52 protein-coding genes, 1 other RNA gene and 1 pseudogene (2 of these 54 cut by a window edge) are annotated in these 57,671 nt (G+C 39.7%); 32 read left to right on the top strand and 22 right to left on the bottom strand.

Annotated features, from left to right (window positions below; translation table 11 throughout):
• From ABXZ32_RS12145 to ABXZ32_RS12155, 3 genes are all read left to right on the top strand, one after another.
• Positions 1-762, top strand: partial view of a glycoside hydrolase family 31 protein gene (locus ABXZ32_RS12145; protein WP_354618947.1) — the end only. Its footprint begins 1,638 nt before the window's first position; the window shows 762 of its 2,400 coding nt (coding positions 1,639-2,400); the start codon falls outside the window, past its left edge; its stop codon occupies positions 760-762.
• 39 nt (positions 763-801) lie between these two features.
• Positions 802-1,611 (top strand): M48 family metallopeptidase, encoded by an 810-nt coding sequence (locus ABXZ32_RS12150; protein WP_354618948.1) that lies wholly within the window; start codon positions 802-804, stop codon positions 1,609-1,611.
• 78 nt (positions 1,612-1,689) lie between these two features.
• A complete protein-coding gene (locus ABXZ32_RS12155) occupies positions 1,690-3,009 on the top strand; it encodes an MFS transporter (protein WP_354618949.1) in 1,320 nt (439 codons plus the stop codon).
• Positions 3,010-3,056: 47 nt separating this feature from the next.
• Here the strand turns inward: ABXZ32_RS12155 and ABXZ32_RS12160 are convergent, their stop codons facing one another.
• From ABXZ32_RS12160 to ABXZ32_RS12175, 4 genes are read right to left on the bottom strand one after another with little or no spacing between them, the layout of a single operon-like run.
• The gene (locus ABXZ32_RS12160) at positions 3,057-3,782 is read right to left on the bottom strand and encodes a head GIN domain-containing protein (protein WP_354618950.1); all 726 of its coding nucleotides are present in this window, start codon (positions 3,780-3,782) and stop codon (positions 3,057-3,059) included.
• A gap of 18 nt (positions 3,783-3,800) precedes the next feature.
• Positions 3,801-4,892, bottom strand: a complete 1,092-nt coding sequence (locus tag ABXZ32_RS12165; RefSeq protein WP_354618951.1) for a hypothetical protein — start codon at positions 4,890-4,892, stop codon at positions 3,801-3,803.
• An 11-nt stretch (positions 4,893-4,903) separates the two neighbouring features.
• Complete coding sequence (locus ABXZ32_RS12170) at positions 4,904-5,455, bottom strand: hypothetical protein (protein ID WP_354618952.1); 552 nt, start codon at positions 5,453-5,455, stop codon at positions 4,904-4,906.
• A gap of 2 nt (positions 5,456-5,457) precedes the next feature.
• Positions 5,458-6,015, bottom strand: coding sequence for an RNA polymerase sigma factor (locus ABXZ32_RS12175; protein WP_354618953.1), 558 nt, complete (start codon positions 6,013-6,015; stop codon positions 5,458-5,460).
• 216 nt (positions 6,016-6,231) lie between these two features.
• On the opposite strand from ABXZ32_RS12175, the gene lon reads away from it, so the two are divergent.
• On the top strand, positions 6,232-8,685 hold the full coding sequence (gene lon / locus ABXZ32_RS12180) for an endopeptidase La (RefSeq protein ID WP_354618954.1): 2,454 nt from the start codon (positions 6,232-6,234) through the stop codon (positions 8,683-8,685).
• A gap of 114 nt (positions 8,686-8,799) precedes the next feature.
• Positions 8,800-9,492 (top strand): (d)CMP kinase, encoded by a 693-nt coding sequence (gene cmk, locus ABXZ32_RS12185; RefSeq protein ID WP_354618955.1) that lies wholly within the window; start codon positions 8,800-8,802, stop codon positions 9,490-9,492.
• 37 nt (positions 9,493-9,529) lie between these two features.
• Here the strand turns inward: cmk and ABXZ32_RS12190 are convergent, their stop codons facing one another.
• Positions 9,530-9,910, bottom strand: a complete 381-nt coding sequence (locus tag ABXZ32_RS12190) for a LysM peptidoglycan-binding domain-containing protein (protein WP_354618956.1) — start codon at positions 9,908-9,910, stop codon at positions 9,530-9,532.
• Between the two features lie 260 nt (positions 9,911-10,170).
• On the opposite strand from ABXZ32_RS12190, the gene rpsA reads away from it, so the two are divergent.
• From rpsA to ABXZ32_RS12235, 9 genes are all read left to right on the top strand, one after another.
• Positions 10,171-12,009, top strand: coding sequence for a 30S ribosomal protein S1 (rpsA, locus tag ABXZ32_RS12195; RefSeq protein ID WP_354618957.1), 1,839 nt, complete (start codon positions 10,171-10,173; stop codon positions 12,007-12,009).
• Positions 12,010-12,164: 155 nt separating this feature from the next.
• Positions 12,165-12,704 carry a bifunctional pyr operon transcriptional regulator/uracil phosphoribosyltransferase PyrR gene (gene pyrR / locus ABXZ32_RS12200; RefSeq protein WP_062053340.1) on the top strand — a complete coding sequence of 180 codons (540 nt, stop codon included), beginning with the start codon at positions 12,165-12,167 and terminating at the stop codon, positions 12,702-12,704.
• Positions 12,705-12,774: 70 nt separating this feature from the next.
• Positions 12,775-13,701 carry an aspartate carbamoyltransferase catalytic subunit gene (locus tag ABXZ32_RS12205; protein ID WP_354618958.1) on the top strand — a complete coding sequence of 309 codons (927 nt, stop codon included), beginning with the start codon at positions 12,775-12,777 and terminating at the stop codon, positions 13,699-13,701.
• 6 nt (positions 13,702-13,707) lie between these two features.
• Complete coding sequence (locus ABXZ32_RS12210) at positions 13,708-14,049, top strand: ribonuclease Z (RefSeq protein WP_354618959.1); 342 nt, start codon at positions 13,708-13,710, stop codon at positions 14,047-14,049.
• A 77-nt stretch (positions 14,050-14,126) separates the two neighbouring features.
• Positions 14,127-15,035 carry a ribonuclease Z gene (locus ABXZ32_RS12215; RefSeq protein WP_354618960.1) on the top strand — a complete coding sequence of 303 codons (909 nt, stop codon included), beginning with the start codon at positions 14,127-14,129 and terminating at the stop codon, positions 15,033-15,035.
• Between the two features lie 171 nt (positions 15,036-15,206).
• On the top strand, positions 15,207-15,854 hold the full coding sequence (pdxH, locus tag ABXZ32_RS12220) for a pyridoxamine 5'-phosphate oxidase (protein ID WP_354618961.1): 648 nt from the start codon (positions 15,207-15,209) through the stop codon (positions 15,852-15,854).
• Between the two features lie 11 nt (positions 15,855-15,865).
• A complete protein-coding gene (locus ABXZ32_RS12225; protein WP_354618962.1) occupies positions 15,866-16,354 on the top strand; it encodes a SixA phosphatase family protein in 489 nt (162 codons plus the stop codon).
• Complete coding sequence (gene ppk1, locus ABXZ32_RS12230) at positions 16,351-18,435, top strand: polyphosphate kinase 1 (RefSeq protein WP_354618963.1); 2,085 nt, start codon at positions 16,351-16,353, stop codon at positions 18,433-18,435. Before ABXZ32_RS12225 ends, ppk1 begins: the two co-directional genes overlap by 4 nt.
• Before the next feature lie 11 nt (positions 18,436-18,446).
• Complete coding sequence (locus ABXZ32_RS12235; RefSeq protein WP_354618964.1) at positions 18,447-19,334, top strand: Ppx/GppA phosphatase family protein; 888 nt, start codon at positions 18,447-18,449, stop codon at positions 19,332-19,334.
• A gap of 39 nt (positions 19,335-19,373) precedes the next feature.
• Here ABXZ32_RS12235 and miaE read toward each other — a convergent pair whose 3' ends face one another.
• Positions 19,374-19,955, bottom strand: a complete 582-nt coding sequence (gene miaE, locus ABXZ32_RS12240) for a tRNA-(ms[2]io[6]A)-hydroxylase (RefSeq protein ID WP_354618965.1) — start codon at positions 19,953-19,955, stop codon at positions 19,374-19,376.
• Positions 19,956-20,157: 202 nt separating this feature from the next.
• Between miaE and ABXZ32_RS12245 the strand changes: the two genes are divergently transcribed.
• Genes ABXZ32_RS12245 through ABXZ32_RS12275 form a run of 7 tightly spaced genes read left to right on the top strand, consistent with a single transcriptional unit; the run spans position 20,158 to position 26,918 of the window.
• Entirely contained in the window at positions 20,158-21,012 is an 855-nt protein-coding gene (locus ABXZ32_RS12245) for an EboA domain-containing protein (protein WP_354618966.1), read from the top strand.
• Between the two features lies 1 nt (position 21,013).
• Positions 21,014-21,922: a TatD family hydrolase gene (locus tag ABXZ32_RS12250; RefSeq protein WP_354618967.1), complete on the top strand. Its 909-nt coding sequence runs from the start codon at positions 21,014-21,016 to the stop codon at positions 21,920-21,922.
• Positions 21,923-21,956: 34 nt separating this feature from the next.
• On the top strand, positions 21,957-22,814 hold the full coding sequence (gene eboC, locus ABXZ32_RS12255) for a UbiA-like protein EboC (protein ID WP_354618968.1): 858 nt from the start codon (positions 21,957-21,959) through the stop codon (positions 22,812-22,814).
• Between the two features lie 11 nt (positions 22,815-22,825).
• A complete protein-coding gene (locus ABXZ32_RS12260; protein WP_354618969.1) occupies positions 22,826-23,968 on the top strand; it encodes a 3-dehydroquinate synthase in 1,143 nt (380 codons plus the stop codon).
• Positions 23,969-23,986: 18 nt separating this feature from the next.
• Positions 23,987-25,183 (top strand): metabolite traffic protein EboE, encoded by a 1,197-nt coding sequence (gene eboE / locus ABXZ32_RS12265; RefSeq protein WP_354618970.1) that lies wholly within the window; start codon positions 23,987-23,989, stop codon positions 25,181-25,183.
• Positions 25,180-26,556 carry an alkaline phosphatase family protein gene (locus tag ABXZ32_RS12270; protein WP_354618971.1) on the top strand — a complete coding sequence of 459 codons (1,377 nt, stop codon included), beginning with the start codon at positions 25,180-25,182 and terminating at the stop codon, positions 26,554-26,556. Before eboE ends, ABXZ32_RS12270 begins: the two co-directional genes overlap by 4 nt.
• 5 nt (positions 26,557-26,561) lie before the next feature.
• Positions 26,562-26,918 carry a transmembrane 220 family protein gene (locus ABXZ32_RS12275; protein WP_354618972.1) on the top strand — a complete coding sequence of 119 codons (357 nt, stop codon included), beginning with the start codon at positions 26,562-26,564 and terminating at the stop codon, positions 26,916-26,918.
• Here ABXZ32_RS12275 and ABXZ32_RS12280 read toward each other — a convergent pair.
• A complete protein-coding gene (locus ABXZ32_RS12280) occupies positions 26,915-28,729 on the bottom strand; it encodes a DNA polymerase III subunit gamma/tau (RefSeq protein ID WP_354618973.1) in 1,815 nt (604 codons plus the stop codon). The genes ABXZ32_RS12275 and ABXZ32_RS12280 overlap by 4 nt on opposite strands.
• A gap of 132 nt (positions 28,730-28,861) precedes the next feature.
• Here ABXZ32_RS12280 and rnpB point away from each other — a divergent pair.
• Positions 28,862-29,175, top strand: an RNA gene (rnpB, locus tag ABXZ32_RS12285) — RNase P RNA component class A.
• A 12-nt stretch (positions 29,176-29,187) separates the two neighbouring features.
• Here the strand turns inward: rnpB and ABXZ32_RS12290 are convergent.
• The 4 genes and pseudogenes from ABXZ32_RS12290 to ABXZ32_RS12305 all read right to left on the bottom strand — a co-directional run.
• Positions 29,188-30,129 (bottom strand): annotated as a pseudogene (locus ABXZ32_RS12290) (threonine ammonia-lyase); the annotation flags it as partial.
• Positions 30,130-30,132: 3 nt separating this feature from the next.
• Positions 30,133-30,675: an RsmD family RNA methyltransferase gene (locus tag ABXZ32_RS12295; RefSeq protein WP_354618974.1), complete on the bottom strand. Its 543-nt coding sequence runs from the start codon at positions 30,673-30,675 to the stop codon at positions 30,133-30,135.
• Positions 30,675-31,508, bottom strand: coding sequence for a DUF3822 family protein (locus tag ABXZ32_RS12300; protein ID WP_354618975.1), 834 nt, complete (start codon positions 31,506-31,508; stop codon positions 30,675-30,677). Before ABXZ32_RS12300 ends, ABXZ32_RS12295 begins: the two co-directional genes overlap by 1 nt.
• A complete protein-coding gene (locus tag ABXZ32_RS12305) occupies positions 31,483-32,136 on the bottom strand; it encodes a hypothetical protein (protein WP_354618976.1) in 654 nt (217 codons plus the stop codon). The genes ABXZ32_RS12300 and ABXZ32_RS12305 overlap by 26 nt, the downstream gene beginning before the upstream one ends.
• 103 nt (positions 32,137-32,239) lie before the next feature.
• On the opposite strand from ABXZ32_RS12305, the gene ABXZ32_RS12310 reads away from it, so the two are divergent.
• The 6 genes from ABXZ32_RS12310 to ABXZ32_RS12335 all read left to right on the top strand — a co-directional run bounded on the left by ABXZ32_RS12310 (position 32,240) and on the right by ABXZ32_RS12335 (position 37,444).
• A complete protein-coding gene (locus tag ABXZ32_RS12310; protein WP_354618977.1) occupies positions 32,240-33,673 on the top strand; it encodes an ATP-dependent DNA helicase in 1,434 nt (477 codons plus the stop codon).
• Positions 33,674-33,706: 33 nt separating this feature from the next.
• Positions 33,707-34,270 (top strand): DUF4126 domain-containing protein, encoded by a 564-nt coding sequence (locus ABXZ32_RS12315; protein WP_354618978.1) that lies wholly within the window; start codon positions 33,707-33,709, stop codon positions 34,268-34,270.
• A gap of 18 nt (positions 34,271-34,288) precedes the next feature.
• Positions 34,289-35,017, top strand: a complete 729-nt coding sequence (gene kdsB, locus ABXZ32_RS12320; protein ID WP_354618979.1) for a 3-deoxy-manno-octulosonate cytidylyltransferase — start codon at positions 34,289-34,291, stop codon at positions 35,015-35,017.
• The gene (locus ABXZ32_RS12325; protein WP_354618980.1) at positions 35,008-35,736 is read left to right on the top strand and encodes an HAD family hydrolase; all 729 of its coding nucleotides are present in this window, start codon (positions 35,008-35,010) and stop codon (positions 35,734-35,736) included. Before kdsB ends, ABXZ32_RS12325 begins: the two co-directional genes overlap by 10 nt.
• A 16-nt stretch (positions 35,737-35,752) precedes the next feature.
• Positions 35,753-36,832 carry an iron-containing alcohol dehydrogenase family protein gene (locus tag ABXZ32_RS12330; protein ID WP_354618981.1) on the top strand — a complete coding sequence of 360 codons (1,080 nt, stop codon included), beginning with the start codon at positions 35,753-35,755 and terminating at the stop codon, positions 36,830-36,832.
• Positions 36,833-36,904: 72 nt separating this feature from the next.
• Complete coding sequence (locus tag ABXZ32_RS12335; RefSeq protein WP_354618982.1) at positions 36,905-37,444, top strand: 1-acyl-sn-glycerol-3-phosphate acyltransferase; 540 nt, start codon at positions 36,905-36,907, stop codon at positions 37,442-37,444.
• Here ABXZ32_RS12335 and ABXZ32_RS12340 read toward each other — a convergent pair.
• The 6 genes from ABXZ32_RS12340 to gcvT form a co-directional block, all read right to left on the bottom strand.
• Positions 37,441-37,932: a hypothetical protein gene (locus ABXZ32_RS12340; protein ID WP_354618983.1), complete on the bottom strand. Its 492-nt coding sequence runs from the start codon at positions 37,930-37,932 to the stop codon at positions 37,441-37,443. The two genes, ABXZ32_RS12335 and ABXZ32_RS12340, sit on opposite strands and share 4 nt — an antisense overlap.
• Before the next feature lie 370 nt (positions 37,933-38,302).
• Positions 38,303-39,013, bottom strand: a complete 711-nt coding sequence (locus ABXZ32_RS12345; protein ID WP_354618984.1) for a YebC/PmpR family DNA-binding transcriptional regulator — start codon at positions 39,011-39,013, stop codon at positions 38,303-38,305.
• 66 nt (positions 39,014-39,079) lie between these two features.
• A complete protein-coding gene (locus tag ABXZ32_RS12350; protein ID WP_062053392.1) occupies positions 39,080-39,367 on the bottom strand; it encodes a 4a-hydroxytetrahydrobiopterin dehydratase in 288 nt (95 codons plus the stop codon).
• Between the two features lie 83 nt (positions 39,368-39,450).
• Positions 39,451-40,272 (bottom strand): sugar nucleotide-binding protein, encoded by an 822-nt coding sequence (locus tag ABXZ32_RS12355; protein WP_354618985.1) that lies wholly within the window; start codon positions 40,270-40,272, stop codon positions 39,451-39,453.
• Positions 40,273-40,275: 3 nt separating this feature from the next.
• Positions 40,276-41,190, bottom strand: a complete 915-nt coding sequence (locus ABXZ32_RS12360) for a glutaminase (RefSeq protein ID WP_354618986.1) — start codon at positions 41,188-41,190, stop codon at positions 40,276-40,278.
• Positions 41,190-42,275: a glycine cleavage system aminomethyltransferase GcvT gene (gene gcvT / locus ABXZ32_RS12365; RefSeq protein WP_354618987.1), complete on the bottom strand. Its 1,086-nt coding sequence runs from the start codon at positions 42,273-42,275 to the stop codon at positions 41,190-41,192. The genes ABXZ32_RS12360 and gcvT overlap by 1 nt, the downstream gene beginning before the upstream one ends.
• Positions 42,276-42,454: 179 nt before the next feature.
• Here gcvT and ABXZ32_RS12370 point away from each other — a divergent pair, with 179 nt between their 5' ends.
• On the top strand, positions 42,455-44,065 hold the full coding sequence (locus ABXZ32_RS12370) for an aminopeptidase P N-terminal domain-containing protein (protein WP_354618988.1): 1,611 nt from the start codon (positions 42,455-42,457) through the stop codon (positions 44,063-44,065).
• A gap of 23 nt (positions 44,066-44,088) precedes the next feature.
• On the opposite strand, the gene thrC is transcribed toward ABXZ32_RS12370, so the two are convergent.
• The 3 genes from thrC to thrA are packed head-to-tail and all read right to left on the bottom strand — an operon-like array spanning position 44,089 to position 48,788.
• Positions 44,089-45,384 carry a threonine synthase gene (gene thrC / locus ABXZ32_RS12375; RefSeq protein WP_354618989.1) on the bottom strand — a complete coding sequence of 432 codons (1,296 nt, stop codon included), beginning with the start codon at positions 45,382-45,384 and terminating at the stop codon, positions 44,089-44,091.
• A 33-nt stretch (positions 45,385-45,417) separates the two neighbouring features.
• The gene (locus ABXZ32_RS12380) at positions 45,418-46,341 is read right to left on the bottom strand and encodes a homoserine kinase (protein ID WP_354618990.1); all 924 of its coding nucleotides are present in this window, start codon (positions 46,339-46,341) and stop codon (positions 45,418-45,420) included.
• 2 nt (positions 46,342-46,343) lie between these two features.
• Positions 46,344-48,788: a bifunctional aspartate kinase/homoserine dehydrogenase I gene (gene thrA, locus ABXZ32_RS12385; protein ID WP_354618991.1), complete on the bottom strand. Its 2,445-nt coding sequence runs from the start codon at positions 48,786-48,788 to the stop codon at positions 46,344-46,346.
• Positions 48,789-49,058: 270 nt separating this feature from the next.
• On the opposite strand from thrA, the gene ABXZ32_RS12390 reads away from it, so the two are divergent.
• Positions 49,059-50,600, top strand: coding sequence for an NAD(P)H-hydrate dehydratase (locus ABXZ32_RS12390; protein ID WP_354618992.1), 1,542 nt, complete (start codon positions 49,059-49,061; stop codon positions 50,598-50,600).
• Between the two features lie 8 nt (positions 50,601-50,608).
• On the opposite strand, the gene ABXZ32_RS12395 is transcribed toward ABXZ32_RS12390, so the two are convergent.
• Entirely contained in the window at positions 50,609-51,010 is a 402-nt protein-coding gene (locus ABXZ32_RS12395; RefSeq protein WP_354618993.1) for an STAS/SEC14 domain-containing protein, read from the bottom strand.
• A gap of 203 nt (positions 51,011-51,213) precedes the next feature.
• Positions 51,214-53,766, bottom strand: coding sequence for an ATP-dependent Clp protease ATP-binding subunit (locus ABXZ32_RS12400; protein ID WP_354618994.1), 2,553 nt, complete (start codon positions 53,764-53,766; stop codon positions 51,214-51,216).
• Between the two features lie 261 nt (positions 53,767-54,027).
• Here ABXZ32_RS12400 and gyrA point away from each other — a divergent pair, with 261 nt between their 5' ends.
• Together gyrA and ABXZ32_RS12410 are read left to right on the top strand one after the other, a co-directional pair.
• Positions 54,028-56,559: a DNA gyrase subunit A gene (gene gyrA, locus ABXZ32_RS12405; RefSeq protein WP_354618995.1), complete on the top strand. Its 2,532-nt coding sequence runs from the start codon at positions 54,028-54,030 to the stop codon at positions 56,557-56,559.
• Positions 56,560-56,594: 35 nt separating this feature from the next.
• Positions 56,595-57,671 carry the 5' portion of a tetratricopeptide repeat protein gene (locus ABXZ32_RS12410; RefSeq protein WP_354618996.1) on the top strand. It continues 186 nt past the right edge of the window, so the window shows 1,077 of its 1,263 coding nt (coding positions 1-1,077); the start codon lies at positions 56,595-56,597; the stop codon falls past the right edge of the window.

The raw sequence follows: 57,671 nt of genomic DNA on the forward strand, positions 1-57,671 counted from the left end.
GGAGACCAAGAGCCTTGGTCTTTTGATAATGAGGTTACGGACATCGTAAGGAAATTCATCGAATTGAGATACCAACTATTACCGTATTTATATACCATGTACTGGAAGTATTGTAAAGAAGGTACTCCCATGATACAGTCACTGGTCTATTTTGATCAAGAGGACCACCAGACCCATTTTAGAACGGATGAGTTTATTTTTGGGGAGCAGATCTTGGTATGTCCCGTTCAAGAACCAAATGCCCAAGGGAGAAGAATGTACATTCCTAAGGGAAAATGGTATAATTTTTGGACTGATGAAATGGTATTGGGTGGTAAGGAAAAATGGGTGGTGGCCGATATTGATAAGGTCCCGCTGTTTATTAAAGAAGGTGCTCTAATACCCAAGTACCCCGTGCAACAATATGTTGGTGAACTGGTAGTTAAAGAATTGATCTTGGATGTTTATTTTAAGAAGGGAATAGAAGATTCTACAGTTTATGAAGATGGTCAGGATGGTTTTGATTATAAAAAGGGAAGGTACAGTGTTAGGAACTTTAAATTAAGGGGGAAAGATGATCAGTTGATTATTCAACAATTTAAGGATGGGACATTTATTACCTCTTATGATACCATAAAATTGAAGTTTCACGGTTTACCATTTCAAATAAAAAGCATTCAAGTGGACAATGAAACTGTATCATTTGAAGATGTAAAATTAAATGGAAGCAACTCGATCGTTTTGAGCAAAGAATTTACTGTATTAGAGTTAACGGGGATATAATATTTTTGTACTTTCATTTTTTTAAAAAGAACAAATATCATGAAGAAGATACTATGGGTAGCAGCCCTTTTATTAATTGCCTCGGCGTGTAAAACGAATCCCTTTACGGGTCAACGAACATTGAATTTTTATCCAAATAGTCAAGTTTTTCCAACTGCTTTCGCGCAGTATGACCAATTTTTGGAGGAGAATAAAGTTGTGACCGGAACAGCAGATGCCAAAATGATCACTAAAGTGGGGCAACGTATTGCAGCCGCTTCAGAACGTTGGTTGACTGCCAATGGATATCCTGGATATTTAAAAGATTATAAATGGGAGTACAACCTTGTCAAAGATGAGACGGTAAATGCTTGGTGCATGCCAGGAGGTAAGATTGTATTTTACACAGGGATATTGCCTATTTGCCAAGGAGAGACAGGTATTGCCGTAGTTATGGGGCATGAAGTTGCCCACGCCTTGGCAGATCATGGGGCTCAGCGTATGAGTGCCGGAACTTTACAGCAATTAGGGGCGGTAGCCGGTAATGTTGCCATAAAGGATGAAAGCACCCTTGCTATTTTTAATCAGGCCTATGGGATAGGTACTACAGTGGGAGGAATGCTTCCCTTTAGTAGAAGCCACGAAACCGAAGCCGATAAGATTGGTCTTCAGATCATGGCCATTGCAGGGTATGATCCCAAGGAGGCAGCGGAACTTTGGAAAAGAATGAAAGCCAATAGTGGTGGACAGGGACCGCCAGAGTTTTTGAGCACCCACCCTTCCAACGATACAAGGATCAACAACCTAACCGTTTGGGCGCCGGAAGCAGAAGCTGAAGCAAGGAAATTTGGAGTTACCTCTTTTCAGTAAAAAATATGAAGGGATTATTAAAATAATATAAAATAAAAACAGATAAGCTGTCCTGCAAAGGGCAGCTTTATTTTTTATATGGGAAGTATCACTTTGGTCAAAGGGAGTAAGAAATTATTGAATGCCTGGGCTTTTTATGACTGGGCAAATTCAGTCTATAGCCTGGTCATAGCCTCCGCTATATTTCCCATTTTTTATGGGGCCTTGTTCCGTAGTGCCAATATAGAAAAGGTTGTTTTGTTTGGAGGGGAAATAGCAAGGGGTCCGTTGATCAGTTATGTTACCTCTGCAGCTTTTTTATTCATTGCCATCATCACGCCTCTTTTGTCAGGAGTGGCAGATTATCTAGGAAACAAAAAGCTATTTCTAAAATTTTTCTGCTATCTGGGAGGTATTTCTTGTATGGGCCTTTATTGGTTCTCTTTGGAAAATATTTACTTCGGATTGCTTTGTTACTTCTTTGGTTTGGTAGGTTTTTGGGTCAGTTTTGCCTTTAACAACTCCTACCTGCCGGATATTGCATTTCCAGAACAACAGGATCGCATCAGCGCCAAGGGATTTTCCTTGGGGTATATAGGGAGTGTTATCTTACTGTTGTTTAATCTAGCCATGGTGATGAAACCCGAATTCTTTGGAATTACCTCGGATGGCGGGGAAATTGCAGAGATAAAGGCAATGAAGTATTCTTTCTTATCTGTTGGAATATGGTGGATGGTTTTTAGTCAATATACTTTTTACCATTTACCCAAGGGCAATAAAAGAGAGGGTCCAAAAGAGCATGTACTCCTAAATGGTTTCAAGGAATTGAAAAGTGTCTGGAAACAACTGGGCAAGGAGGTCCGGTTAAAAAGGTATCTAGGCGCTTTTTTTGTTTACAGTATGGCCGTACAGACTGTAATGCTTATCGCTACTTATTTTGGGGAAGAAGAAATAGGTTGGGGCTCAGATAATGAACGTACCATGGGACTAATCATCAGTATTCTGGTGATACAGATCGTTGCTATTTTTGGGGCAACCCTAACAGCAAAAGCTTCCAAGGCTTTTGGGAATATAAAAACCCTGATTGTGGTCAATATTTTGTGGATAGCCATATGTATCTATGCCTACTTTGTGATTACCCCAATGGATTTTTATATTGCTGCAGGGTGCGTGGGGATTGTTATGGGCGGAATTCAGGCCCTATCCAGATCTACCTATTCCAAATTTATTCCTCAAACCAAGGATACCACCTCGTTTTTTAGCTTTTATGATGTTTCAGAAAAGATAGGTATTGTCATAGGAACCTTTATGTATGGCTTTATCGCCCAGCTTACAGGGAGCATGAGAAATGCCACCATTTTTCTTGGACTATTCTTTATTATTGGGGCGTTTCTCTTGACAAGGGTATCCAAAAAATAAAAAAAAGCCCTTAAAAAGGACTTTTTATGTGCTAATTCTAAATCTTCTTACCCTTTGGTGATATCTCCAGAACCTGAGGTTTTTGTATCTATCTTTTTTGGATTGCCGCGGTAGGAAATATCCCCTGAACCGGAAACTCTCGCTTGTATCATCTCAGTGGCAGTAACCTCAATATCTGCAGAACCGGATACATTGGCCGTTACGTTTTTGGCAGAAAGATCATAGGCATTTACGTCTCCGGAACCAGAAACCCTGACCTCAAAATCTTCTGTTTCTCCAGCTAGGGTAATATCCCCTGATCCGGAAATTGAGGCCTTTACAGAATTCGCAGAGACCGAAAGAGAAATATCTCCAGATCCCGAAATATCGGTTTTGAAATTATCGGTGGCTATGGTTTTCTTTCCTACAATATCACCTGAGCCGGATAAGGTAACCGCATCAACACTTTCCACGGGGATGGTAATGAAAATCCCCTGCTTCCAGGAAGACGGACTTAAATTGACGCCTTTCTCGACCTTGACGACCAATTTGCCATCCTTTATTTCTGTAACAATATATTCCAAAAGGTTTTCTTCCCCTTTTAGGGTAAGTTCCCCTTCTTTTCCATCAACCAGTTCTACATCGAAAGATCCGGATATAAAGATGGCGTCATAGGAACCTGTATTCCTGTTTTCTGTAATTATATTTCCATTTCCCTTAATTTTCTTACCCCATTGGGCATAGGTGAAGGTCATACACAACATGGATACACCTAGTATTAGAATTTTTTTCATGGTCATAATGAGTTTAAATTAATTTTTATTGAAGGATATGCTTCCATAATCGCTACTTACGGAAACCTTATTTCCGCTGTTACTCTTGCCGTAATAGCCTTTGTAATATTTTTTGTTCGACTTTTCTGTACTGATATTGATCTCAAAATTATCTTTACCACTAACACCAGCATATTCGGCGGAGATTTCAAAATCAAAATAATATTGGGGGCTATATCCGATATTTATACCCATATAATTCGATTTGACCACCACATTGCCGGCGTCCGCTGCCAATTCCTTGATTCTAAGGGAGCCATAGTCCGCGGAGATATCCAAATTTCCGTGGATAACACCTAACTTTACGTTGATGTAGTCTCCCTTTCCTTGCACATTATTTGCTTCACCTATGTCTATGGACCCATAATCACTTGAGTACTCAAGATTGTCCATTTTTGTAATGGTGGAATTGGTATAATCAGCTTTAATGACAAGATCACCTGCTTTTTCTATAGTAAAACCAGAATAGTCTGCTGATATTCTGCCACTGTTGATATAGCCAATACTACTTTTGGAGGTATAGTCAAAATTAAGCTCATTGCTTCTACCTCTCAATTCCCCAATCTCCAATCTGCCATAATCACAATTGATCTTTGCATGGCCATCTATCCTATCCAAAATAATGCTACCGTAGTCATTATCCAGGTGAACATTGTTCTTTACGGGTACTTTTATAAAATAATCGATCTGCATGTTTACGTTATTTCCACCACCCCAGTTCCAGTTCCAATTGTTATTGTTCTGGTTGAAAATTGTTTTGGCGGAAACCATATCCTTGCCTGCTTCAAAATTTACGGAGATTTCATCCAATTTTTTTTGAACCTTATCTTCATTGTTGCCGTTTGTCTTGATCCGAACCTCTATCATGATCCTGTTTTCGTTCCATGAGGTGATGTTGAGGTTGCCATAACTGTTGTCTATGGACATAAGGGCATTGGCACTGACCTTAAATTCTTTTTTGATTGTTTTTTCTTTGGTGTATTTTCCTTTTAACGGATCCACATGGGCATGGGATAGCATGGGGAGTGCTAAAAACAAGATAATACAGGTAATTGGGATGAACTTTTTCATTTTACTTTTTTTTAAATTAGGGTATGTGTTTTTTCTTTTTCATTAACGGCTTTAATCTCTTCGATCTGTTGAAGGACCTCTTGCAATAGACTTATTCTAGTTTGGAAATTGGTGACCATAGCGCTTAAAATAAACTTGCTGTTGCCACCGTTGAGAAGATCCTGCTCCATTTTTTTATAATCTTTTTCCAATTTTCTTAATTGGAGCATGGCATCTTCCACCATTTGTTTGGTCTCCGGAGAGCTTTCATTTTGTAAGAGTTTGGTCTGCTCATTGATTAAATTGGCAAAATAAAATTCCGTTTTGGAGACCTCTGGGGAAATTTTTGCTATTCGTTGGTCCGTAGTAGGTTTTTCTATAAAATATCCAAAACCAATAGCTATTAGCAGAGCTATGGAAGCAGCCATCAGAAGTGGTTTCCATATTCCTTGGCCCCAGCTTCTTCTAGTCCTCTCATTACGGTTGTTTAGTTTCTTTAAAAACCTGGCCTCGTGACCAATGGCAGGTTCTTCTTTGTCGAAAGAGCCTTTTAAATTGTTGAATATGGTTTCTAAATTGTCCATTATTATTGTATTACGGGGGTTAATTTTTTTCTAAGACTCTCTTTTGCCCTAGATATAATAGTTCTGCAATTGGCATAACTTATTTTCATGATTTCACTTATCTCTTCATAATCATATCCTTCTATTAAAAATAAGGTCAAAGCAATTCTGTAATTGTCCTGCAATTTATTCATGGTCTGCATCACTTTTTGAGCCATCAATTCAGTGACTCCATGATCTGGATCAATACCATCATCATCTTTGACCTTGTACAATATATTGTCCAGTGCTACTTCGTTCTTTTTCTGTTGCTTACGATAGTGATGGATACTGTTGTTGACCACTATTCTCTTTAACCAAGATCCGAAGGTTACCTCGCCTTTAAACGTGTGCAATTTTGTAAAAGCACTCAAAAACGATTCCTGCATAATATCCTCCGCTTCGGCACTATCTTTTACTATCCGCAAGGAAGTATTGTACATGCTTTTATAATAGCGATTGTATACTTCCATTTGGGCGCTAGCGTTGCCTTCCTTACATAATTGCAACAGATCGTTAATATGTTCTTCTTTGTGGCTCAAAAAGTGAATCGTTTGTCTAATAGATGATTCAATTTAAGGATTGTTACAGTTTTTTTGAAAAATTAACCAGTTGTTGGCATAACAATTGTTTTTAGATGGATGAATAAGGGTCTGAAAACGCAAATTTGTTAAGGTTTGTAGGCTTTTACAGACCAATGAATTATAATTTAAAATTAGATTTCTGTTTTAAAATGACAGAATGACCGAAATAACGCTATGAGTAAATCTAAATTTTTAAATATTGACAGTATGTCACTGCAAGGAATTGATGAGGATTCAGAGTTAATTCCTTTAATGACACCCGAAGATGAGGAGGAGATCAACAATGAGGCCTTGCCGGAAACTTTACCAATATTGCCTTTGCGCAATACCGTTTTGTTCCCAGGGGTTGTTATTCCTATCACCGCAGGAAGGGATAAGTCCATAAACCTTATTAAAGATGCCAATAATGGTTCAAAAGTAATTGGTGTGGTTTCCCAAAAGGATGAGGAAACAGAGAACCCTGGAATCAATGATATCAATACCTTAGGAACTGTAGCACGAATTTTAAGGGTGCTTCAAATGCCCGATGGGAACACAACGGTCATCATTCAAGGGAAAAAACGCTTCGAAATTGCAGAAGTGCTCACAGAGAAGCCATACATGACAGCCACGGTCAGGGAGACCAAGGAGGAAAGGCCACCTGTGGAGGATAGTCAGGAATTTCTTGCCATTATAGAATCTATTAAAGAATTGGCATTAAAGATTATCAAGGATAATCCAAATATTCCCAGTGAGGCTTCCTTTGCCATCAAGAATATCCAGAGCAATTCGTTTTTGATCAACTTTGTGTCCTCCAATTTAAATCTTGGAGTAAAGGAAAAGCAAGATTTGCTGGAAATCCCAAATTTGCAAGATAGGGCATTGGCTACCCTGAAGTATATGAATGTGGAACTCCAGAAATTGGAGCTGAAGAATGACATTCAGAGTAAGGTGCGCAGCGATCTGGACCAACAACAAAAAGAGTATTTCCTTCATCAACAAATGAAGACCATACAGGAGGAATTGGGGGGTATTTCATATGAGGAGGAAGTTGATGAAATGGCCCAAAAGGCAAAAGAAAAAAAATGGGGCAAAAAGGTATCTGAGCACTTCACCAAGGAGCTGGCCAAGATGCAACGAATGAACCCACAGGTAGCCGAATATTCTATCCAAAGAAATTATTTGGAGCTGTTCTTGGAATTGCCCTGGAATGAGTTTTCAAAGGATAAATTCGATTTAAAAAGAGCACAAAAAATATTGGATAGGGACCATTATGGTTTGGAAGATGTAAAAAGAAGGATTATTGAGTACCTGGCGGTTTTGAAGCTTAGAAACGATATGAAATCTCCGATTTTATGCTTATACGGTCCTCCAGGAGTAGGTAAAACCTCCCTGGGCAAGTCTATCGCTAAGGCAATTGGAAGGGAATATGTTCGTATGTCCCTTGGCGGACTAAGGGATGAGGCAGAAATACGAGGTCATAGGAAAACCTATATTGGTGCTATGCCCGGACGAATTATCCAAAGTCTAAAGAAAGCTGGTAAATCCAATCCCGTGTTCATTTTGGACGAGATAGATAAATTGTCCAACAGTCACCAGGGTGATCCATCTTCTGCCATGCTGGAAGTATTGGATCCTGAACAGAACAATGATTTTCATGACAACTTTTTGGAAATGGGCTATGACCTTTCCAAGGTGATGTTCATTGCAACGGCAAATAATTTGTCAAGCATACAACCCGCTTTATTGGATCGTATGGAAATTATTAATGTAACGGGATACACCATAGAGGAGAAGGTGGAGATTGCAAAAAGGCATCTTTTGCCAAAGCAATTGAAGGAGCACGGACTTACAGATAAACATTTAAAGATTGCCAAGCCGCAATTGGAAAAAATAGTGGAAGGTTACACCCGGGAATCGGGAGTACGTGCCCTGGAGAAGCAAGTAGCTAAAATGGTACGTCACGCTGCCAAGTCCATCGCAATGGAGGAGGAGTACAATTTAAAAATGACCAATGAAGACATAGAAAAGGTATTGGGACCTGCCAGAATGGAAAGGGATAAATACGAAAGCAATGATGTGGCCGGTGTAGTTACCGGGTTGGCATGGACGAGTGTAGGTGGGGATATCCTGTTTATAGAATCCATTTTATCCAAAGGTAAAGGGACCTTGAACATTACAGGGAACCTAGGAAAAGTCATGAAAGAGTCCGCTACCATCGCCATGGAATATATCAAGTCCAACGCCGATAGTTTTGGAATAGACTCTGAAGTTTTCGATAAGTATAATGTTCATATCCACGTGCCTGAAGGGGCTACTCCAAAAGATGGCCCTAGTGCCGGTGTTACAATGTTGACCTCTTTAGTATCGTTATTTACGCAGAAAAAGGTGAAAAAGAGTCTGGCTATGACAGGGGAGATTACCTTAAGGGGTAAAGTGCTTCCGGTTGGTGGTATCAAAGAAAAGATTTTAGCTGCTAAACGGGCTAAGATCAAGGAAATCATCTTATGTGAGGACAATAGAAAGGACATTCTGGAAATAAAAGCTGAGTATTTAAAAGGTTTGGAATTCCATTATGTAACGGACATGAGCGAAGTGATCGATTTGGCCATAACGGATGATAAGGTTAAGAATGCCAAAAGTCTTTAAACCAAGGCCTGAGTATTAGATAAAAAGGATGATGGTTCTGGGAAAACTGGAACCATTGTCCTTTTTTCATGTAGAATGTTAAATAAATTATTGAATTCTAAGTATTTTTGACCAATGCAAAAAATAACCATAGCCATTGATGGCTTTTCTTCAACCGGAAAAAGTACTCTAGCCAAACAGCTTGCAAAGGCTTTGGGATATATATATGTAGATACCGGAGCCATGTACAGGGCCATCACCCTATTTGCCATGCGCAATAAATTTGTTGGGGTGGAAAAGGAAAATATTAATGCCTTGATAAAATTATTGCCAAAAGCGAAGCTTAAGTTTGTTTTTAACGAGCAACTAGGTTTTGCGGAAATGTACCTCAATGGTGAAAATGTAGAAAAGGAAATTAGGAGCATAGAAGTTTCCAACCAAGTGAGCAGGGTAGCCACCATCGAGGAGGTAAGGCATAAGTTGGTGGATATGCAGAAAGAAATGGGTAAGGAGAAAGGAATTGTGATGGACGGAAGGGATATTGGAACCGTTGTGTTCCCAGATGCCGAACTGAAAATTTTCATGACAGCTTCCCCTGAAACAAGGGCCTATAGAAGATATAAGGAATTATTGGACAAAGGAGATAAGGTGACCTATAAAGAGGTATTAAAGAACATCCAAAATAGGGATTATGTGGATTCACATAGGGAGTTTTCCCCCCTCAGAAGGGCAGAGGATGCCATTGAATTTGATAATAGCGATATGGGCATGGAGGAGCAGTTTGATAGGATATATAATCATTCCCTTCGCGTAATAGAGAAACAATAAAAAAGGGCCGAATTTCGGCCCTTTTACTTTTTCATTTTTAATTCTTTGGAATGACCAAAACCTGATCGGGATGTATCAGGTCCGGATTTTTTAGAATATTGGTATTCGCCTCAAAAATCTTCTTGTATTTCATTGGGTCGCCATAATAGTGCTTGGCAATTTTACTTAAAGATTCACCACTCTTAACTATATGTCTATGGTATACGGAATCATCGGCAACCGTGATATTTGCTTTTATGTCAGCTGGATTTTCCCCACCCAATTCCTTGATCTTATCCCAAAGCAGGTCTTTTTCGTAAGGGGTATTGGCCTTGCCTTTTATTTTAAGGACGCCACCTTCTTCCGATACATCTCCATCTTTTATTCCTAGTTTTTCCCCAAGGGTCAATACACCTTGGTATTTGTCTTTAGTGCTCATGTTCAATTTTTTAAAAGTTAATATTACAGTCGTTAAGGTACGGATTTTCAGGGATTTTGAGAATATTCCCTTCAAATAGTTCTTTCAGGCGCAACCTTCTGAAAATAAGTTTGTAAAACCATAATTTAGTTGTATTTTTGCACACCTTTTTTACAGAGAGTCGAGAGGAAAAGGTAATAAAAGAAAATTTATAAATAACATCTTCTGCAGTAATTGTTTAGCTCTTGGATGGCTGCGGAATACAAATTAATTATCAGCAAATGGCTGAAGAAAAAACAACAGCGCAAGTAGATGAAACTACGCAGGACGCTAAAGAAACAAAAGTAGAGACCCAAGTACAGGATCCAAAAGAATTTTTGGAAAACTTCAACTGGGAAAAGTACGAACAAGGTATTGAGCGTGTTGACGATTCCAAATTACAGGAATTTGAGACATTGGTAGCTAAAAACTTTGTGGATACTGCAGATGAGGAAGTAGTTGAAGGAACTGTAGTTTACCTTACAGATCGTGAAGCTATCATTGACATCAATGCAAAATCTGAAGGTGTTATCTCCCTTAACGAATTTCGTTACAACCCAGATCTTAAGGTTGGAGACAAAGTTGAGGTGTTGATAGATATCCGTGAGGATAAAAGTGGACAGTTGGTATTATCTCACAGAAAAGCCAGAACTATCATGGCTTGGGACAGAGTTAATGCAGCCCACGACAAAGAAGAAATCGTTAATGGTTTTGTTAAATGTAGAACTAAAGGTGGTATGATCGTTGATGTTTTCGGCATCGAAGCTTTCTTGCCAGGTTCTCAAATAGATGTGAAGCCTATCCGTGACTACGATCAGTATGTAGGAAAAACTATGGAGTTCAAAGTTGTGAAAATCAACCATGAGTTCAAAAACGTAGTAGTATCCCACAAAGCGTTGATCGAAGCGGATATCGAAGAACAGAAAAAAGAGATTATCGGTCAATTGGAAAAAGGACAAGTATTGGAAGGTGTTGTTAAAAACATTACTTCTTATGGTGTCTTTATTGACCTTGGAGGTGTTGATGGTCTTATCCATATCACTGATCTTTCTTGGAGCAGAATCAACCACCCGAACGAGGTTGTTGAACTTGACCAGAAATTGAACGTGGTTATCTTGGATTTTGATGACAACAAATCTAGAATCCAATTAGGATTGAAGCAATTGGAGAAACATCCTTGGGATGCCTTGAGCGATGAGATCAAAGTTGGTGATAAAGTAAAAGGTAAAGTAGTAGTTATTGCTGATTACGGTGCATTTATTGAAGTAGCTGAAGGAGTTGAAGGACTTATTCACGTTTCTGAAATGTCATGGTCTACACATTTGAGATCTGCACAGGATTTCGTTAATGTTGGAGACGAAGTAGAAGCAGTGGTATTGACTTTGGACAGGGAAGACAGAAAAATGTCTCTTGGTATCAAGCAATTGACTCCAGATCCATGGACCGATATTACTACTAAATATCCAGTAGCTTCCAAGCACAAAGGAATCGTTCGTAACTTCACAAACTTCGGCGTATTCGTTGAAATGGAAGAAGGAATCGATGGTTTGATCTATATTTCAGATCTTTCTTGGACTAAGAAAATCAAGCATCCATCAGAATTTGTTACCGTTGGTGACACTTTGGAAGTGGAAGTATTGGAATTGGATGTTGAAGGACGTAAATTGAGCTTGGGCCACAAACAGACTACTGTTAACCCATGGGATAAATACGAAACTGAATTTGCATTGGATACCGTTCATAAAGGTGCCATCGCAGAGATCGTTGACAAAGGAGCTACCGTAAACTTTAATGAGGACATCGTTGCATTTGTACCGACACGTCACTTGGAAAAAGAAGATGGTAAGAAACTTGTAAAAGGTGAAGAGGCAGATTTCAAAATTATTGAGTTCAACAAAGAATTCAAAAGAGTTGTCGCTAGCCATACAGCTATCTTTAGGGAAGAAGAGCAACGTAATGTAAAAGCTGCAGTTAGAAAAGCTGCTGCAAGTGCAGACGAAGCAAAACCAACCTTAGGTGATGCCAACGAAGCATTACAAGCATTGAAAGATAAAATGGACGCTGCTGCCAAGAAAAAGTAAGCATCTGTTTATTCATATTTGAAAAGCCCGGACAAGTTGTCCGGGCTTTTTTTGTTTCTACTTTTTAAAAGAGATGGACCACCCTTTAATTTACTCCTCGGATATTGGAGAGAAATCCCTATTTTTGTTTTTCAATAGAATCGGTCTCCTAACGTATGAGTCAAAAAGTACTACTTTCCTCAAAAGAAATACACATTATCCTTCACCGATTGGCATGCCAACTATTAGAGAATCATTTGGATTTTAGCAATACGGTACTCATCGGTCTTCAGCCCAGAGGAACTTTTTTGGCAGAACGATTGGCCAAAATTCTAAAGGAGGAATATGGTATTAAGAAGATAGAACTTGGGTTCTTGGATATCACCTTCTATAGGGATGATTTTAGAAGGGGCAATAAACCGTTAGAGGCCAATGAAACAAAGATGGACTTTCTAGTTGATGATAAAAAGGTGGTATTGATAGATGATGTGTTGTATACCGGACGAAGTATTCGTGCGGCCTTGACCGCTATTCAGTCTTTTGGAAGGCCGTTGGAAATAGAATTATTGACATTGATCGATAGAAGGTTTAGTCGTCATTTGCCCATTCAGCCCAATTATAGGGGCAGACAGGTAGATGCCATTAATGAGGAAAAAGTAAAGGTGATGTGGAAGGAAAATGATGGGGAAGACACCATTTATTTAATTAATAAATAATATAGTAATTGCGCGGAAGTAACTTATTAAAGGATAATTGGCGCAGTAGAATAAATAGAAATTAAAGAATATGGGCGAACTAAGTGTAAAGCACTTGCTAGGAATTAAGTATCTAAATGAAAAAGATATTCAGCTCATTTTTGAAACTGCCGATCATTTTAAGGAAGTAATCAATCGTTCCATTAAAAAGGTACCGTCTCTTCGCGACATCACTATTGCCAATATATTTTTTGAGAACAGTACCAGAACCAGACTTTCTTTTGAACTTGCAGAGAAACGTCTTTCAGCGGATGTAGTTAACTTTTCTGCAGCCCAATCCTCGGTAAAAAAGGGGGAAACCCTTATAGATACGGTAAATAACATCCTTTCCATGAAGGTGGATATGGTGGTCATGCGCCATCCCAATCCCGGGGCAGGAATATTTCTTTCCAAACACGTCAAGGCGTCCATAGTAAATGCAGGTGACGGAGCACATGAACATCCCACCCAAGCCTTATTGGACTCCTATTCCATCAGGGAAAAATTGGGAAGTGTGGCAGGAAAGAATGTGGTCATTGTGGGAGATATTCTTCACTCCAGGGTAGCATTATCTAATATTTTTGCCCTTAAACTTCAAGGTGCAAACGTAAAGGTCTGTGGCCCAAAAACATTGATGCCAAAACATATCGAATCCTTAGGGGTAACCGTGGAGACCAACTTAAGAAAGGCGCTTAATTGGTGTGATGTGGCCAACATGTTGCGCATTCAGAACGAACGAATGGATATTAGTTATTTTCCGACCACCAGGGAATACACCCAACAATTTGGGGTGAACAAAGCCTTATTGGATAGTTTGGATAAGGAAATAGTAATTATGCACCCAGGCCCAATCAACAGGGGCGTGGAGATAACAAGCGATGTTGCCGACTCCAATCAGTCCATCATTCTTAACCAGGTGGAAAATGGGGTTGCTATTCGAATGGCAGTAATATATTTATTGGCTTCAAAAATAAAATAAGATCCTATGATTTTCAACAGAGAAGACACTACGACCATTGTTCTACAGGAAAACACTTCCTTAAAGGTATTTTTGGAAAATTTAAAATCAGGGTATCCAAAAATTAAGAACGATAATATTATCGTGAACCTATTTTCATTCTCCAAACTTACTGCTAATGATGTTTTGGAGTTCCATGAGCTTTCAGTGGCACATAGAAAATTAAAGAAATCGTTCGTTCTGGTTACGGACAAGGTAACTTATGAAGAAGTGCCAGATCATATCATTGTAGTGCCAACCATACAAGAGGCCAGGGATGTCATTGAGATGGAGGAGATTGAGCGCGATTTGGATTTGGAGGAAGAGTAGATAGACTTCCTAATGAACCTAGGCCAATGTCCAGCAGGATCTGTTCTCCTCAGTTAGTGCCTTAACTTGAAAATTACATGAAATTACACATCTTAGGTTGTTATGCCGCCACGCCCAGAACTTTTACCAACCCAACGGCACAAGTCCTAGAAATAAAGAATCATTTATTTTTGATTGATTGTGGAGAGGGGACACAAGTACAACTAAGAAAGCATAAAATAAAATTTTCCCGCATCCAGCATATCTTTATTTCCCATTTACATGGGGATCATTTTTTTGGCCTACCAGGATTAATATCTACTTTCCGATTATTGGGTCGCAAGACGGCATTACATATTTATGGTCCTAAAGGGATAAAAGAGGCTGTGACCCTGCTCTTGAAATTGGGAGATTCCTGGACAAATTATCCTTTGATATTTCATGAACTTACGACCAAGCTACCTGAACTTGTTTTTGAAGATGAGAAAGTAACGGTAAATACCATTCCGTTGGACCATAGGGTGTATACCAATGGCTTTCTGTTTCGGGAGAAACCAGCGGACCGAAAATTAAATATTGAAGTGGTAAAAAAGTACAATATCGATACGTGTTACTACCAAAATATTAAAAGCGGCAAGGACATTGTTTTGGATAACGGCGTTCTCGTTCCCAATCATAAACTCACCTTAGACCCACCCAAACCCAAGAGTTATGCCTTTTGTAGCGATACGGCATATATGCCGGATATGGTGCCGCAAATCAAGGAAGTGGACGTGTTGTACCATGAATCTACTTTTTTGGAATCTGAGCAGCATATGGCCCCTAAAACCAAACATGCCACGGCTAAGGAAGCCGCCAGTATTGCCAAGGCAGCAAATGTGGGTGTCCTTATCTTAGGCCATTACTCTACGCGATATGCTTCCATTGAGCTTTTTAAGGAAGAGGCAATGGAGGTATTTGAACGTGTTGAATTGGCAGATGATGGAAAGTCATTTGATTTTCATTAGCATCGTTATTTTATAGCAAACACTCAATTTAATGGACCAAAAAGTGTAACTAAGTTCTTTTTGTTGTCCTTAGCCAAAATATTGATAAAAAGCGTTTAGACTTTTCGTGAATTGCGTTCTTTTCCTCATTTTTGTTACTAAGAGGCTGGTAACAAAATAATCTAGTGTTAAATGCAGAAAGATTTAGGCAATTATAGAAAAAGCTATGAAAAGAGTGCCTTGGAAGAAGGCGCTATTTCTGACAACCCCATAGAATTATTTCAAAAATGGTTTTATGAAGTGGAGGCTTCGGAAGGGATTGATGAGCCTAATGCCATGACTATATCAACTATTGGATTGGACGGTTTTCCAAAGAGCAGAGTAGTACTGCTTAAAAAGTATACGTTTGAAGGATTTATTTTCTATACGAACTATACAAGTGAAAAGGGAAAGGCAATTGCCAACAATCCCAATGTATGCCTTTCATTTTTTTGGCCCAATATGGAACGACAGATCATTATTAAGGGAAAGGCCGAGAAGTTAGCAGAAAATCTATCCGATGGTTATTTTGAATCTAGGCCTGAAGGAAGTAAACTAGGAGCAATTGTTTCGGATCAAAGTAGTGTTATCCCTTCTAGATCCGTACTAGAGGAAAAATTGAAAGCCTTGGAAAAGGAATTCCAGGGCAAAGAGATCCAAAGACCGGATTTCTGGGGTGGGTATATGGTAAAACCCGTATCCATTGAATTTTGGCAGGGAAGACCCAATAGATTGCACGATAGGGTGAGATACTCCTTGCAAGAAGATTACAATTGGAAAATAGAGCGTTTGGCACCTTAAAATCTAAGAACATGAAAACATTGATCCTTATACGTCATGGAAAATCATCTTGGGATTATCAAGTTGATGATCAGGATAGGCCATTAAAGGAAAGGGGAATTAAGGACGGCCATCTTGTTGGTTCGGCCTTAAAATCAAAGAATATTAGCATTGACGCCGCATTCTCTAGTCCGGCTAATAGGGCATTGCATACCTGTATGATTGTATTGCGCAAACTGGATTTTCCCTTACACAAACTTCGGATCACAAAGGAATTGTATGATTTCTCTGGGGAAGATGTGTTCCATTTTGTAAAAAACCTAGATAACCAATATGAAACCGTCCTTATTTTTGGACACAATTACGCATTCACCAATGTGGCCAATAGCTTGGGAAGTAAAGCCATAGACAATGTGCCTACTACTGGCATGGTGCAACTAAATTTTAGTGTAGATCGCTGGGATGATATTGCAAAAGGAACTACTGAACAGATTATATTCCCAAAACAACTCAAAAAATGATCAAATCCAAATACCAATATATCAACCGGGAAATAAGCTGGTTGCAATTTAACGAACGCGTATTACAGGAAAGTGCAGACAAGAATGTCCCTCTAATTGAAAGACTGAGATTTGTTGGAATTTTCTCCAATAATTTAGATGAATTTTTTAAAGTACGGTATGCCACGGTTAAAAGGATAGTCGAGGCAGGAAGATCTGGGAAGAGTGTTCTAGGGGGAGAAATTGCCAAAGACTTATTGGAGGAAATCACGGAAATCGTAATTAGGCAACAGACTAAAAGTTTAAAGATACTTGGTGATATCGAAAAGGAATTGGAGACCAAAAATATCTTTTTGATCAATGAAAAGGAGATAAAAGATAGTCAGGCTGAATTTATCAAGAGTTATTTTGCTCAAAAAGTGAGTCCGGTTTTAATGACCATTATTCTCAATGATCTTGCTGAATTCCCAACGCTAAAGGATACAGCGGCTTACCTTGCCGTAAAAATAATCTTGAAGAAAGATGAAAAGCATCCAACGGAGGATGGGAAAAAGGAAAAGCGTTATGCCCTTATAGAAATTCCAAAAGGTATAGATCGTTTTGTAGTGATTCCGAGCGAGGAGAATGAAAGTTATATCATCATGTTGGATGATCTGATCCGATACTCCTTGGGCAATATCTTTAATATGTTCAATTATGAGTCTATAACCGCCCATATGATCAAGATTACCCGTGATGCGGAACTTGATATAGACAATGATTTGAGCAAGAGTTTTATAGAGAAGATTTCATCCAGCGTAGAGCATAGAAAGATCAGTGATCCTGTCCGTTTTGTATATGACAAAAATATAGGAAGGGATACCTTGGAATTTTTAAAGGATAAAATGAACATTGAGGATACGGACAGTGTTATTCCAGGGGGACGTTATCACAATAGAAGGGATTATATGGGCTTTCCCAGCTTAGGACGTGAAGATCTGATGTACGAAAAAATTAAGCCGTTGCCCATAAAAGATTTTTCAATGGACGGGAGTTTGTTCAATCTGATTGCAAAAAAGGATTATCTGCAATACACTCCATACCATACCTTTTCCTATGTTATTAGGTTTTTAAGGGAGGCAGCCTTGGACCCTAAAGTAAAAAGCATAAAAATTACGGTATATCGTCTGGCAGACAATTCTCAGGTCACAGCCTCCTTGATCAATGCTGTTAAGAATGGCAAACAGGTTACAGTGCAAATAGAACTTCAGGCCAGATTTGATGAGCAGGCAAATATCCAATATGCAGAACAGTTACAGGCAGAAGGAGTAAAGCTTATATTTGGGGTTCCAGGATTAAAGGTCCACAGCAAAATATGTCTTATAGAAAGGGAGGAAGACGGAGTGAATAAACGTTACGGATTTATCAGTACGGGTAACTTTAACGAAGCTACAGCAAGGATATATACAGATTATACGCTTTTCACCGCCCATGATCCCATTTTAAAAGAACTGAATATGGTTTTTGATTTTTTCGAAACCACATATAAGATCAATAAATATAAGCATCTCATTGTTTCACCGCACTACACCAAAAATGTATTCAAGAAATTGATAGACAAGGAGATAGAGAATGCTAAAGCGGGTAAGGAGGCGTATATTAAGATCAAAATGAACAGTTTCACCTCCTATAAGATGGTGGATAAATTATATGAGGCTAGCAAGGCCGGGGTGAAGATTCAATTGATTATTAGAGGAATCTGTTGCCTAGTGCCAGGAGTAAAAGGGTTAAGTGAAAATATTGAGGCCATTAGTGTTGTGGATAAATTTTTGGAACATCCAAGGGTATTTATATTTTCAAACAGTGGTGATCCTAAAGTATATATATCCTCAGCAGATTGGATGACTAGAAATCTAGATTACCGAGTGGAGGTAGGATGCCCAATTTATGATCCTGAATTAAAACAAGAGCTATTGGATACTTTTGAGATTTCTTGGATGGATAATGTCAAGGCTAGAGTCTTTAGTGCCAATCAGGATAATGCCTATAGAAAAAATAACAAAGTCAAGGTGCGTTCCCAATTTGCGATTTATGACTATTACCTTAAAAAATTAAACGCTTAACCCAAGGTATTTTGAAAATAAGAAAGTTTGCAGCAATTGACATAGGTTCCAACGCAATACGTTTGTTGATTCACAACGTTATAGAAGAGAAGGGTAAAAAGACCCAGTTTAGAAAGAGTTCCCTCATCAGGGTGCCTGTTCGTTTAGGGGAAGATTCTTTTACCGTTGGGGAAATATCGGAACACAACGAGGAGCGTATGTTAAATGCTATGAAAGCGTTTAAATTGATCATGGATGTCCATGGCGTAGAGAAATACATGGCATGTGCTACTTCTGCAATTAGGGAGGCCAATAACGGACATGAAATAGTAGATCGTATCTATGAGGATTCTGGAGTAAAAATTGAAGTTATAGACGGTAAAAAGGAGGCGGCAATCATTGCCTCTACAGATTTGAAGCAGCTGATCCAAAACGATCAATCTTACCTTTATATAGATGTTGGAGGAGGTAGCACGGAGTTTACCCTCTTTACGGATGGTAAAATTAAAGTCTCAAAATCCTTTAAAATTGGCACCGTTCGGATTCTTAACAATTTGGTAGGTGAGGGAATTTGGAAAAAAATTGAGATTTGGATCAAGGAAAATATCCAGGGACTTAGTAAAATTACCATTATTGGTTCTGGCGGTAACATCAACAAACTCCACAAAATGTCTGGTAGAAAAGAAGGGGAACCTTTATCGTATATCTGGCTTAATTCTCAATACCACTTTTTAGAAAGCATGAGTTACGAGGATAGGGTATCCGAACTTGGGTTGAACCCTGATAGGGCCGACGTTATTATTCCTGCCACCCGCATTTATTTATCAGCGGCCAAGTGGTGTGGGGCCAAGAAAATATATGTGCCAAAAATAGGATTGTCTGATGGTATCATCAAAACAATATACCATTCCGAACAATAAAGGAATCAAATTGGGTTAGTATTTAATTGGTGGAATCCGTTAGCCGTGAATGGATTCCTTGTTCCCTAAGTTGTTCATTAGCTCTGCTTCGTAAGTCAAAAGATCCTGCCATTTTTGGTCAACCTCTTCACGTTCACCGTACTGACGGGCAAATTTTAAAAACATGGTGTAATGTCCGGCCTCGCTGACCATTAGTTTATGATAGAATTCCGCTAATTCTTTATCCTTTAGCTGCTCAGAGAGCAATCTAAAACGCTCACAACTTCTCGCTTCAATCAAGGCTGCGTACAATAATCTGTGGACCAGCTGCGTGGTGCGGCTGCCACCTTTAGGGAAAAACTTTATCAGCGCCAATACATACTCATCTTTCCTGTCCCTTCCCAGTACTTTTCCCCTTGCGATAATTCTGTCATGGACCATCTTAAAATGTCCCATCTCTTCCCTGGTAAGGGCTACCATTTCCTGAACGAGATCTGTATACTCAGGAAAACCGACAATCAACGAAATAGCCGTTGCCGCAGCCTTTTGCTCACAGTAGGCATGATCGGTCAAAATTTCATCGATATTTTTTTCTACAATATTCACCCATCGAGGGTCGGTGGGTAGTTTAAGGCCTAGCATTTTCTTATATTTGAAAGCAAAATTAAATAGAATTTTATAAAGGGAATTTTTTATAAGGTATTTTTTTGTTTTGCAAGAATTTAACCTTTTGAACATACTATTCTTTTTTGATTCCAGTTATCTTATTTTCGACGAATAGATTCTATAAAAAATAGGATGGGGAATACAAGGAATAAAGACAAGTAGAAATTAGTACTAGCATATGTCAATAGAAAATGTAAGTCAAGAATTGGCCAAGACCCTTCATCTTCATTTGGATAATGACCATTTAAAGTGGATGGAAGGCAAAATAGACAGTATTATTGAAGATAAGTCTTCCAAGGACCTTTATTTGACGTATAGTCTAATGGCTTCTAAAATAAACCCAATTCCTCTAGATAAGATGCCGTCAGGTGAGAACAAGGTAGTTCAATATTTGGAGGCCCAAAACGCTAATCTTTTACAAATAGGTAGGGTATATCTATTGATTCGGGTACTGGAGGCCGATGAAAATTTCTTTTTTAACAAGGTCGAGAATATCATACAGGTTTCGGACACTGGGGAATTGGAGACATTTTTAAAATTTTTGGTATTGATGCCCAATTCGGGAAATTATAGGAACGTTGCGGTGGAGGCTTTGAGGACAAACATCGCTACTATTTTTGACGCCATCTCTTTAAATAATCCATATCCCTCAATGTTTTTTAATGATCAGCAGTGGAACCAAATGTATTTGAAAGCCGCTTTTATGGAAAGGGATCTTAGTTTGATCACGGATATCGAGGCTAGGGCAAATAAGGATCTGGTCCGAATAATCTCTGACTATGCACATGAAAGATGGGCTGCTTCCAGAAAAGTAGATCCTTACTTTTGGAGGCCGGTAGGAAGGTTTCTCAATGATACGCTCGTTGAGGATATGAATAGGCTGTTTCTAAGTGAGGACGAAAAGGAGAACATGGCTGCGGCCCTTGCGTGTTCTATATCTGAAAATCCAAAAGCAAAAGCATTATTGGAAAATTATCCACAAATAAAAAATAAGTTAGATCAAGGTTTAATTTCTTGGAGTAAAATAAATTGATATGAAAGATAAATTAATGATTATAGATCCCCATATTCACATGACTTCCAGAACAACGGATGATTATGAGGCTATGGCGGCAGCCGGCATAGTGGCGATTATCGAGCCTTCATTTTGGTTGGGGCAACCAAGAACTCAGGTGGGTTCTTTTCAGGATTATTTTAGCAGTTTAGTAGGATGGGAGCCTTTCAGGGCAAGCCAGTTTGGTATAAAACATTATTGCACGATTGGATTAAATTCCAAAGAGGCCAACAATGAAGCTTTGGCTGAACAGGTTATAGAGTTGTTGCCGTTGTATTTTCACAAAGAAAATGTAGTTGCCATAGGAGAAATTGGCTACGATGATCAAACCCCTGCGGAGGATAAGTATTTTAGAATGCAGCTCGATTTGGCCAGAGAACTGAATATGACAGTTCAGGTTCATACGCCGCATAGGGATAAAAAAGCAGGAACTATTAAAAGCATGGAAGTTTGCCTAGAACATGGGTTGGACCCTTCGAATGTTATCATAGACCACAATAACGAAGAAACGGTAAAAGAGGTGCTCGATAGAGGTTTTATTGCAGCATTTACCATATACCCCAAAACAAAAATGGGTAATGAGCGAATGGTTGAGGTGGTACGAAAATACGGAAGCACCAATATCATTGTAGACAGTTCTGCAGATTGGGGTGTGAGCGATCCGCTTGCTGTACCCAAAACAGCCTCACTAATGTTGAGTAAAGGTATTTCAAGAGAGGATGTGATAAAAACCTGTTATCAAAATGCCCTGGATGCCTTTGGTAAAAATGGAAAAATGAAGGAGGAACATTGGTTGGGGAATAAGGGCATTGACCAGCGGGAATTATTTAATGACAATAGTGTGTTAAGAGGGCAGGAACCAAAAATAGAAGGGGATAAAATTGTCTAAAAAATATTCTTTTATCAAGGGATGCCTAATTTTAATGCGACCTCCAAATCTGCCCACCGCCGCGGCAGATATCATTACCGGAGCGGCCATTGTAGGGGTGTTTTCCCAAAGTTGGGAGCTGTTTCCCTATAACTTAATATTACTTATAGCTGCGTCAATACTTTTGTACGCCGGTGGCGTCGTATTAAACGATGTCTTCGATCATAAAATTGATGCTATAGAAAGACCTGAGCGTCCTATCCCTAGTGCAGTGGTCCCCTTACGGACGGCGGCTTTTTTAGGTGGAACATTATTGATAATGGGGGTTCTTTTGTCTTTTCTGTGCAATATAGAGGCAGGATTGGTTTCCATTGTGCTGGCTACTGCCATACTTCTATATGACTCATGGGCCAAAAATCATTCATTTTTTGGTCCTTTGGTAATGGGAAGTTGCCGAGGTCTGAATTTATTGTTGGGTATGAGTCTATTCGGATTACCGGTTGGATCCAATTGGTATCTCATACTGCTGCCTGTGATTTACATAGCTGCGGTAACCCTAATCAGTAGGGGAGAGGTCCATGGAAATAATAAGCGAAATATCCTTCTTTCGGGCTTTCTGTATGTGCTGGTAGCGTCCGCTATTTTTTTGATGATGTTACAGGATGTGGATAGCTTGGTTCTGGTCATTCCATTTTTGATATTATTTGTATTTTCCATATTTAGACCCCTTTTGAGGGCCTATAGGGTAAATACTCCTGAGAATATTAAAAAAGCCGTTAAATCTGGCGTTTTATCCCTGGTCCTAATGGATGCCGCATTGGCGTCAGCTAATTCAACATGGTGGGTAGGATTATTAATTATCCTGTTACTGCCTTTATCCTTATTTTTATCAAAACGTTTTTCTGTAACGTAATCTAGTTATTCATGGGTATTCCAAAATCGATCGAACAGACCTTCAAAGTGGAGTATAAGTACCAATTACACTTCACACAACATCTGTTTGATAAGGACAATTCACTTTTCAATACCATCTTTAAGAACTACGGCCAAGGCAGTAGTGTAAAAGTTTTATTCGTAGTAGATGAAGGAGTCGTAAGATCACATCAATATTTATTGCAGGACATTAAAGATTATTGTGAAAAATATGCCTCACAAATTCAATATCGCGATGTACTTGTAATTCCAGGGGGCGAGCAGGTAAAGCATTCGGTCACTTCCTTGAATCAAGTATTACAAGGGATCAATGATGCTAAGATATGCAGGCATTCATTTGTGGTGGTCATAGGGGGTGGTGCTTTGATAGATATGGTCGGTTACGCTGCTGCCATAGCTCATAGAGGGGTTAAATTACTGAGGGTACCTTCTACCGTTCTGTCACAGAACGATTCGGCAGTGGGCGTTAAAAACAGTATCAACCACTTTGGGAAAAAGAACTTTTTGGGAACCTTTGCCCCGCCATACGCTATTATTAATGATAGTAACCTTTTGAAGACCTTGGAGAAAAGGGATTGGATTTCTGGGATAGCAGAAGCCATAAAAGTAGCCCTTATCAAAGACAGCACATTTTATAGGGAAATAGAAAGAACGTCCAAAAAACTCAGAGATCGGGATATGGGTAGTATGGAGTACCTCATTTACAAATGTGCGGAACTTCATATGCAGCATATAGCCCAAGGGGGGGATCCTTTTGAGGCTGGTTCTTCCAGACCCCTGGATTTTGGACATTGGGCAGCCCATAAGCTCGAGCATATGACCCAATACAGTATAAGGCATGGGGAGGCCGTCGCCATTGGTATGGCCATAGATCTTACCTATGCCAAATTAATAGGGTTAATATCGGAGGAAACCCTTACTTCAATTCATGATGTTCTATTGAATATAGGTTTCGATCTAAAATTGCCTATTCAAGCGGACCAAATTGAGGAACTGTTAATGGGGATAGAAGAGTTCAGGGAACATTTGGGGGGTGAACTGACCATCACCTTGATTTCTGAAATTGGAAAAAAACACGATGTGCATCAGATTGATGAACCTCTGATGAAAGAAGCCATATCCCAATTGCTATAAATATTTTGATAGTGCTATATGTTGATTCAAGATAAATTTCACGTAACCTATTGTTCCAACATCCACCCGGGTGAGGATTGGGAGTCTACATTCCGTAATCTAAAAGATTTTATTCCAAAGATAAAAGGGGAGTTATCGAAAAATTCACCCTTTGGTATAGGCTTGCGACTTTCCAATGCTGCGAGTATTCAGCTTGACCAAGGAAGTAATTTAGAGGATTTTAAAAATTGGCTGGCCCAGAATGATTGCTATGTTTTTACAATGAACGGTTTTCCTTTTGGGGAATTTCACAATACCGAAGTCAAGGATAAGGTTCATGCTCCAGATTGGACCACTAGGGAACGGGTAGATTATACTAAGAGGTTGTTCAAACAGTTGGCCTTTTTGTTGCCAAGTGGTATGTCGGGGGGTATTTCTACATCCCCAATAAGTTATAAGCACTGGTATACCACCAAAGATCAACTTGCCCATGCCCTAAAAACTGGCTCTAAACACTTGACGGAGGTGCTATTGTACCTTAAGGAATTGGAAAAAAATACAGGAAAATATTTGCATCTGGACATAGAGCCCGAGCCAGACGGACTCCTTGAAAATACCGCAGAATTTGTAGATTTTTATGAGAATTATTTGATGCCAACGGCAAGTAGGGAAATAATTTCCAGAATGGGATTGAATGAACAGGAAGCTGAACATTTGATTAAAAGACACATTACTCTCTGTTATGATATTTGCCATTATTCCTTGGCATTTGAAGAGCCAATATTCACTTTTGAACAAATGAGAAAGGTGGGCATTGCCATTGGAAAAATCCAGGTGAGTTCTGCCCTTAAGATTATTTTTGAAAAGGGAAAGGAGGATCAAATTTGGAGCTCCTTGGAAAGATTCAATGAACCTACGTATCTACATCAGGTGACTGAGAAAAAAGAGGGTAAGGTTAGGGTTTATAATGATCTGCCTATGGTATTAAAAAATCGAAAAGCACATAAAGAGCTTAGGGCCCATTTTCACGTCCCTATTTTTTTGGAGAAGTTTGATGATCTATATTCCACCCAGGATCAAATACTCAGTACCTTGTCCTATTTGGACAAACATGATATAACGGAACATCTAGAGGTGGAGACCTATACCTGGGATGTGTTGCCAGAAACACTGAAAGTGGATCTGGGACAATCAATCATTAGGGAATTAAAGTGGTTAAAGGAACGCATGGCATGAAGAAAACGGTAGTTATAAATATTGTTGGTTTAACCAAAAGATTGATCGGGGAGCACACCCCATTCATCAAAAATTTTATGGATGATGGTGCCTGTGCTACTATTGAACCGGTTTTGCCTGCGGTAACCTGTACTGCCCAATCTACTTACCTCACTGGTAAATGGCCTTCGGAGCATGGGATTGTTGGTAATGGTTGGTATTTTAAGGAAGAGCACGAGGTTAAGTTTTGGAGGCAGTCTAACAGCTTGGTACAGTCTGACAAAATTTGGGACGCCCTAAAAGAGCAATATCAGGATTTTACATGTGCCAATCACTTTTGGTGGTACAATATGTATTCCAATGCGGATTACAGCATTACGCCCCGCCCTAATTATCTTGCGGATGGCCGTAAGATCCCAGATGTTTATTCCTATCCGGCAGAGCTTAGGGATAAACTTCAAAATGAATTGGGCACCTTTCCTCTCTTTAATTTCTGGGGTCCGAAAACTTCTATAAAATCCAGCCAATGGATTGCAGATGGCGCACTGTCCACCGATAAAATGTACGATCCCACTTTAACCTTGATCTATATTCCCCATTTAGATTACAACATTCAAAGGTTTGGGCTCGATTTTGATAAAATTGGCAAGGATCTTCAGGAGGTGGATGCTCTAGTGCAAAAAATGGCTGCCTATTATCAAAAAAAGGACACCAATATTATATTGCTTTCAGAATATGGTATTACCAATGTAGATCAGCCCATCCATCCAAATAGAATATTGAGAAAAAAGGGATATGTAAATATAAGGGAAGAAAGGGGATTGGAATTGTTGGATGCCGGGGCAAGTAAGGCATTTGCCGTATCGGACCATCAAATATCCCATATTTATGTCAAGGATAAATCTGAGATAGATGCCTTGAAGAAAATTTTTGAATCTGAACCTGGAATAGAAAAGGTGCTAACGGGCAATGATATAGAAAAGGCCCATTTAAATCATGAACGTTGTGGGGATTTGGTCTTGGTAGCAGATGCCAGATCGTGGTTTACGTACTACTTCTGGATGGATGATGCCAAAGCGCCAGATTTTGCCAGAATGGTGGATATCCATAAAAAACCTGGTTATGATCCTGTAGAAATGTTCACGGATCCCAAGGACCATTTTGTGGTTCCAAAAATTATATGGAAACTACTAAAAAAGAAACTTGGTTTTCGCACTTTGATGAATGTTATTCCCTTGGATGCCTCTTTGGTAAGAGGATCGCATGGAAGAACCCCGGAAAACACGGACGACCATCCAATTTTTATAACCAATTCAAAAAGGGCCCCGTTGGAACAATCTATTAAAGCTACTGACGTTTATAGTTTATTGTACAAACATGTTTCCAATACGTAAAGTTTATGAAAACGGTATTTAAATTGATTTCAATAGTTTTTACAATGCTCTTTTTCTGGGCTGCCTATGTACAGTGGAATGATCCTGATGCCCTTCTGTGGTATGCTATTTATGGAAGTGCAGCTGTGGCATCCTTATTTTTTTTCCTGGATAAATTATCATTTAATATTGCACTGCTATTATTTGCCTTGTATTTTATTGGTGTATTTATCTTTTGGCCAGACCAATTTGAAGGAGTAGGTCTAGAAGATGGAGAAATAAACAATATTGAACATGCTAGAGAATCTTTGGGCCTTCTTATCAATGCCCTTGCAATGCTTATGTATGGCTTGAGGATTAGGCATACGAAGAAAAAGACTTAAAAATCTAGATCAAACTCTTTTCTCAAAATATCGATTACCGGATTCTTTTCCCTTAATTTCTCGTACTTCTCCAGAGGGGTGAAGGCAAACTTCTTTGCTGTTTCCTCATTAACGGTTATGGTAAGGCTAATGAAATGGTTGTTCAGTTTTAGCCGTAGGTATTCCATAAGGTCATACTGTTCCCGCTCCACCTCTTTTTTCATGGTGCCATTAGGAAGTTCTATCCATAAGGTGGTTTGATCCTTAAGCTTTGGAATGTCCGTATTTAGATTGGAAGCCAGGATTTTTCTACCGTCCTTATCGATTATTTCCACAAATTCTGCCCAATGTGCCCTCATCTCCTCTTCGGTAAATGCATCTTTGGGTAATTGGCGCTCATCAACTGTCTCGTCCTTTCTGTTCAGCTCATGCTCTTTTTTGGCCTTTAAGCTGGATATGGAGAGGCCTGACACCCTTTTTGTGGGAATATTTAAGGCTGGTTTAGGGAGGCCTGCCTTTTTATTAGAGTCGTCAGACGGACTATTAATTTCAATAGGGGGCTCCGCTACAAGAACTTCTGTAGCTGATTCTTCGTTGGCTACTAGCGGTTTTTGTGCTTGAAGTCGGTCTGTTACATTGGGTGAGGGGTTGGTGGCAACAGCCCCATTCGCTTCTTCTTTTTTTGGTGTAGGTTTTGTATTTCCTTGGCCTTTAAAAAAAGAGGCTGGTATTAAAAAGTCACTGATTCCTAGACGATCAGATTTTTTTTTTTGGCCATCGAAGTCGATGGAAGCCAGTTTCATAAGGGACAGTTCTACGAGAAGCCGCTGGTTTTTACTGGACTTGTACTTGAGATCACAATCATTAGCAATGTCAATACCTTGCATTAAAAAGGAACTGGATACCTTTTTGGATTGTTCCAGATAATTCTTTTTAGCTTCGTCCCCTACCTCTAAAAGTGCAATGGTATCTTCATGTTGACAGACCATAAGATCTCTAAAATGGGAAGCCAAGCCCGATATGAAATGGTGTCCGTCGAAGCCCTGGGATAAGGTTTCGTTAAACAGCATCAATAAGCTAGGGATATTATGAGCCAGGATAAGGTCCGTGGCCGAAAAGTAGGTATCGTAATCAAGAACGTTCAAATTTTCGGTTACCGCCTTTCGCGTCAATTTTTTCCCTGAAAAACTAACGACCCTATCAAATATGGAAAGAGCATCACGCATAGCCCCATCTGCCTTTTGGGCAATAATATGCAAGGCGTCATCGTCCGCTTCTATTTCCTGATTTTCTGCAATATATTTTAAATATGCTGCCGCATCCTTTACCGTGATCCGTTTAAAATCAAAAATTTGACAACGTGATAAAATAGTAGGGATGATCTTATGTTTTTCTGTGGTTGCCAAAATAAAGATGGCATGTTTTGGCGGCTCCTCCAGCGTCTTCAAAAATGCATTGAAGGCTGCCTGGGATAACATATGTACCTCATCTATGATATACACCTTGTACTTCCCAGTCTGGGGTGGAATCCTCACTTGGTCTGTAAGGTTTCTTATATCATCTACAGAATTGTTGGAGGCGGCATCAAGCTCAAAAATATTGAATGCAAAATCTTCATCTGTATGTTCGGTACCGTCCTCATTTATTTTCTTTGCCAAGATTCTGGCACATGTGGTCTTTCCCACACCTCTTGGACCACAAAAAAGAAGGGCCTGGGCCAAATGGTTGTTCTCTATGGCATTGAGCAGGGTGTTTGTAATAGCCTGTTGCCCCACAACATCCTTGAACGTTTGGGGTCTATATTTTCTGGCAGATACTACAAATGGTTCCACAAATATGATCTTTAATGCAGTATGGGCAAGGCCGATTGCTGCGTGCTACAAATATAAAAATAGCATTGTATAAAGTGGCTAGTTTGGGATAGTTTAAAGACTTTTTTATCAACAATTGAAGTATATTTGCATTTAGCAGGTCGCTCTATCGCTTCCAATGTAAATTGGGAGAGGAAAGTCCGGACACCATAGTGCAGTATAGCGGGTAATGCCCGTCCGCCGAGAGGTGAGGACAAGTGCAACAGAAAGTATGTACAGGTAATGCTGTAGTGAAACCAGGTAAACTCTATGCGGTGCAACGTCATGTAAATCAGTGTTTGAGGGCTGCACGCCCGAGCTGAAGGGTAGGCGGTTTGAGCTTTTGGGCAACCAAAGGCCTAGATAAATGATAGGGGGTTCCTGATTACTCAGGATGAACAGAATCCGGCTTATGACCTGCTTTTTTTAATATTGGAATAAAATGGTAAATTACCTAGATCTACATTTCCTCCAGATAAAACAATTCCTACCTTTTTTCCCATAAAAAACTCTTTTTCCTTCAATAGGGCAGCAAATGGTACTGCACACGAAGGTTCAATTACAATTTTCATGCGTTCCCAAAGTAGGTGCATGGCATCAATAATCTCTTTCTCTTCTACTCTAATGATCATTTCCACATAATCCAAGATGATGGGAAAGTTGATATTCCCCAACTCTGTTCGAAGGCCATCAGCAATAGTGTCTGATGATTCATTCTTTACAATTTGACCAGTTTTTAAAGATTGATAAGCGTCATCGACATTAAAAGGTTCGCCTCCGATCGTATTGCAACGGTGACCAAAAAAATGGGCTGCGAGTGCCGTTCCGGCAATTAGGCCACCGCCACCTACAGGAGTCATTATAAAATCTAAATCCGGATGGTCCTCCAACAGTTCCATTGCGGCGGTTCCCTGTCCCAAAATAACATTAAAGTTGTTTGAAGGATGAAGAAAGGTGGCACCGTGTTTTTCTACAATTTCTTTCGCTGCTTTTTCCCTAGCTGCCAAATTTGGCTCACATTCAATTACCTCACCTCCATAACTGCGAACGGCATTTTTCTTTACCTGTGGGGCGTTGTTGGGTATAACGATGTAGGCCTTAACACCTATGGAACTTGCTGCTAAAGACAGGGCCTGTGCAAAGTTGCCAGAGGAGTGGGTGACTACGCCTTTTGCTTTTTGCGCTGCGGTAAGCTTGCTTATGGCATGGACGGCCCCCCTCATTTTGAAGGATCCTGCCCGTTGAAAATTTTCACATTTAAAAAACAGGTCCACCCCAGAAAGTTCATTGAGTAGGGTAGAGGTCAATACTGGCGTACGGTGTATATGTTCCTGTACGATGGCTTTACACTCTAGTAAGAGGTTCTTGGTTATGCGTGTCATACATTAAGAGGATTGTTCAAAAAAACTAAAAACGCTTACCCCATACCTTCTTTGGTTGGAGAAATGTTCTAACCCTGATAAATCGGTGTATTTGGAATGCTCAATGATCAGAACACCATCTTCTAATAGAAGCTCTTTTTTAAATACCAATTCAGGTATTCTTGAGAAATCTTCCAGGGACATGTCATACGGCGGGTCGGCAAAAATAATATTGGATTTAAAGCTGGCCTTTTCCAAATAACTGAAAACATCACTTTTTATGGTAGAGATATTGAAGTTCAGTTCCTGGGCTATTTTGTTGATGAATTTCACACAACCAAAATCGGCATCTACACTGACGATTTGCTCCGTTCCCCTTGAAGCAAACTCAAAACTAATATTGCCCGTTCCGGCAAAAAGGTCTACTACGCTAACCTCGTTGAAATAATATGTATTGTTAATTATATTGAACAAGGCCTCTTTAGCCATGTCCGTTGTTGGTCTCACGGGAAGCTTTTTAGGGGCAATTATTCTTCTGCCTTTGTAGTTACCTGATATTATTCGCATTAAAGGGTTTTTAGTACTGTAAAATCTATAGCATCATCCTTGTCATTTCCTGTAATATGGTCAATGTTTGATGGGATAAAGATTGATATGTTTTTTATGTAGTCATAAGCAATACCGTAGATTTCATCATCCTCATCAATGGCTCCAAAGAGCTTTAATTTTACGGTATTGGTATCCAATTTGAGTTGTTCAATTGTAAAAAGGAGGTAATAGATAAAGTCTTCTTTGGTATTGTAGTTGAAGCTGTTGTGCAATTGGAGTTTTTTATTGGACACCACAGTGATATCCAATTGCTTATCGCCAACGTGAACATAGCAAACAGCATCATTGCCCGGATTTGGGGTGTTTAATAATGATTCTACCATCACGGTACTGCTATGCTTAAATTCAAACTCCCCGAAAAGCTCATAAATGTAATTGTTGACATTCATGAAGGGAACATAGACATTCATAATGTCATTGCTCTCCAACTCATCGTAAACAATAATATCGTTTGTGAGCATTTTGGCATTGAACTTAAGGTAATTGGCTAATTCCCCTTCATCGAAGAGGGCTTTGGGCACCAAGCTGAAAAGCTGGTTTTTATGAATGGCAATGACTTCAGAAAAAGCCACCTTTGCCACCTTATATTTTTCGAAAATTTCCTTTACTTTTTTCAAAAGTTCCAAGGGATTCACTTCCCGATCGAACACTACATTCTCTGAAGCCAGGATGTGATTGTCCACTGTGTCGAGCACACAAAAAGAAAGTCCATTCAAACTAATTTGAATGGACAACTTATGAAAATCCGATTTAGATTGCTCTAAATTATTTATTGTCTTGTTTTCTGTCATAAATAGGAGGCCAGTTACCATTGGTGCTTACTTCAGTTAAAGAACCAACTCTAATTTCACTTCCGTTCACTTCTTCAACACTGTTATGAGCATTTTCCCTTGCCAAAAGTTCTTTAGGCTGGTCACCTAAAACAACATTTTTCTTCACTTTGGCTTCAAAAACCGGAGCTTTGTATCCGCTTTTTTCAATAATGTCTGCCTTCATTTCAAATTTCTCCCCTTGTGTGGCAAAAGGAACATTCATCATTGTTTTATAACGATTGTCTTTCTTAAACAAGGAATCCTTTACAGAAACGAACCCTAGGGTGTCAACAATTTTCACTTCTTGAAGCATATCAATACCATAGGTCTTGTTGAATTCCATATAAGAAGAATCCCTTTGCTGTGTGATGATGTATTTTCCAGTATCAACAAAACTGATAAGAGAATTAAAATCATTGGCGTACTTGCCATTGGCAGATTTGTAAGCCTCTTGGGAATTTCTAATATCCTTTAGTACAGAAACTACTTTTGCAAAACGTTGCTCTTTTACTTTTTTGAATTCTATGGGACCGTTTACGGACTGATAAATTAAATATCCTAAACCGATACATACTATCCAAAGTACAACTTGTATTATGCTCTTCATTTTCTAAGTGTTAATTAAATTTTAGTGGTTATCACAAATCTACAATTTTTTTTTAATCACAAAAGTATTTGTCCTTAAAAATCCTGATTATCTTTGATGCCTTATGAACGCACTCACAGCCTCATCTTTCACCACAATTTTACGCGAAAAATTCCCCCATGATCCCACCTTGAAACAAAACATGGTCCTGGAAAAACTGGCAGCTTTTGTTTTATCCAAAGAAAAGGAGGTGGTGTTTATGCTAAAAGGATTTGCGGGAACTGGTAAAACAACCATGATCGGGGTCTTGGTCACCAATTTATGGCGGACCAGTATGAAAGCCGTCCTCATGGCTCCCACTGGTAGGGCAGCCAAAGTAATGTCCAACTATTCCAACACCCAGTCCTATACTATACATAGAAAGATCTATTTTCCCAAAAAGCAAAGTGGGGGCGGGGTACAATTTGTGCTTTCTCCCAATAAGCATCGCAATACCATCTTTATTGTGGATGAGGCATCCATGATACCGGATACGGCCGCGGATTCCAAGCTTTTTGAAAACGGTTCTTTGTTGGATGACCTAATAATGTATGTCTACTCTGGCCATAATTGTAAATTGATCCTGATAGGGGATACGGCCCAATTACCGCCCGTACACTTAAATTTGAGTCCGGCCTTGGACGAGAACCAACTTGCTTTAAACTATAACAAGGAGGTTATCATGTTGGAAATGGATGAAGTGGTAAGACAGGCCGAGGATTCCGGAATCTTGCTCAATGCCACGAATTTAAGGGAGCAGCTGCAAAATGAATTTTTTGAAGACTTTAAGTTTGATGTAAACCCATATAAGGATATTGTCAGGTTAATTGATGGCAATGAGATCCAAGAGGCTATAGATAGTTCGTACTCCCAAAATGGAAAAGAGGAAACGGCCATTATTGTTCGTTCCAACAAAAGGGCCAATCTATACAATGAAAACATAAGAAATAGGATCTTATATCTGGAGAATGAAATTGCTGTGGGCGATTTTATGATGGTGGTGAAGAACAATTACTTTTGGTTGGAACCCCAATCCGAGGCAGGTTTTATTGCAAACGGGGATATAATAGAAGTTTTGGAGATTTTCTCCATTAAGGAGCTGTATTCTTTCAAGTTTGCGGAGGTTAAGGTAAAAATGGTAGATTATCCCAACCAAAAACCGTTTGAAACCGTTTTGATTTTAGATACCATACAAGCTGAGACCCCTTCTCTTTCTTACGAGGATGGGAATAGATTGTATCAGGAGGTGATGAAGGATTACGCCCACGAAACCTCAAAATATAAGAAGTTTCTAGCGGTAAAGAACAACAAATTCTTTAATGCCCTGCAAGTTAAGTTTTCCTACGCCATCACCTGTCATAAGTCCCAGGGAGGACAATGGGATACCGTATTCGTTGAGCAGCCTTATCTTCCCAACGGTATAGATAAGGAATACCTGCGTTGGCTATATACCGCTGTTACAAGGGCTAAGCGCCAATTGTACCTAATAGGCTTTAAGGACGATTTTTTTGTTGATTGAGAATAGCCTAATTTTAGTGTTAGAATTCCAGCCATGACTGCAGAAACAATAATAAGCATTTTTTTAGGGGTTGGCCTTGCCGCTTCTGTGGGCTTTAGGGTATTCCTGCCCTTATTTGCCCTGAGCCTGGCGTCCTATTTTGGCGCTTGGGACCTCAATTCCAATTGGGAGTGGATGTCCAGTCTTTCCGCCTTGATAGTTTTTGGGGTCGCCACGATCATGGAAATTTTTGCTTACTTTATACCTTGGGTGGATAATCTTTTAGATAGTTTTGCCATTCCGTTGGCAGGTATAGCAGGAACTGCTGTAATGGTCTCCACGGTAGCAGATTTGGAGCCTTTGGTCACATGGACCTTGGCCATCATTGCGGGAGGAGGTACTGCCACCGCCATTAAAGGGGCATCGGCAACCAGTAGATTGGCATCCACAGCAACCACGGGAGGTTTGGCAAACCCTATTGTGTCCTTTATAGAAACGGGAACTGCCTTGGTGGTTACCATTTTGTCCCTATTAGCGCCTATAGCGGCTGTTATTTTGGTAATAGTGATTTTGGGATTTATTTTCAATATTTATAGGAAGCTAAGGCCGAAAATCTAATTTTTAATTGAAGAGTACATGAAAATAATAGCAATGATCCCTGCGCGTTATGCTGCGTCTAGATTTCCTGGCAAATTGATGCAGGATCTGGTTGGGAAACCCGTTATTCTTAGGACCTATGAAGCTGCCGTAAATACGAAGCTTTTTGACGAGGTCTATATTGTCACGGATAGTGATATCATTTACGATACTATTGTAAAAGCTGGAGGCAAGGCAATCATGAGCCTCAAAGAACACGAGTGTGGCAGTGATCGTATCGCAGAGGCCGTAGCAGATATGGATGTGGATATTATTGTTAATGTTCAGGGTGATGAGCCTTTTACGGAAAAAGAAAGTCTGGCGAGTGTCCTGGAAGTCTTTAAGCATGACCCCAATAAGGAGATCGATTTGGCTTCCTTAATGACCAAAATTACCGATTGGGAAGAAATCAGCAATCCCAATACTGTAAAAGTGATTGTGGACCAAAACAATTTTGCGCTATATTTTTCTAGATCACCCATCCCATATCCAAGAGCTAAAGAGGTGAACGCCCCGTATTACAAACATAAGGGCATTTATGCTTTTAGGAAAAGTGCCTTGATGGATTTTCAGCGTTTACCCATGTTGACCTTGGAGGCCACGGAAAAGATAGAGGCCATTAGGTATCTGGAGTACGGAAAAAAGATTAAAATGGTAGAAACCCATGTAACGGGGATAGAAATTGATACCCCTGAGGATTTGGAAAGAGCAAAGAAAGTATGGAAGTAGATTACAGGAAGATAACGGTTATTGGATTTGATGCCGATGATACCCTTTGGGTCAATGAAACTTATTTTAGAGAGGCTGAAGAGGAATTTTGCAGTTTATTGGAAAAATATGAGACCAAAAACAAGGTAGATCAGGAACTCTTTAAGATGGAAATAAAGAACCTGAACCTATACGGTTATGGAATTAAGGGATTTATGTTGTCCATGATCGAGTCCGCTTTGGAATTGTCCAATAATAAAATTTCACAAGCCACGATTACGGAAATTATTGAAATAGGTAAGAGGATGTTGTCCCATCCTGTGGAATTATTGGAAGGCGTGGAAGAGGTATTGCAAAAATTGGAAGATCGCTATAGATTGATAGTTTTAACCAAAGGAGACCTACTGGACCAGGAACGAAAATTGGAAAAATCTGGGTTGTCCAAATATTTTCATCACGTAGAGGTTTTGAGTGATAAAAAGGAAATTAACTATCAGCATTTATTGGACCATTTGGAAATACCCGTTTCCGAATTTTTGATGATTGGAAATTCCCTGAAATCGGATGTGTTGCCCTTGATCAATATAGGGGCACAGGCCGTCCATGTGCCTTTTCATACTACTTGGGCCCATGAAGAAGTGCCTGTGGAACAGCAAGGCAACGGACACCTAACGCTCAACACCTTGACAGATATCTTGAAATATCTGCCAGAAGGTAAAGCAGCAACTACTAAAAACTAAAAATTTCATCCCTAGTATGACGAAATATAGGAATTTTCCCATGGTGCCTAGAGTGGTTTTCGGCCAAGGTTGTTTTAAACAATTGGGAGAGATATTGTTACCCAAAAGAAAGAGTTCAGAAGCTCCATTTATTTTTTTGGTCGATGACGTTTTTGAAGGGCACGAGCTAATAAATAGTATCCCTTTGCTTTTTAATGATCAGATCATTTTCATTTCTGCAGATGAGGAGCCAAAAACGAATCAGGTAGATTCCTTGGTGTCCCAATTAATACAAAGTTACACTGAGTTGCCTTCCGGAATAATAGGAATTGGTGGAGGGACCTTACTGGATCTTGCCAAGGCAACGGCTCTTATGTTGACCAATCCTGGAAGCGCTTCAGAATATCAAGGATGGGATTTAATTAAAAAACCTGCTATTTACCATGTGGGAATACCAACGATCAGTGGTACGGGAGCGGAAGTTTCCAGGACCACGGTTTTGTTGGGACCAGATAAGAAATTGGGAATTAATTCAGATTTCACACCCTTTGACCAAGTGATTTTAGATCCAGATCTAACTCAGGGTGTTTCCACGGAGCAATGGTTTTATACAGGAATGGATTGTTTTATCCATTGCGTAGAATCGCTCAATGGAACATTTCTAAATGCTTTTAGCCAGAGTTACGGGGAGAAGGCATTGGAGTTGTGCAAGGAAGTTTATCTCGACTCATTATCGGAAGAAGATTCTAGAGATAAGTTAATGATGGCCTCTTGGCATGGGGGCATGAGTATTGCGTATTCCCAAGTTGGGGTGGCACATGCAATGAGCTACGGGCTTTCCTACCTTTTGGGGGTCAAACATGGTATTGGTAATTGTCTTGTTTTTCAGTATTTGGAGGAATTCTATCCAGAAGGGGTGGCCCTGTTCGATCAAATGAGGGAGAAACATCAGATAAAACTTCCAAAAGGAATCTGTGCCAATTTGAGTGATACCGAATTTGATACCATGATAAAAGTGGCCATGAGTTTGGAGCCTCTGTGGGAAAATGCAGTGGGTAAAGAGTGGCGCAAGACCATTACCCCTCAAAAATTAAAATCGATTTATAAAAAAATATAGCCCTACAAGATTAATTATGGGGTTTTGTGCTCCAAAATATTCTATTGAGCTTTTAAATAATTCAATAACACAATGCAGGCACTGGCGAAATTTATTTATTACAAACTATTGGGATGGAAGACTGTTGGCACCTTTCCGGATGTAGATAAATGTGTGGTCATCGTAGTGCCCCATACCAGTTGGGTTGATTTCTTTTTGGGATTATTGATCCGCAAGGTATGGAACCAGGAGATCAATTATATCGGTAAAAAAAGTCTTTTTGATTCCCCATTCGGATGGTTCTTTAAATGGACCGGGGGAGCACCCATCGATCGGAGTAAAAGTAGTGACACCGTTAAGGCTACCGCCAAAGTTTTTGAGAGTAGGGACGTATTTCGATTAACCCTTGCCCCTGAAGGAACAAGAAAAAAGGTGACCGAATGGAAGACCGGGTTCTATTATATTGCCAAGGAGGCCAAGGTGCCTATTGTGATGGTAGCATTTGATTTTGGTAAAAAGCAGATCAAGGTATCCCAACCCCATTTTCCTTCTGGCGATTTGGAGAAGGACCTTAAAGTATACAAGGACTTTTACAAAGGGGTGATAGGTAAAGTGCCAGAGTATAGTTATTAAGCCTTTACAAAATTAAGGGTAACGCTTGCTGGTTCATCGTTTCCATCCCCATTAAAATCCCACTCGGCTGTATCGGGCCCTCCATTTATTTGTAAGGTGGTAGAAGTCTGCTCTATTCCAAAATAATCGTAATCGTTCGGTTCTTCATCAAATCGGATGGCGAAAAACTCATTGTTCTCAAAGAACATTTCCCCGGTAACCGTAAAAGGGTCCGATCCTTCCACATTGAAATTCATGGTAAACCGTCCATTGGATTGGATAACTATGGTAAGTGAGCCTCCTTCTGCTATGATGTCCACTCCGTTAGCCTGGCTGTTGGGATCTGAAGGGGAAAAGAAAGCGGAGGTGGCATTCCATGTCCCTTGTAATTCACTTATGGAAAAGTCTGGTCCGGTTTTGGTCAACTCGTCCTCATCTGAACTAGAACAGGAAATAAAGAAAAAGGAGCATAAAGCACCCAGTAAAAGCATGTGGCGTAGCGTTTTCATAATATTTGGATTTTAGTGTGAACAATAATGGTCAATGCTTAAGGTATGTAAGCAACGCATATTATGAAATGACTAACATCAGGATAGGAAATCACCCCTTTGATTAAATGTATGAAGTGAAGGGAGTGGCAATTTTGATTAATGACATTATTCAGAACCCCTTAATTAATAGTATAAATCGAAAAATTTAAAATTTTTAAAACCCTAGCTATAGGTTATTCGTAGGTAAGGGAAAGGATGGAATAAGTTGGGGCTTGGTCTCCTTTTAAATGGTAAAGAATATTTGGTTTTATTTTAGGTTGTTTAGTTGAAAAGGGCCATTGCGTTTGCAATGGCCCTTTTCTTATTTTTTCATCTCTTAGAGATTATATTACTCCTTCATGGAATGGTACACATTCTGCACATCGTCATCCTCTTCTATTTTTTCCAATAGTTTTTCCACATCGGCAGCTTGTTCTTCGGTGAGCTCCTTGGTGATTTGCGGGATACGCTCAAAACCTGAGGATAGGATTTCTATGCCCCTAGATTCCAATTCTTTTTGGATGGATCCGAAGCTCTCGAATGGACCATAGATAAGGATACCATCCTCATCGGCGAAAACCTCTTCCGCCCCAAAGTCGATCATTTCCAATTCGAGTTCCTCCGGGTCTATCCCTTCGGCCGGAATCCTAAAATTACAGGTATGGTCAAACATAAATTCCACAGAACCCGATGTTCCCAAACTCCCGTTACATTTATTGAAATAACTTCTGATATTCGCAACCGTTCTAGTATTGTTATCTGTGGCCGTTTCCACCAATATGGCAATACCATGCGGGGCATACCCCTCAAACAATACTTCTTTATAATCCCCAAGACTTTTGTCACTTGCCCTTTTTATGGCACGTTCCACATTGTCCTTGGGCATGTTTACGGCTTTGGCGTTTTGAATGACCGCTCTTAGCCTGGAGTTGGCATCCGGATCCGGTCCACCTTCTTTGACTGCCATTACGATATCCTTGCCAATCCTTGTAAATGCCTTGGACATGGCAGACCAACGTTTCATTTTACGCGCCTTTCTAAACTCAAAAGCTCTTCCCATTTCTTTAATCGATTATTATGCTCTTGGCAAATTTAATATTTTTTAGATGTGATGCAAGACACAGCTTTATTCACTTTCTATGATATTCTCTATGGTAGCCGCAAGCTTGAAATCCTTTTCGGTAACCCCGTCCGCATCATGCGTACTTAATCTAATGGTTAAGGTCTTGTAAACATTGGTCCATTCCGGATGATGGTTTTGGGCTTCGCACTCAAAGGCGATTCGCGTCATAATGGAGAATGTCTCCTTGAAGTCTGCAAATTCGAAGGTGGTCTGTATGGCTTTTTCGGTATAATCCCAGCCGTCCAATTGATCTAAGCGTTCGTTTATTTCCTCTGTTGTCAATTTTTTCATTTTCTGTATATTTTTAGGATTACTAAGTTAGGCATTACAATTAGGAGGTGCTCGTATTTGCGGACACTTTTTTATTATGCGGCCTAACTAAAAATATGATGGTCTATAATATCCTGGTAACTCACCTGTAAGCTTTTTGGCAAGGTATTCGATTTGGGCAGCACAGCTAGGAAACGGTCCTCATTGGTGGTAAAAACCCTTTTGAAAATCGGGTTAAAAAGCCCCAGTTTTTTAACAATGTCTTTGATGAAATCTTCATGGTGTACCAGATCTATGCTTCCCAAGTGGTAAATGCCACTTTTGTTTCTATTGATCAAATAATGTATTTGTTGGGTCAGTTTATCATCATTGGTCACATTGATGATCAGGTTGGGAAAAACCTCAATGGGTTCATTGTTGGCCAATGCGATCTTCAGTTCCTTTATTCGGGGTGAATTGTTACCGAAGACCATAGGAACCCTAATAATACACATTTTTTCCTTGGGTAATCTGAGCAACATGTTTTCAATTTTTATTTTAAGTCTCCCGAAAACACTTAAGGATAGGGTTTTGTCGTATTCGTAAGAAGGAAATTTACTGTAGGCATCAAATACGTTGGCGGATGATATAAAATAAATTTGACAATCGTTCTTTTCAATATATTCCATCATGTGTTGATGGGCCTGAATTTGGGAAGCAAAGTCGCCCCGCAAAGCAGAAATGATCAATTTTGGTCTTATTTTTTCCAACAGGGGAACAATGTCGTCCTCCTGCATATCGTATCTAAAAAACTTCTGATTATCCTCAAATGACCTCCTCGCGGAATTGTACGTCCCGTAAGTGTCAAAATAGGGGCACAGTTCCTTGTAAAGGGCGTTGCCCAGGAATCCACTTCCACCTAATATGAGAATTTTTTTAGTATCCAATAATTAAAAGATTGATAAGCCGGTTTGTGTGGTAAATTGCTCCAAGGCAATCATCCCCAATTTGGAATTTCCTTTGACATTAAGTCCAGGGGACCAGGTCGCAATGCAGAACTGATTTGGTAAAAGAGCCACAATACCGCCACCAACACCACTTTTCCCAGGAAGGCCCACCTCAAAGGCAAATTCCCCCGCTTCATCATAAAATCCGCAGGTCAACATTATGGCATTGACCCTTTTCACTTGGTTGATATTCAGAAAGGCGTTCCCTCTACGGCATTTTCCCCTGTTCATAAATATGTAAAACACCTCTGTAAGTTGTCTACAGGACATTTTTAGGGAACACTGGTGAAAATAGAAGTCGAGCACATCATCCACATCATTCTTAATGTTGCCGTATGACTTTAAAAGGTTTGCTGCCGCATAGTTGGTATAACCAGTTTTACTTTCGGATGCGGCCACATCCATATCGTAATTGATATTTTCATCATTGGCCATTTTCCGCACGTAGGCTAGAAAGTCGGCTTTAGGATTTTCCAAATGTGAAATCAATACGTCGGCAATGACTAGGGCACCAGCATTTATCAAGGGATTCCTAGGAATTCCATGCTCAAGTTCCAAAAGTGATAAGTGGTTAAAGGGGTCGCCAGAAGGTTCAACATCCACCCGCTCCCAAAGTTTATCACCCATTATGGCAAAGGCCTGGGAGAGGGAGAGTACTTTCGAGATACTCTGTATGGAAAAGCCTTCCTCTGAATCCCCGGTCCCGTAATGGTTTCCCTGTGCATCAATAAGATGCATGCCAAATTTGTTCTTGTCTACATGTGCCAATTCCGGAATATAGGAAGCAACAGTGCCCCGGTCTTTCACCAATTCAATATCACGGGCAATATGTTCCAATATATTCTGGAAGTTGTTCATTAGGCTTTGTAAAAAGGTAATTTAACTACAGTAGCAGGGACACTGTTTTTTCTAATTTGGATATGGATGGTACTTCCAACTTTGGATAATTCCACAGGGACATAACCCAAACCAATTCCCTTGCCCATAGATGGGGACATGGTACCAGAAGTAACGATTCCTATTTTGGCTCCATTTTCATCTACGATATCATAATCGTGCCTTGGAATTCCCCTTTCGTTCAATTCAAAAGCGATCAATTTACGTTTTACACCTTCTTCCTTCTGCTTGGCCAAAGCCTCGCTGTTCACAAAATCCTTGGAAAATTTGGTAATCCAACCCAATCCTGCTTCCAATGGGGATGTGGTGTCATTGATATCATTTCCGTAAAGGCAATACCCCATTTCCAATCGTAAGGTATCCCTTGCTGCCAGGCCAATGGGCTTAATTCCGAAAGCTGCACCAGCTTCAAAAACGCGTTTCCATACTTGTTCGGCATCTTCATTTTTGCAATAAATTTCAAAACCACCAGAACCGGTATATCCCGTAGCAGAAATGATCACATGTTCCACGCCTGCAAAAGGAGCTACTTCAAAGGTGTAAAATTTAATATTAGCCAAGTCCACATCGGTAAGGGATTGCATGGCTTCAATGGCCTTTGGACCCTGAATGGCCAACAAAGAATATCCTTCTGAGATGTTCTTCATGATGGCATTAATAGAAGTATTGTATTTGCTAATATGTGCCCAATCCTTATCTATATTGGAGGCGTTAACCACCAATAAATACTGCTCGTCCTTTATTTTGTAAATAATAAGGTCATCTACAATACCTCCCGTTTCATTGGGCATACAACTATATTGTGCTTTTCCGATTTCCAATTTGGAAGCATCATTGGAGCTTACTTTTTGGATTAGAGCTAGGGCATTTGGGCCTTCGATCAAAAATTCACCCATATGGGAAACATCAAAAACACCAACCCCGTTGCGTACGGTTTCGTGTTCTATGTTGACACCTTCATAGGAAACAGGCATGTTATAACCTGCAAAAGGCACCATTTTGGCCCCTAATGATTCATGTATTTTAGTAAGTGCTGTACTTTTCATGCGTTTGGTTTTGTGGTGCAAATTTATTGAAAATAAATCGATAGGGGAGAGGAGATCTTTAATGTTTTATCTAAAGTATTGTTAATAGGCAGATCAGGGATAAAAAGGCTTTGTTTTAGCTGTAATTGGTCAAGAAACCAATTAAATTATTTATTTTCATGGCTTCAAAAATGAATCAAATGAAACTGTCTTCTTTCCTTTTCCTGTTTTTATCTATAACCTTTTTAGCAGCCCAAGAAACCCCTACAGATTTTTTATCTGCAGATTTTCATAAAGAGAGAAGAGAAAAGGTACGTGATTTAATGCCTGCCAATAGTGTAGCGGTATTTTTTGCAAATGCTGAACGCAATAGGGCCAATGATGTTGATTATATCTACCATCAAGATCCGGATTTTTATTATTTAACGGGTTATAAGGAGCCTAACTCTGTATTGGTGATTTTTTCTGAGGACCAAACATCGGCCGATGGCAAAATTTTTAATGAATTGATTTATGTGCAAGAAAAAGATCCTAGGGCAGAACAGTGGAATGGGAAGAGACTAGGGGTTGAAGGGGTTCAAGAAAAATTGGGCTTTGATATGGCATTTAATGGGAGTGAATTTGAAAAATCGAATATCGATTTTAAGGGTTTTGATAACGTTTTGTTCTTCGATTTTAAAAATGATTATAGGGATTTAAAAGGATCTGCAGATCTGTTCGATTTGATTAAGACCTTTAAAATTAAAACGAATTATCCGTCGGACTATAATGCGACAAAGCAGCAGATCTATAGCATGATTACCTCCACGGATGTTGAAAATAGTGCCAATGTGGCCCAAACTTTAGGGAGGTATTTAAATTATCAGGAAGACTTAAAATCGGATCAGTTATTAACGGGTTATGTAAATGCAGCGGATAATGGCAAGCGTAAGGAGATCCAGGAAAAGGTGAAATTGGAATTGAAATCAAATAATTTAAATTCTATACTCTTGGAGGAAATTATGAATCGCCTTCGCGAAACGAAAACGGCAGAGGAAATGGTTTTGTTGAAAAAGGCGATTGAAATTTCTTCAGTAGGGCAGATCGAAGTTATGAAGGCCATGCATCCCAATATGAGTGAAACAGAGATACAGGGCATTCATGAGTATGTCTACAAAAAATATGGGGCAGAGTATGAAGGCTATCCTTCCATAGTAGGGGGTGGCAACAACGGCTGTATTTTGCATTACATAGAGAATAACAAGCAAAAAGTGGGCAATGATCTTGTCCTGATGGATCTAGGGGCCGAATATCACGGGTATACTGCTGATGTGACCAGGACGATTCCTGCCAATGGGAAATTCACAAAAGAACAGAAACTGATTTACGATATTGTTTATAATGCACAGGAGGCAGGGATAAAGGCTAGTGTCATAGGTGCTCCCTTTCAAGCACCTGGACAGGCAGCGCAGGAAGTGGTGACTAAGGGACTGATCGATCTCGGTATCATCTCATCACCTAGCGAGGTAAAGACTTATTTCCCTCATGGAACGTCCCATTATTTGGGACTTGATGTGCATGATAAGGGTACCTATGGCCCATTTCAAGAAAATACAGTGATTACTGTAGAACCTGGAATATATATTCCTGAAGGCAGCGATTGCGATAAGAAATGGTGGGGGATTGCGGTCCGTATTGAGGATGATATCCTAATCACCAAGAATGGTCCCATCAACCTTTCTGGGATGGCTCCAAGAACTACAGAGGCCATAGAGAAAACTATGGCAATGCCCAGTGTTCTGGATAACTTTAAGCTACCAAGCTTGGATTAAGGAAGATTTTAGGTTATAGGCGATTACTTGGTCAACAAATAATTTTTAAGCTCGTCATACGTTGAAATGGCGATTGCCTTTTTCTTCTTATCCATAATTTTTGCAATCTTTTTGGGAAGGTCAATATTTTCCCTGATGGTGTCCTCAACAATGTCCAAAAACTTAACGGGATGGGCGGTTTCCAAGAAAATGCCATAGGTATTCGGATGGCTTTGCTGATATTTCTTCAGTCCTAAATACCCAACTGCCCCGTGTGGATCTGCCACATAGGAACAATCATTATAGATCTCCAGCATAGCTTCCTTTGTCTCTTCATCCGTAAAGGAATAGGAGGAGATGTTTTTTGAAATGGTCTCAAAATCATCATTGTATAAATGGCGAATCCTAATAAAATTACTTGGATCCCCAACATCCATGGCATTGGAAATGGTCGCGATGGAAGGTTTTGGTTCGTACTTGCCCGTTTTCATGAAATTGGGAACAATATCATTTACGTTGGTGGCAGCAATAAAATGTTTGCAGGGCATGCCTAATTGTTGCGCCATGACACCTGCACAAATGTTTCCAAAATTCCCGCTGGGAATGGAGAAAACTATTTCCTTTCCTTTGGATTTAGCCTGTTTGTAGGCAAAAAGGAAATAAAATAATTGGGGCAGCCATCTCGCCACATTGATGGAATTGGCGGAAGTCAGCTGCATGTTTTTCAAAAGTTCTTCATCCAAAAAGGCAGTCTTTACCATTCTTTGGCAATCATCAAAAGTCCCAGAAACCTCCAATGCGCTAATATTTTTCCCCAAGGTTGTCAGTTGTTTTTCTTGGATATCACTGACCTTTCCGCTTGGATATAGGATAACCACTTTTACACCTTTCACCCCAAGAAATCCATTGGCTACGGCACCTCCTGTATCTCCCGATGTTGCCACCAATACGGTTACTTCATTGTTTTCCTTGGCAGAAAACTCTCCAAGGCATCGGGCCATAAAACGTGCTCCTACATCTTTAAAAGCAAGGGTTGGTCCATGGAACAATTCCAAAGTGGCCACATTTTCTTCCAATTCCACTACTGGAAAATCAAAGTCGAGCACATCTGCTATTATCTCTTTTAATTTAGCTTCGGGAATCTCATCTCCGACGAATTGACGAATGGACAAAAAGGCGATCTCGTGATTGGTCAGGTCTTCTATGTTTTCAAAGAAAGATGCCGGTAAGGGGGTAATGCTCTCTGGGAAATATAATCCACGATCCGGGGCTATGCCTTGAACTACTGCATCTTTAAAGGAAACAGATGGGGCTTGTTTGTTGAGACTGTAGAAGTTCATTGAATTGCTGGTTTAGTAGTTATGTGGTGAGGTTTACTTAATAATTTTTATTCCTTCGGTATTGATCTTTGACACATGGATGTCATAATCAATACCAATTTTTTGATACACATTGCGCATGGCTTCAGCTACTTTTTTGGCGTTGGCCTCTCCCTTGCTTAGAGCAAATATGGATGGTCCGGAACCTGATATGCCGCAACCTAATGCTCCCGCCAATAGGGATTCCGATTTTACTTTATCAAAACCAGGGATTAAAATAGAACGGATTGGTTCCACAATAAAATCTTCCAAGGATCTCCCTATTAGTTCATAATCTTCTGTGTAGAGTCCCGCAATCAGGCCGCCCAGATTCCCCCATTGCTTAATTCCGTCTTCCAGGGAAATGGTGGTCTTGAGAATTTTTCTCGAATCCGATGTTTTTATTTCTATTTGTGGGTGGATTACCGTGGCAAATAACTGGCTTGGGCTGTTGATCCTAACGATATCCAAGGGAGTATAACTACGGACCAAGGTAAATCCACCAAAAATGGCTGGGGCTACATTATCGGCGTGGGCCACCCCACTTGCCAAACGTTCTCCTTCCATGGCGAATTTCACCAATTCCAAGTTGCTAAAGGGCTTGTCCAATAACTGGTTCATGGCCCATACTGCCCCAGTGGAACTTGCTGCGCTACTACCTATCCCACTACCGGCCTTAATATTCTTGTAGATTTCAATTTCGAAACCACCATCGTACTCACTCTCAGCAAGGAGGGCCAAACCTGCCACTCCGGCCACATTTTGATGGGTTTCCATTGGCAAATCCTGCCCAGTTAATTTTGTGATCTTTATCCCTTTCTCCGCAGTTTTGCGAATAACCATTTTATCGCCTACAGCGTCCAATGCCAATCCTAGGACATCAAAGCCACAAGAAACATTGGCGATAGTGGCAGGGCAAAATACTTTTATAGCCTCCATAGTTAAAAGTTACCTATTCTTATTATGTCTGCAAATATTCCTGAGGCGGTCACTTCCGCACCTGCACCTGCACCTTTAATGATCATAGGTTGGTTGGGATAGCGTTCCGTGAAAAAGAGCACGATATTGTCACTGCCCTCCAGATTGTAAAAATCATGTCCTTTAGGTATATGTTGGAGGCCTACACTGGCTTTACCGTTTTCAAATTGGGCCACATATTTAAGCTTACAATCCTTTTTACTGGCCTCTTTAAATATTTTTTGGAACGAGGCTTCGTGTTTTACAAGAGAGGCAAAGAAGTCGTCATTATTTGTAGTGGCCAAACTTTCTTCTGGTAGGAACGATTGGTTTTCGATATCCTCAATGTCCAATTGATAGCCGCTTTCCCTGGCCAATATCAATATTTTACGCATTACATCAATTCCACTTAGGTCAATCTTTGGATCGGGCTCTGTATACCCTTCTTTTTGAGCCTGAAGCACCACATCATGAAAGGTAGTTTGATCGTTGAAGTTGTTAAAGACAAAGTTTAAACTACCAGAAAGTACTGCCTGTATCTTTTTAACCTTATCCCCAGAGGCGATTAAGTTTTTAAGGGTGTCAATAATGGGCAATCCAGCTCCTACATTGGTCTCGAATAAAAATGGCGAATTGTATTTGCGGGCCATTTGTTTAAGTTCCAGGTATTTGTTGTAATCAGAGGAACACGCTATTTTGTTGCAGGTAACCACGGAGATACTGTTTCTTAAATAGGTGGTATAGCTATCGGATACAGCAGGGCTCGCTGTATTATCTACAAAGATGCTGTTGCGGTAGTTCAGCGAATTTATAGTTTCAAAAAATTTGTTGCTATCCGCTTTCTCACCTTCGGCCAAAACAGATTCCCAATTTTTAAGGGAAATACCATTTTCATCAAAAGCCATGGTCCTAGAATTGCTGATACCAATTACCCGTATATTGAGCTTTAAATACTCCTTCAGGTATTTTTTTTGTTGTTGGATCTGATTTAAAAATTTGGCGCCGACATTCCCAACGCCCATTACAAAGAGATTCAATTGTTTGATATTCTCTTCGAAGAATTCTTCATGCAGTGCATTCAGTGCCTTTTTCACATCGCCCTTACTAATAACGGCTGAGATGTTTCTTTCGGAGGCGCCTTGGGCAATCACCCTGATATTCACATTATTTTTTCCTAGGGTGCTGAACATTTTACCGCTAAGGCCTTGGTGACTTTTCATATTATCCCCAACAAGGGCTATGATGGCAAGGTCTTCTTCCAAGATAACGGGTTTTATTTTACCTAGTGATATCTCATATTCAAAAGCCTCATTCACAATTGCCACAGCTTTTTTTGCATCGCTGGAAGCTATACCCACACATATTGAATGTTCTGAGGAAGCTTGTGTAATGAGGACCACACTAATTCCCGCATTGGAAAGCACTTCAAAAAATCGTTTTGAGATACCAGGAATCCCAACCATACCCGGTCCTTCCAGTGACAAAAGTGCAATACTTTCTACATGGCTGATTCCCCTGACTGTCTTGCCTTTTTCATTTTGGTTTTTTGTGATCAAAGTCCCGGCTGCCTCAGGTTCGAATGTGTTTTTTATAACTATGGAAATACCTTTTGACAATACAGGTTGTATCGTTGGAGGGTATAGTACCTTGGCCCCAAAATGGGAAAGTTCCATAGCCTCTTCGTAAGAGATATGCGGTATTGCCATAGCTTGTTTTACAATCTTGGGATTTGCTGTATACATACCACTAACATCAGTCCATATTTCTAACACCTCGGCATTTAGGGCACCAGCCATTATAGCTGCTGTAAAGTCAGATCCGCCCCTGCCCAATGTGGTGGAATTTCCATTGACGGAAGAAGCTATAAATCCAGCGCATACTGTGATTGTATGGGGAGTGTCTTTAAAGTATGCCAAACAATTGGCATTGGTCATTTCAAAATTTACAGCTGCCTTACCGTGATTATCATTGGTTTTAATGAGTTCCCTACTATCCTGATACCCTACATCCAGTTTTTCGGATGCAAAATATTCACTGATGATATAGGAGGATAACAATTCTCCAAAACTTACTATTTTATCCGATAATTTTGGTGTGATTTCGCCAATTAAAAAGGCTCCTTCCAATAGGGTTTCCAAGATATTTAGTTCACTTTTTACTTTGCTAAGTACCTTGCTTTGTGATTGTACCGGAATGAGCTCTTTTATGGTTTGCATATGGCGCTCCTCTATTTCCTTCAAATAAGTACGGTATTCCTTGTTCTGATCGGAAGCTAAATTGGCTGTGGTCAAAAGCAGGTCCGTTATTCCCCCAAGGGCAGAAACGACGACCACTATTTTTGTGTCTCCATTGGAAGCAACAATATTTTTTACCTGGGATATATTTTTGGCGTTGGCGACTGAGGTACCACCGAATTTTAAAACTTTCATTATGGTATTATATTAAAATGAAACTTATTTATGAAATAAAAAGGGATAGGAACGGACGAATATATAGTAGTTTACCCCAAAGGGGTGATAGTGATTGTAGCAACGGTTGTAAAATTACCATTGGTATACAAAGAAAAAGATGGTGTTATGTCCGTTTTGTAAGGATTCATTGGTCTTATAAAGTCTCAAATGTAGTATTTTTGAGTAGGTAATCAAATGATTGGGAATATTTTTACCAAATCATCAACTTTTGTTAAATAATATTAGGGAATGAAGATTTTTACTGCCCAACAGATATATGAAGCTGATAAAAGCACAATTGTCAATCAGCAGATTACGAGTGATGAGCTAATGGAACGTGCGGCGACCCAATTATTTACTTGGCTGCATTCAAGGCTTCAGGGGGCACCGGTAAAAATTCATTTGTTTTGTGGTATAGGAAACAATGGGGGAGATGGGATGGTCTTGGCAAGGCATTTACAAGAACACGGATATCTTATTGGCGTTCATGTAGTGACATATAGTGAGAAACGTTCCCAGGACTTTCTTTTAAATCTAGACAGATTAAAGGAACGCAAAATATGGCCTAATTTTATAGGTCCAAATGATGAATTGCCTAAAATAGATAAGGAAGATATCATTGTAGACGCCATTTTTGGAATTGGTCTCAATAGAACTCCAGATGATTGGGTCATAAAAGTCATACAACATTTAAACAATTCCAGGGCATTTATACTATCGGTTGACATCCCGTCTGGCTTATTTGTAGATAAGGCTCCCAAAAATGAGGACAGTATTGTCAGGGCCAATCATGTACTGAGTTTTCAGGCTCCCAAATTGATTTTCTTTCTGCCGCAAACAGGGATTTACAGTAATCAGTGGGAGATATTGGATATTGGATTAGACAGGGATTATTTGAATTCTGTGGACAATGTGTATGAACTGATTGGTAAAAACGAGGTTTTGCCTTGGTACAAGCCGAGGGAAAAGTTTTCCCATAAAGGCACATATGGTCACTCATTGATTATTGGGGGCAGTTATGGAAAAATAGGCGCTGTAATTTTAGCTTCAGACGCTTGTCTGAATACCGGAAGTGGTTTGGTTACCGCTTATATTCCCACATGTGGCTATATTCCCATGCAAACTGCACTGCCCGAGGCGATGGTGATCACAGATACCAATGAGAAAATGGTTTCGGATATTCAATTTGATATCACACCTACAGTAATAGGCTTGGGTATCGGTATTGGTCAGGATAACATTACAACTGGGGCGTTAAAGGAATTTTTAAGGACCAATAAAACACCCTTGGTTATAGATGCCGATGCCCTAAATATCATCTCCAAGAATAAGGAATTTTTAAAAATGATACCCGCCCAATCTGTACTGACGCCACATCCAAAAGAATTGGAGCGTTTGATCGGTAGTTGGCAGGATGATTTTGAAAAATTAGACAAAGCAAAAGCCTTTTCTAAGCAGTACGACTTAATATTGGTCATTAAAGGCGCCCATACCATAACCTTGTACAACGGCAAAGGGTATATTAATACAACAGGTAATCCAGGTATGGCCACAGCCGGTAGCGGTGATGTGCTTACTGGAATGATCACAGGATTGATAGCCCAAGGGTACGATTCCTTGAGAGCTACTGTTTTCGCAATTTATTTACATGGAAGATCGGGGGATCTTGCTGTGGAGCAATGTGGTTATCAGGCTTTGACGGCGTCTGAAATCATAGATTTTATAGGAGATGCCTTTCTGGATCTTTTCAATGTCCAAGAAGGGTCTGGTCCGCAGGAGGAAATGGAATAATTAGTATCCTATTTAGTCCCTACGCGCTTTTTTACCCAAGCCAGGGCGTTGTCATATTCTATAAAAAACTTCATCGGTTTTTTGTAAAACATTTTTTCAATCTTAAAATTATGCATATCAATTTCCTTTATGGAAACAATGGCAAATGCTTTAAGATTTTCCATTTCTCTAAGGTAATTGTATACCGTGGGATCTATCGCGTAAGAGTTTTTTCGGAGGCTGATATAGCCAAATTCCTTTTCTCTAAAGTGAATCTCAGAAATTCCGATAATTTGAAAGGCCCTTTCAAGTGTCATGGTGACACCTTCTTCAAAAATGGCGACCATATAATTGTCAAATACTTGGACTACTCCTGTTTCTAATTGGTATTCCCTTACGATAATAGTCTTCTTGGTGTGTCCGACTTTCATTTCGTATTATTTATAGTGTTCCTCGAATACGAAAGTAGTTGAAGGCTTATGTTTTGGAAAAAATATTAGATTAAGAGCTTAAATATCGTTTATTGTGTGTTGTAGGAACCAAAGTTGTCTATTTATTCCTACGTCTTACAATTTTGGGCATAAAAAAAGGAGCCGATTAGTTCGACTCCTTTATGTTTAAATTCTTACAAATTTTAAGTTTTGGAAGATTCCTCAGCCTTTTTTATGTCTATTGTAAGCTCTTCTTTCTTTTCATCTAGGTCCATATAGATGCTATCGCCTTCATTTAGTTTGGAATTAACGATTTCCTCAGCGAGTGCATCCTCTATATATTTCTGTATAGCCCTTTTTAAAGGTCGCGCACCGTATTGTTTATCGAACCCTTTTTCTGCGATATAATCCTTTGCCTTGTCGGTTAGATTAAGGTTATAACCTATATCCTTAATCCTAGCAAACAATTTGCGAAGTTCAATATCAATGATTTTGTGGATATCTTCCCTTTCAAGAGGATTAAATACGACCACATCATCTATCCTATTAAGAAATTCTGGAGCAAAAGCCTTTTTTAAAGCATTCTCTATAACTCCTTTTTGGTGTGAGTCTGATTGTGCCTTCATTGCTGAAGTGCCAAAACCAACGCCTTGACCAAAATCTTTCAATTGTCTGGCCCCAATATTAGAGGTCATGATAATGATGGTATTTCGGAAGTCGATCTTTCTTCCCAAACTATCCGTTAAAAATCCGTCATCCAATACTTGTAAAAGCATATTGAAAACATCTGGGTGAGCTTTTTCTATCTCATCAAGAAGTATTACAGAATAAGGCTTACGTCTTACTTTTTCAGTCAATTGTCCTCCTTCTTCATAACCTACATATCCCGGAGGTGCTCCTACCAATCTGGATATTGCAAATTTTTCCATATACTCACTCATGTCGACACGTATCAACGCATCTTCTGAGTCGAACAATTCCTTGGCAAGTACTTTTGCCAATTGGGTTTTACCTACCCCAGTTTGCCCTAGGAAAATGAAGGAGCCAATTGGTTTGTCCGGATCTTTTAATCCAGCCCTATTACGCTGGATAGCTTTGGCAACTTTTGCTACAGCTTCATCTTGTCCAATTACGTTGGATTTGATCAAGCTTGGCAACTCTGCCAATTTATTGCTCTCTGTTTGTGCAATCCTGTTGACCGGGATACCGCTCATCATGGACACTACATCTGCCACATTGTCCTCAGAAACAGTTTCTCTATGTAATTTACTGTCCTCTTCCCATTTTTCTTGGGCTATGGCCAAATCTTTTTCCAATCTTTTTTCATCGTCCCTTAGCTTTGCAGCTTCTTCATAACGTTGTTTCTTGACAACACTATTCTTTAAGTCGCGAACATCTTCCAACTGTTTTTCAAGTTCAAGGATTTGCTTGGGTACATCCATGTTAATGATGTGGACTCTAGATCCTGCCTCATCAAGTGCATCAATGGCCTTATCCGGTAAAAACCTATCGGTCATATAACGGTTGGTCAATTTCACACAGGCAATGATGGCTTCATCCGTATAGATAACATTGTGGTGATCCTCGTATTTTCCTTTGATGTTCTTAAGGATTTCTATGGTTTCCTCTACAGTTGTAGGTTCAACGATTACTTTTTGAAAACGACGTTCCAAGGCGCCGTCTTTTTCAATGTACTGACGGTATTCATCCAAAGTGGTTGCACCGATACATTGTATTTCACCCCTTGCAAGGGCAGGCTTGAACATATTGGAAGCATCTAAACTTCCAGTTGCTCCACCAGCACCTACAATGGTATGGATTTCATCAATGAACAAAATGATATCATCATTTTTTTCCAATTCGTTCATCACCGCTTTCATTCGCTCCTCGAATTGTCCACGGTATTTTGTGCCCGCTACCAGGGATGCAAGATCCAAGGTGACTACCCTTTTATTGTAAAGGATACGGGATACTTTTTTATTGATAATCCGCAAGGCAAGTCCTTCGGCAATGGCACTCTTACCAACACCAGGTTCCCCTATCAATAGCGGATTGTTCTTTTTTCTTCTGCTCAATATTTGTGAGACCCTTTCAATTTCCTTTTCACGTCCTACAACAGGGTCAAGTTTATTTTCCTCTGCCATTTGAGTCAGGTCCCTTCCAAAGTTGTCCAAGACTGGAGTTTTGGACTTTTTGCTTCCCTTTTGTGAGCTCGAAGAACCACCAAATGTTCCTTCTTTGCCCTCATTGCTCTCATCGGAGTCGTTGGGGAAAGATTCTGCTCTTGGGGTATCTATATAATCATCGTCACTGGTTATCATCGATTTGAATTGTTCTTTGACGCCATCGTAATCCACTTTTAGTTTGTGAAGCAATTTTGTAGTAGGGTCATTCTCGTTTCGCAAAATGCAAAGTAAAAGATGGGCAGTATTGATAGAAGAGCTCTGGAATAATTTAGCTTCCAGAAACGTAGTTTTCAGGGCACGCTCAGCCTGCCTAGTCAAATGTAGGTTCTTTTTGTCCTTTTGTATGTTGCCTGGGTTGGGGTTGGCAGGACTTAGTATTTCAACTTTTCTTCTTAAGTGGTCCAAATCTACATCCAATGCATCCAATATGCTTATTGCCTTTCCATTTCCATCGCGCAACAGACCAAGCATAAGGTGCTCTGTGCCAATGAAATCATGGCCTAGCCTTAACGCTTCCTCTTTACTATAGGCAATTACATCTTTTACCCTTGGCGAAAAATTATCATCCATAAAATATTCCTTTCTTCATTAAAAATAGTAAATCTAATACTATCTAAGGCAAATACCGTACCCATATTTTAATAATACTGGTCTAAGTGACGAAAAAAAGGAGGATTAACAAAAATTTTAACATTCAATTTATCAACTAAATCCACTAGTGAAACTGTTAATAAATTATTCGATAAAGTATCATTAATATGCCTTGTACGCTTTGATTTTCCGTATATTGGCATGATTTTTTAACCAATTTAGTATATACGATTTTTTAATATGGCGGAAGGGGAAAAGTTAATTCCAATCAACATTGATGATGAAATGAAATCTGCCTACATTGATTATTCAATGTCGGTCATTGTGTCACGTGCCTTACCAGATGTAAGGGATGGTCTTAAGCCTGTGCATCGAAGGGTGTTGTACGGAATGCACGAATTAGGTGTAAGATCAAACAGCGCGCACAAAAAATCTGCTAGAATTGTGGGTGAGGTTTTGGGTAAGTATCACCCTCACGGGGATACGTCTGTTTATGATTCCATGGTACGTATGGCTCAGGAATGGAGTTTACGCTACATGTTGGTAGATGGTCAAGGTAACTTTGGTTCTGTAGATGGTGATAGTCCAGCTGCAATGCGTTATACGGAGGCCCGTATGCGTAAAATAGCCGATGAAATGTTGGCTGATATAGAAAAGGATACAGTAGATCATCAGCTAAACTTTGATGATTCCTTAAAGGAGCCCACTGTGTTGCCTGCTAAAATTCCAAATTTATTGGTCAATGGAGCTTCTGGTATTGCTGTGGGTATGGCAACCAATATGCCACCACATAACTTATCCGAAGTTATTGATGGTACTGTCGCTTACATAGACAATAACGATATAGAGATAGATGAACTGATTACACATATCAAAGCACCAGATTTCCCGACAGGGGGAATTATTTATGGTTATGATGGTGTTGTAGAAGCCTTTAAAACGGGTCGCGGTAGGGTTGTAATGCGCGCCAAGGCCAATATTGAGGAAGTACAGGGCAAAGAATGTATCATTGTCACCGAAATCCCTTACCAGGTGAATAAGGCCGATATGATCAAGAAGACGGCCGACCTGGTAAATGATAAAAAGATTGAGGGTATCTCAAGTATTCGGGATGAATCGGATAGGAACGGGATGCGTATCGTATATATCTTGAAAAGAGATGCGATACCCAATATCGTATTGAATACCTTATATAAATACACTTCATTACAGACCTCTTTTAGTGTAAACAACATTGCTTTGGTCAACGGAAGACCGCAATTGTTGAATGTAAAGGAAATGATCCACTATTTTGTGGAGCATCGTCATGAAGTTGTTGTTAGAAGAACTGAATTCGACCTTAAAAAAGCTGAAGATAGGGCCCACATCCTTGAAGGTCTGATCATAGCCTCGGATAATATCGATGAGGTAATTGCGATTATCAGGGCATCCACAAATGCTGATGAAGCACGTGATAATTTAATTGAACGATTCAAATTATCGGAAATACAGGCAAAAGCCATTGTTGAAATGCGCCTTCGTCAACTTACCGGTCTGGAACAGGATAAATTACGTTCCGAATATGAAGAGGTGTTGGCAACGATAGAAGATTTAAAAGATATCTTGGCCAGGAAAGAGCGAAGAATGCAGATTATCAAAGATGAACTTCTGGAAATGAAGGAAAGATATGGTGATCCTAGACGTTCAGAAATCAATTTTGCTGGTGGAGATCTTAGCATGGAAGATATGATCCCTGATGAGCAGGTGGTCATTACCATTTCCCATGCTGGTTATATCAAAAGAACTTCACTTTCCGAGTACAAGACCCAAAATAGGGGTGGAGTGGGTCAAAAGGCCTCCTCTACCAGAAATGAGGATTTCTTGGAGTATCTATTTGTTGGTACCAACCATCAATATATGTTGTTCTTTACCCAAAAAGGAAAATGTTTCTGGATGAGGGTTTACGAGATTCCAGAAGGCAGTAGGACCTCTAAAGGTCGTGCTATTCAGAACTTGATCAATATTGAACAAGATGATAATGTAAAGGCCTTTATTTGTACCCAAGACTTGAAGGATGAGGAGTACGTGAACAATCACTATGTGATCATGGCCACCAAAAAAGGTATTGTAAAGAAAACCTCTTTGGAGCAATATTCAAGACCTAGACAAAACGGTATCAATGCCATTGGGGTAAGGGAAGGTGATGAGCTGTTAGAAGCTAAATTGACCACCGGTACAAGTCAGATATTCTTAGGACTTAAATCTGGAAAGGCTATCCGGTTTGAAGAAAGCAAAACCAGGCCTATGGGTAGAAATGCCTCTGGAGTACGAGGGATAACCCTGGCGGATGATAACGATGAAGTGATCGGAATGGTTTCTGTTCATGATTTCGATGAGGAGATTCTTGTAGTTTCAGAAAATGGATATGGTAAACGTTCCAGTATCGATGATTACAGGATTACCAACAGGGGTGGAAAAGGTGTTAAAACTATCTCCATTACTGATAAGACAGGTGGACTCGTTGCCATTAAGAATGTTTCCGATTCAGATGATCTTATGATCATTAACAAATCTGGGATTGCCATACGTATGAGTGTGGAAGATCTAAGGGTTATGGGAAGAGCCACCCAAGGGGTTCGATTGATCAATATTAAAGGAAACGATTCTATCGCTGCAGTGGCCAAGGTCATGAAGGACGAAGAAGAAGTTGTTGATACCGATATTAATGATATTGAGGTAGAACCTGAGAATGGCACGGCTCTTGATACTAATGAAACCGAAACGGAAGAATAATAAATAAACACACGATAACTATTAATACATTTAAAATGAAAACTAAAATTTTAATACTGGCGGCCATATCATATTCTTTGGTCGGATTTTCACAGAAAAATGAAATAAAGACTGCAGAGAAAGCTTTGAAATCTGGTGATGCTATTGCTGCAAAGGCGGCTATTGAAAGTGCATCAGGCATGATAGGTGGAGCTGACGATAAAATGAAGGCAGAGTATTACCTGTTGAAAGGGAATATTTATAAAGATTTGGCCCAAAAAGGTGATGCCGCGGCTTTTGATGTAGCCATTGAGGGGTATAATGATCTTATTGCATTGGAAGCCAAAACAGGAAAACAGAAATACACTGCTGAGGCCCAACAAAAACTAACTGCTATTACAGCAGATTTGGTAAATTCTGCGGTAACTGACAATCAAGAGAAGCGATACAAAGAAGCTGGAGAGAAATTATACAAGAGCTATAACCTGAGCAAGAACGATACCATTTATCTTTATTACGCTGCTAGTAGTGCGGTAAACGGTGGTCATTATGAGCAGGCGCTTACCTACTATAATGAGTTGAAGGATCTTGGTTACAACGGTAGCGAAATGAAATATTCCGCTGTCAACATTGAAACTGGTGAAGTTGAGGAAATGGCCAAGAATCAAAGGGATTTAATGGTGAAATCGGGAACTTACAAAGATCCAAAAGACGAAAGAACACCTTCTAAGAGTTCAGAGATCGTTAAAAATATTGCATTGATCTACACGCAATTGGGTCAAGATGATAAAGCTTTGGAAGCTTACAAGGATGCTAGGGCCAATGATCCAACCGATGTAAACTTAATTTTGAATGAGGCTAATTTGTATTTCAAATTAGGTGACAAGGAAAAATTTAAGGCTTTGATGTCTGAAGCTGCTGAAGTTGCTCCTGATAATCCAGATCTTTTTTACAATATCGGGGTAATCAATATGGAACAAGGAAATTTAGAAGCTGCAAGGGATGCTTACAAAAGAGCATTGGAGATCAATCCAGGTTATGTTAATGCCCAATTGAATTTGTCCACAACCTATGTGAACGAAGGAAACAGTATGATCGATGACATGAACAAATTGGGTAACTCCAAGGCTGAT

This window comes from Sediminicola luteus (assembly GCF_040566555.1).
In the GTDB taxonomy this organism is placed as follows: Bacteria; Bacteroidota; Bacteroidia; order Flavobacteriales; family Flavobacteriaceae; genus Sediminicola.

What these genes read in the sequence shown, in the direction of transcription:
- ABXZ32_RS12150 (WP_354618948.1), top strand. Translation starts at nt 802, where the DNA reads ATGAAGAAGATACTATGGGTAGCAGCCCTTTTATTAATTGCCTCGGCG.
- ABXZ32_RS12155 (WP_354618949.1), top strand. Translation starts at nt 1,690, where the DNA reads ATGGGAAGTATCACTTTGGTCAAAGGGAGTAAGAAATTATTGAATGCC.
- ABXZ32_RS12160 (WP_354618950.1), bottom strand. Translation starts at nt 3,782, where the DNA reads ATGAAAAAAATTCTAATACTAGGTGTATCCATGTTGTGTATGACCTTC.
- ABXZ32_RS12165 (WP_354618951.1), bottom strand. Translation starts at nt 4,892, where the DNA reads ATGAAAAAGTTCATCCCAATTACCTGTATTATCTTGTTTTTAGCACTC.
- ABXZ32_RS12170 (WP_354618952.1), bottom strand. Translation starts at nt 5,455, where the DNA reads ATGGACAATTTAGAAACCATATTCAACAATTTAAAAGGCTCTTTCGAC.
- lon (WP_354618954.1), top strand. Translation starts at nt 6,232, where the DNA reads ATGAGTAAATCTAAATTTTTAAATATTGACAGTATGTCACTGCAAGGA.
- cmk (WP_354618955.1), top strand. Translation starts at nt 8,800, where the DNA reads ATGCAAAAAATAACCATAGCCATTGATGGCTTTTCTTCAACCGGAAAA.
- ABXZ32_RS12190 (WP_354618956.1), bottom strand. Translation starts at nt 9,910, where the DNA reads ATGAGCACTAAAGACAAATACCAAGGTGTATTGACCCTTGGGGAAAAA.
- rpsA (WP_354618957.1), top strand. Translation starts at nt 10,171, where the DNA reads ATGGCTGAAGAAAAAACAACAGCGCAAGTAGATGAAACTACGCAGGAC.
- pyrR (WP_062053340.1), top strand. Translation starts at nt 12,165, where the DNA reads ATGAGTCAAAAAGTACTACTTTCCTCAAAAGAAATACACATTATCCTT.
- ABXZ32_RS12205 (WP_354618958.1), top strand. Translation starts at nt 12,775, where the DNA reads ATGGGCGAACTAAGTGTAAAGCACTTGCTAGGAATTAAGTATCTAAAT.
- ABXZ32_RS12210 (WP_354618959.1), top strand. Translation starts at nt 13,708, where the DNA reads ATGATTTTCAACAGAGAAGACACTACGACCATTGTTCTACAGGAAAAC.
- ABXZ32_RS12215 (WP_354618960.1), top strand. Translation starts at nt 14,127, where the DNA reads ATGAAATTACACATCTTAGGTTGTTATGCCGCCACGCCCAGAACTTTT.
- pdxH (WP_354618961.1), top strand. Translation starts at nt 15,207, where the DNA reads ATGCAGAAAGATTTAGGCAATTATAGAAAAAGCTATGAAAAGAGTGCC.
- ABXZ32_RS12225 (WP_354618962.1), top strand. Translation starts at nt 15,866, where the DNA reads ATGAAAACATTGATCCTTATACGTCATGGAAAATCATCTTGGGATTAT.
- ppk1 (WP_354618963.1), top strand. Translation starts at nt 16,351, where the DNA reads ATGATCAAATCCAAATACCAATATATCAACCGGGAAATAAGCTGGTTG.
- miaE (WP_354618965.1), bottom strand. Translation starts at nt 19,955, where the DNA reads ATGCTAGGCCTTAAACTACCCACCGACCCTCGATGGGTGAATATTGTA.
- ABXZ32_RS12245 (WP_354618966.1), top strand. Translation starts at nt 20,158, where the DNA reads ATGTCAATAGAAAATGTAAGTCAAGAATTGGCCAAGACCCTTCATCTT.
- ABXZ32_RS12250 (WP_354618967.1), top strand. Translation starts at nt 21,014, where the DNA reads ATGAAAGATAAATTAATGATTATAGATCCCCATATTCACATGACTTCC.
- eboC (WP_354618968.1), top strand. Translation starts at nt 21,957, where the DNA reads ATGCGACCTCCAAATCTGCCCACCGCCGCGGCAGATATCATTACCGGA.
- ABXZ32_RS12260 (WP_354618969.1), top strand. Translation starts at nt 22,826, where the DNA reads ATGGGTATTCCAAAATCGATCGAACAGACCTTCAAAGTGGAGTATAAG.
- eboE (WP_354618970.1), top strand. Translation starts at nt 23,987, where the DNA reads ATGTTGATTCAAGATAAATTTCACGTAACCTATTGTTCCAACATCCAC.
- ABXZ32_RS12270 (WP_354618971.1), top strand. Translation starts at nt 25,180, where the DNA reads ATGAAGAAAACGGTAGTTATAAATATTGTTGGTTTAACCAAAAGATTG.
- ABXZ32_RS12275 (WP_354618972.1), top strand. Translation starts at nt 26,562, where the DNA reads ATGAAAACGGTATTTAAATTGATTTCAATAGTTTTTACAATGCTCTTT.
- ABXZ32_RS12295 (WP_354618974.1), bottom strand. Translation starts at nt 30,675, where the DNA reads ATGCGAATAATATCAGGTAACTACAAAGGCAGAAGAATAATTGCCCCT.
- ABXZ32_RS12300 (WP_354618975.1), bottom strand. Translation starts at nt 31,508, where the DNA reads ATGACAGAAAACAAGACAATAAATAATTTAGAGCAATCTAAATCGGAT.
- ABXZ32_RS12305 (WP_354618976.1), bottom strand. Translation starts at nt 32,136, where the DNA reads ATGAAGAGCATAATACAAGTTGTACTTTGGATAGTATGTATCGGTTTA.
- ABXZ32_RS12310 (WP_354618977.1), top strand. Translation starts at nt 32,240, where the DNA reads ATGAACGCACTCACAGCCTCATCTTTCACCACAATTTTACGCGAAAAA.
- ABXZ32_RS12315 (WP_354618978.1), top strand. Translation starts at nt 33,707, where the DNA reads ATGACTGCAGAAACAATAATAAGCATTTTTTTAGGGGTTGGCCTTGCC.
- kdsB (WP_354618979.1), top strand. Translation starts at nt 34,289, where the DNA reads ATGAAAATAATAGCAATGATCCCTGCGCGTTATGCTGCGTCTAGATTT.
- ABXZ32_RS12325 (WP_354618980.1), top strand. Translation starts at nt 35,008, where the DNA reads ATGGAAGTAGATTACAGGAAGATAACGGTTATTGGATTTGATGCCGAT.
- ABXZ32_RS12330 (WP_354618981.1), top strand. Translation starts at nt 35,753, where the DNA reads ATGACGAAATATAGGAATTTTCCCATGGTGCCTAGAGTGGTTTTCGGC.
- ABXZ32_RS12335 (WP_354618982.1), top strand. Translation starts at nt 36,905, where the DNA reads ATGCAGGCACTGGCGAAATTTATTTATTACAAACTATTGGGATGGAAG.
- ABXZ32_RS12340 (WP_354618983.1), bottom strand. Translation starts at nt 37,932, where the DNA reads ATGAAAACGCTACGCCACATGCTTTTACTGGGTGCTTTATGCTCCTTT.
- ABXZ32_RS12345 (WP_354618984.1), bottom strand. Translation starts at nt 39,013, where the DNA reads ATGGGAAGAGCTTTTGAGTTTAGAAAGGCGCGTAAAATGAAACGTTGG.
- ABXZ32_RS12350 (WP_062053392.1), bottom strand. Translation starts at nt 39,367, where the DNA reads ATGAAAAAATTGACAACAGAGGAAATAAACGAACGCTTAGATCAATTG.
- ABXZ32_RS12360 (WP_354618986.1), bottom strand. Translation starts at nt 41,190, where the DNA reads ATGAACAACTTCCAGAATATATTGGAACATATTGCCCGTGATATTGAA.
- gcvT (WP_354618987.1), bottom strand. Translation starts at nt 42,275, where the DNA reads ATGAAAAGTACAGCACTTACTAAAATACATGAATCATTAGGGGCCAAA.
- ABXZ32_RS12370 (WP_354618988.1), top strand. Translation starts at nt 42,455, where the DNA reads ATGAAACTGTCTTCTTTCCTTTTCCTGTTTTTATCTATAACCTTTTTA.
- thrC (WP_354618989.1), bottom strand. Translation starts at nt 45,384, where the DNA reads ATGAACTTCTACAGTCTCAACAAACAAGCCCCATCTGTTTCCTTTAAA.
- ABXZ32_RS12380 (WP_354618990.1), bottom strand. Translation starts at nt 46,341, where the DNA reads ATGGAGGCTATAAAAGTATTTTGCCCTGCCACTATCGCCAATGTTTCT.
- thrA (WP_354618991.1), bottom strand. Translation starts at nt 48,788, where the DNA reads ATGAAAGTTTTAAAATTCGGTGGTACCTCAGTCGCCAACGCCAAAAAT.
- ABXZ32_RS12390 (WP_354618992.1), top strand. Translation starts at nt 49,059, where the DNA reads ATGAAGATTTTTACTGCCCAACAGATATATGAAGCTGATAAAAGCACA.
- ABXZ32_RS12395 (WP_354618993.1), bottom strand. Translation starts at nt 51,010, where the DNA reads ATGAAAGTCGGACACACCAAGAAGACTATTATCGTAAGGGAATACCAA.
- ABXZ32_RS12400 (WP_354618994.1), bottom strand. Translation starts at nt 53,766, where the DNA reads ATGGATGATAATTTTTCGCCAAGGGTAAAAGATGTAATTGCCTATAGT.
- gyrA (WP_354618995.1), top strand. Translation starts at nt 54,028, where the DNA reads ATGGCGGAAGGGGAAAAGTTAATTCCAATCAACATTGATGATGAAATG.